Origin of the sequence: Streptomyces sp. NPDC047981, assembly GCF_040653315.1 — a bacterium.
Lineage (GTDB): Bacteria > Actinomycetota > Actinomycetes > Streptomycetales > Streptomycetaceae > Streptomyces.
Window position 1 is genome coordinate 1 of sequence record NZ_JBEZNQ010000057.1, and the last position, 52,085, is coordinate 52,085.

The following is a 52,085-nucleotide window of genomic DNA, read 5'->3' on the forward strand; positions in this document are numbered from 1 at the left end:
GCGGTCGCCTACCAGCACGTGCGGGAAGAGCCTCAGCCGCCGAGCAACTTCGACCCCGAGATCACGCCCAACATGGACGCCATCGTCCTGAAGGCGCTGGTCAAGGACCCCGACTACCGCTACCAGTCCGCCGACGAGATGCGCGCCGACATCGAGGCCTGCCTCGACGGCCAGCCCGTCGCGGCAGCCGCGGCGATGGGCGCGGTGGCGTACGGCGGCGGTTACGGCAACGGCTACGGCGGCTACGCCCCCGAGGACCAGCCGACGACCGCCCTGCGCCAGGCCGACCCGGCCGGCCAGACCTCCATGCTCCCGCCGATCAACCCGGACGACGGCGGCTACGGCTACGACGACCGCCCGGACCGCCGCCGCCAGAAGAAGTCGAACACCTCGACGATCCTGCTGGTGCTCGCGGGCATCCTGGTGCTGGTCGGCGCGATCCTCATCGGCCGCTCGATCTTCGACACGAAGGAAGAGCCGCAGCAGGTGACGATCCCGTCGCTGGTCGGGCACACCCTCAAGGAGGCCGAGGGCTCGGCGAAGAACGCCGGGGTCAAGGTCACCCAGTCGGGTTCCGAGCGGTGCGAGCAGCCGAAGGGCAAGATCTGCAGCCAGACGCCGGCGGCGGACGGCGTGGCGAAGATGACCGTCGGCGAGACGATCTCGGTCGTCGTCTCCGAGGGCGCGCCGCAGATCGAGGTCCCGGACGTGGTCGAAAAGTCCCAGGAGACCGCTGAGAAGAACCTGAAGGACAAGGGCTTCAAGGTCGTCGTCGAGCAGGAGGAGTCCGACGAGGACCCGGGCACGGTCCTGCGCCAGGACCCCGCGGGCGGCTCGAAGGCGGAACAGAACTCGCCCGTGAAGATCGTCGTGGCCAAGCAGGAGAAGTCGCAGCTGCCGGACGTCACGGGCCGTGAGGTCAACCAGGCCATCCAGCAGCTCAACCAGCTCGGCTTCACCAACATCGCCCAGCAGCAGGAAGACTCCCAGCAGCCGGCCGGTACGGTCACCGGGATGACTCCGAGCGGTGGCACGAACCAGCCGAAGGACGTCCAGATCACGCTGAAGGTCTCCAAGGGCCCGCAGCAGACGCAGACGACGATCCCCGCGGGTCTCTCGGGCAAGACGTTCGACGAGGTGAAGGCGCAGCTGGAGGCCCTCGGCCTGGTCGTGCAGCAGCAGGGCTCGAACAGCGGCGACGCCAGGGTCTTCGGCACCAACCCGCCGGAGGGCAGCCCGATCACCACCGGCCAGACGGTCACCGTCTTCACGGCGGGCGGCAACAACAACGGCGGCAACAACGGCGGCTTCTTCGACTAGCAGCCGCACCGACGCGCCACGCACGCGAAGAGCCCCGGCATCCAGGAGGATGCCGGGGCTCTTCGCTGTCCGGTGCGGCTACCGCAGCTCCGCCGGGGGCGTGCGCTCGGCGTTGACCTTCTCGGTGCGGACCAGTTCGCCCCAGACGATGTAGCGGAAGTCCGAGGTGTACATCGGCGTGCACGTCGTCAGCGTGATGTAGCGGCCCGGCTTCGCCTTGCCCGATTCCTTCGGGACCGGCTGGAGGACGGCCACGTTGTACTTCGTCGTCTCCGGGAGGCTCTTGTAGACCTTGTAGACGTACCAGGTGTCCTTGGACTCGAAGACGATCGAGTCGCCGTTCTTCAACTTGTGGATGTTGTGGAACTTCGCCCCGTGCCCGTCGCGGTGCGCGGCCAGGGTGAAGTTGCCCTGCTTGTCCTGCGGGAGGGCGGACTTGACCGGGTCGGTGTAGTAGCCGGCGACGCCGTTGTTGAGCGTCTTGCTGTCGGTGCCCTTCTTGACGAGTATCTCGCCGGCGCCCATCTTCGGGACGTGCAGGAAGCCGATGCCGTCCTTGGTGTCCAGGGCGCCGGGGCCCGACGCGGCCCAGTTGTCGCGGACCTGGTTGCCGTCCTTGTCGGCGGCGCGGTCGGCCAGGACGTTCGTCCACCACAGCGAGTAGACGACGAAGAGACCGAGCACCAGGCCCGCGGTGATGAGGAGTTCGCCGAAGACACTGATGACTCCGGCGATCCAGTTGCGCGCACGTGCCACTGCGTCGTCCCGTCCTGAGGTGTGGTTCGTGGGTTCCGTAGGGGGTCAGCCTACGAGCGCGTCCGGTTTCCCCTTGCTGCGCGGGCGTTCCTCGACCATCTTGCCCCACACGATCATCCGGTACGTACTGGTGAATTCGGGCGTGCACGTGGTCAGCGTGATGTAGCGGCCCGGCTCCTTGAAGCCCGACTGCTTGGGCACGGGGTCGATCACCGAGACGTTGGACGGGGCCGTCTGCGGCAGGATGCTCGCCATCTCGTACGTGTAGTACGCGTCCTGCGTCTCCACGACGATCGGGTCGCCGGGCTCCAACCGGTTGATGTACCGGAAGGGTTCGCCGTGGGTGTTGCGGTGTCCGGCCACCGCGAAGTTGCCCTGCTTGTCGGCGGGCATCGCCGTCTTCAGACTGCCCTCGCTGTAGTGGCCGACCATGCCCCGGTCCAGGACCTTGGGCTTGTCGATGCCCTCGGCGACGGGGACGACCACGTCCAGTTTGGGGATGTACATGATGGCGAAGCCCTGTCCCGGCTCGAACGCTCCCGGCGCCCTGCCCTTGGACCAGGCGTCCTCGATCTGTCCCTTGGCCTTGTTCGCCTGCTGATCGGCGCGGACGTTCGTCCACCACAGCTGGTAGGTGACGAACAGCAGCATGACGACGCCGAAGGTGATGAACAGCTCGCCCACGAACCGGCTGGCGACGACGCCGACGCTGTCCTTCGCCGCGCGCGCCGCGCGGCGGGCCTCGACGCGGGACATCGGCTGGGCGGGAGTCTCGGAGGCCTGCGCGGGGGCTCCCTTGCGGCCCTTGCCCTTCGCGGCGCGCCTGCGTTCCGCCCTGCCGGGGCCGGGAAGCGGCGTCACGGCCGTCTCAGGCGCCTCGGCGGGCTCCACGGTCCGCAGACCCATCGTCTCGTCCCGAGGCGCGTACGCGGCCTCGTAGGGCTCCTCGGGGGACGGCTCGTACGGGCGCTCCGTCGCCGGCGCCGGCGACGGCACCGGTTCTGGTGTCGGCTCGTACGCGTACTCCTGCTGGTACGGGTACGCCGGCTGCTCGTGCGCCTGCTGTTCGTACGCCGGTATCGCCTCCTGCTCGTCCTCCGGCAGGTTCGTCGCCCGGAACCACGGCGACCCCGTCGTCACGCGACGGCCTTGCCCACCACCGGCGCGAGCCCCGCCGACCGGCCCACCGCCCCCTTGTCGCCGCACCGCTCCAGCCAGTTGGCGAGCATCAGGTGGCCGTGCTCCGTGAGCACCGACTCGGGGTGGAACTGGACGCCCTCGACGTCCCGTTCGCGGTGGCGCAGGCCCATGATGATGCCGTCCTGCGTGCGGGCCGTGACCTCGAGCTCGGCCGGCAGCGCCGCGGGTTCGGCGGCCAGCGAGTGGTAGCGCGTCGCGGTGAACGGCGACGGCAGGCCGGCGAAGACGCCCTGGCCCTCGTGCGTGACGAGCGAGGTCTTGCCGTGCAGCAGCTCGGGGGCGCGGTCGACGACACCGCCGTACGCCACGGCCATCGACTGCATGCCCAGGCAGACGCCGAAGACGGGCACCCCGGTGTCGGCGCAGTGGCGCACCATGTCGATGCAGACACCGGCCTGTTCGGGCGCGCCCGGTCCGGGTGAGAGCAGGACGCCGTCGAAGCCGTCCTGCGCGTGGCTCAGCTCGACCTCGTCGTTGCGCAGCACTTCGCACTCGGCGCCGAGCTGGTAGAGGTACTGGACGAGGTTGAAGACGAAGCTGTCGTAGTTGTCGACGACGAGAATCCGCGCGCTCACTGGCCGTCCACCGTCACATCGTTGAACGGAAGCAGAGGCTCCGCCCAGGGGAACACGTACTGGAAGAGGGCGTAGACGACCCCCAGGACGAGGACGAGCGAGATGAGGGCCCGTACCCACGCGTTGCCCGGCAGATGCCGCCAGATCCAGCCGTACATGACGTCCGCTGCCCCTTCCGTTCGTTACGGGCACCAGAGTACGGGTCGATGGATCGTTGAGGGGTCAGCCCGTCAAAGCCGGTGGCTTGCCCTGCGTCACAGGCTGGGTGGCGTCGAGGTGCGCCCAGGCGATCAGCCGGTGGCTGCTGCCCCACTCCGGCTCGCAGGTGGTGAGGGTGAGGTAGCGGCCCGGGCCGTCGAAGCCGGACTTGCGGGGCACGGGGTCGATCACGCCGATGTCGGTGGGGACGGTGCGGAGCGGGGCGCGGGCGATGCGGTACGTGTACCAGGTGGTGCCGTCGGTGAGGACGACCGCGTCACCCGGCCGCAGCCGGGGAAAGTCCTTGAACGGATCTCCGTACGTGCGCCGGTGGCCGGCGACGGAGAAGTTGCCGGTCTGGCCGAGGCGGGCGGTGGCGGCGTAGTGGCCGAGGCCCTTCTTGAGGACGCCGGGGGACGTGCCCTCCAGGACGGGCCACTCCCAGTCCTTGCCGAGGCGCGGGACGTACATGACGGCGATGCCGCGGCCGGCCCGGTACGGCTCGGGGGGCGGCGCGGCCGTGACGGTCTCGGCGACGGGCCGGTCCACCCATTCCCGCTCCAGGGTGTCGATCTGCCCGGCCGTGGCGCTCTGGGCCTGGACGCCGGTCCAGTACATGACGTACACGACGAAGAGGACGATCAGGGTCCCGACGGTGAGGCACAGCTCGCTGAACGTCCGGACGATCAGTCGCACCGTCACCGGCCGGCCTCCCCGCAGTCGGCTCGCCAGCTCGTCGGCTGATCAGCTCATCAGCTCGCAGGCTTCGCGTAGTGGAGATCCACTGTGCCCGAGTAGCCGGGAAGAGTCACCGCCCTGTGCTCGTCGACTTTCCAGCCGAGGCCGTAGGCCTTCACGTACAGCTTGTAGTTCTGCACGGCCGGGGAGTCGGCGAGCGCCTTGGCCAGCTTTCCCCGGTCACCCACTGCGGTGATCTTGTAGGGGGGTGAGTAGACCCGGCCCTGGAGGATCAGGGTGTTGCCCACGCAGCGGACGGCGCTGGTCGAGATGAGCCGCTGGTCCATGACCTTGATGCCCTGGGCGCCGCCCTGCCAGAGCGCGTTCACGACCGCCTGGAGGTCCTGCTGGTGGATGACCAGGTCGTTGGCCTGCGGCTCGGGGTAGCCGGGGGCCGCCTGGGCGTTCGGCGGGGCGTCGTTCAGGGTGACGGTCAGGCCGGGCCCGGAGGTCTCGGTGGTACCGGCGGCGGCCTCCAGGGCGCGCAGCCGGGCGTCCTCCGCGCGCGTGGAGCCGTCGTCGCGGGCGGCGAGGCCGTCGACCTGGGCGCGGAGGGCGGCGGTGGACTCGTCCAGTCCCGCGTTCTTGTGGCTGCGTTCCTCGATCAGGTCGGAGAGCCGCAGCAGCGACGCGTCCGTCCGGATGTTCGTACCCTTGGCGGTGTTGAAGCTGGTCACGAAGATCAGCCCGGCGAGGGCGAAGACGGCAGCGGTCAGCACCCGGACGGGGCGCCACCTGGTGGGTCGGCCCGGCCCGGGGGAAGAGTCGGCAGAATTGCTCAACGTACCCTGATCCCCTTCGGTGCCGTGGAAGCACTACGCTAACGGACGCCCGGGGGACGCAGTGGTCGTCCCTATGTCACCCAGCCGTCCCACCCCGGCGCCAGCCACAGTTCCCTGCGCGGTCACGCAGCGCATCGACAGGAGAGTCCCTCGTGCCGAAGTCACGTATCCGCAAGAAGGCCGACTTCACGCCCCCGCCCGCCAAGCAGGCCACCAACATCAAGCTGACCAATCGCAGCTGGGTGGCACCGGTGATGCTGGCGCTGTTCCTGATCGGGCTCGTGTGGATCGTGGTCTTCTACGTCACCGACGGCACGCTGCCGGTGAAGTCCATCAACAACTGGAACATCGTGGTGGGCTTCGGCTTCATCGCGGCCGGGTTCGGCGTCTCCACGCAGTGGAAGTAGCGGGCGCCCGACGCGCCCGTCAAGCCTTGCCCTGAACTTATCCACAGCGTTGTGCACAGCACTGGATAACTTACGAAGATCTGTGGATAACTCGTACCGGGTTGACGCCGGTGTGACTGCGGCAACGCCGCCCCACACCCACCACACCCCCTGCTCCCGCTGGAAAAGACCAGCTCAGGAGCGGGGGGTGCGGTCGTTCCGGACGAGGTGCACAAGATCCACCACGCGCTGTGGATAACTCTGGGGAAAGCTTTGCAAGAAGCTCGTCCACAGCCCTAGGCGCTCAGGTGAGCACACCCGATCGGTCAGGTGAGGACAGCCGAGCGGACCAGGACCATGACCAGGTCGATCAGGAGCACCAGTCCACAGGCCCCGTACTGCACGAGGTTCCGCCGGTCCCTCGGCGCGTGCAGCAGACCGTAGGTCACGAGCGCGCCGCCGACGAGGCCGCCGATGTGGGCCTCCCAGGAGATTCCGGGGCGGGTGAAGGTCAGCAGCAGGGAGAGGGCGACGAACAGGGCGACCGGCCGCATGTCGTACCGCTGCCGCCGGGTGAGCACCGCCCAGGCGCCGATCAGGCCGAAGACGATGCCGGAGGCGCCGAGGGAGGGCTGGTTCGAAGGCGCGATCACATAGGCGAGGGCGGAGCCCGAGAGTCCGGAGAGCAGACAGAGCGCGGTGTACCGGATCCGGCCGAGCTCCGGTTCGACGATGCCGCCGATGACCCAGAGTCCGAGCATGTTGAAGACGAAGTGCGCGACCTCCTCATGGAGGAAGGTCGAGGTCAGCAGCCGGTACCACTCGCCGTCCGCGACGCCGACCAGCTCGCCGAGCTGCGGGCTGTAGGCGTAGCCGATCAGCGACAGCTCGTCCAGGACCCGGTCGCCGGCGGTGTGGACGACGATGAAGAGGGCCAGGTTGATCGCGATGAGGATCTTGGTGACCAGACGCCCGTCCGACGCGATCCGGCCGCCCGCGAGCGTACGGGGCTGATTGGCGTCGGGGGCGTGGCCCGTGCCGGAGCCGTTGCGCACACAGTCGGGGCACTGGAAACCGACCGACGCCGAGACCATGCACTGCGGGCAGATCGGCTTGTCGCAGCGGGTGCAGCGGATGCCTGTCTCGACGTCCGGGTGGCGGTAACAGTGCGGCAGGCCGGACTGCGGCTCCATGGAGGTCCCTCCCGAGGAGATGGGGGCGGCGCGGCGAGGAAGCGCCCCGCCCTACCTGTACGGACGGGTGGGGCGGAATGGTTCCCCGGTGGGCGCGTCAGCGGGCCGACGCGTCAGCGGGCCGACGGGTCGGCGGCGGGCGGGCGCGTCTCGATGACGACCGACTCCAGGACCACGTCGTTGAGCGGCCGCTTCGTGTTCGGGTTGACCGGGACCGAGGCGATCGTGTCGACGACCTTCCGGCTCTTCGCGCCGACGACCTCGCCGAAGATCGTGCGCTTGCGGTTCAGCCAGGTCGTCGCGCCGACGGTGATGAAGAACTGCGAGCCGTTCGTGCCGGGGCCCGCGCTGGCCATGGCCAGCAGGTAGGGCCGGTCGAAGTAGAGCTCGGGATGGAACTCGTCGTCGAACCCGTACCCGGGACCGCCCGTGCCGTTCCCCAGCGGGTCCCCGCCCTGGATCATGAAACCCTCGATGACCTGGTGGAAGACGGTGCCGTCGTACAGCGGGTCGGCGGCGACCCTGCCGGTCGCCGGGTGCGTCCACTCCCGCTCGCCGCGGGCGAGCTCGGTGAAGTTACGGACCGTGTGGGGCGCGTGCTCCGGCAGCAGCCGGATCTCGATGTCACCCCGGCTGGTCCTGAGAGTGGCGTAGAGCTGATCGGCCACGGTCCGCCTTCCCGTCTGTCTGCCCACTGACGCGCATCGCATCCTCGCACGGAAGGCCGGAAGCGTCGTGAGTAGTCGTGCCTATGCCCCGGATGCCCGCCCCGCATGCCGGACCGCGATCGGACAGGCATGATTTCGAAAAGGGTGGAAAGGCGAAAAACCGACACCACCACCGAGTAGGAGGATCCCGTGACCCGGATGGACAGCGTGCGCGCCGCGGCCGATTCGGCCAAGGACAGCTACCTGCACGCCGCGGAAGTGGTGGCGCCCTATGCGGAGTCGGCCAAGGAGCAGGCCGCTCAGTACGCCGGCGCTGCCAAGGACCAGGCCGCGCGCTATGCGCACGACGCACGTGTCCGGCTCGCGCCGAAAGTCTCGAAGGCCGCTACGCAGGCCCGTGTTCAAGCTCGTGTGCAGTACGACGCCCATGTGGCGCCCCATGTACCGCCCCGGGTCGACGACGCCGCGCACCGTGCCGCGCTGATGACCCGCAAGGCCGCCCGTCAGGCGGCCGACTACACCAAACCACGTGTGGAACACGCGGTCGCCGCTACCGGTCCCGTTCTCGACGAGGCCGGATCGCGCTCGGTGGCCGCCTGGGCCGCGCTGCGCGGTCAGGTGACACCGAAGGAGATCGAGAAGCTCGTGCGCAAGCACGAGCGCCGTGTCAGGGCCGGTCGTCTCGCCAAGGGCCTGGTGGTCCTCGGCGTGGTGGCCGCCGGCGTCTTCTGTGCGTGGAAGTGGTGGGACAAGCAGGCCAACCCGGACTGGCTGGTCGAACCGCCCGCTCCTACCGAGGTCGATGAGGGTGTCACGGAACCGTCGTCCCGGACCTCGCCGCTGTCGTCCGTCGACGGCAGTGGGGCTCTCGATCCCGAGGTGGAGGCCAAGGAGGCCGAAGCCGAGGCTGAAGCCGAGGCCGATGCGGAAGGGGACACGGGGCGCGACGAGCGTCGCTGACCGTGGGCTGCCCCCGCGATCGGGTCCGTCGGGGCCTTCAGGGCTTCGAGGCGTTCCGGGCGCTCGGGTGGCGTGCGGCGGTGAACGTGGGGAGGAACGAATCGACTCCCCACGTGCTACGCCGCCGCGGCGAGCGCCAGGCCCGACAGCTCCGTCTGGTCCGCGAGCGTCGTCTCGGTCGGGGCGTCACCGCGCAGGTGGCGTACGGAGGGCGAGGAGTTGTGGGCCTCGGCGCCGATGCGCTGCTTGATCGTGGGCGGCAGCGAGCGCTCGCGGACCGTGGTGGGCCACTGATAGGCCGACCTCTGCGCCGGTACGGAGGCGGTGGTGCGCGCTCCGGCGGGGGCGGGCGCGGCGGCCGGCTCCTCCGGAAGCTGGACGGCGGGAGCCTGCGCGGCGGTGGCGGTGGACGCCAGGCCGACGGAGGCGAGCAGGGCGAAGAGTACGGAGATGAAGGCGGTCCAGAACTGCTTGACCTTGGCGGTGGCCATGGCCCCTCGCTTTCGTCGTGTGGTGCTCGGGACGTTCATGAAGTTCGTGATGTTCGTGGAGTTCGTCAGGTTCTCGGATGGTTCATTTCGGATTGCGCGTTTTTCGTACATTCCTCATGATGGGGACGCGGCTCCGGATTGCCCGGAACGACGCCGTCACCGCGCAGTTCTTCGGATGAACACCACTCGTCCGGCTCAACGCGCGCCGACCGGCTCCCCCGTGGCCCGCGCGGCCGACGCCTGCGTACGGGCCCGCTCGGCCCACCGCACGGCGGGCCCGGTGAGGGCCGCGGTCAGCAGGAAGATCCCGCCGAGCACCAGCCAGCCGGGCGCGCCCCAGGTGACCAGGAGCGCCGTGACAAGGAGCGGGCCGAGGGTCCGCGCGACGGGGACACCGGTGCCGTAGAAGCCCTGGTACTGGCCGATCCGGCCGGCGGGCGCGAGGGCGAAGCCGATCTGCCAGGAGCCCGCGGAGTGGCGCATCTCGGCGACCACCTGGAGCGCCGCACCCAGCACGAGGACGGCGACGGTCGTCCACGGTCCGAGGCCGACGGCGGTCACCGCGAAGACGGCGCACGAGGCGAGCATGACGACACCGGCACGGCCCACCGCGCGCGTGGCCTCGGGAAGGCCGGTCACCTTCCGCGCCGTCCGCACCTGGAAGAGCATCACGACCCCGGTGTTGAGGACGAAGAGCGCCGACACGGTCCAGCCCGGCGCGGAGGTGCGCTGCACGATCCACAGCGGCAGCGCGAGGCTGAGCAGCGGCAGCCGCAGCAGCATCAGGGCGTTGAGGAGGGTGAGCAGCGCGTACGGGCGGTCGCGGAGCACCGCGAGGCGCGGCTCGCCGACGGCGGTCGCCGGGGCGGGGGCGACGGCGGGCAGTTGGCGCAGCAGCAGGGCGCAGACGAGGAAACCGGCCGCGTCCAGGGCGAAGACGGAGAGGTACGCGGTACGGGTGCCGGCGTGCAGGGCGAGCCCGCCGAGACCGGCGCCGACCGCGAGCCCCGCGTTGAGGGTGGACTGCAGCCTGGCCAGTACCTCCGTACGGGCCGCGGGCTCGACGAGGCCCGCGAGCAGCGCCTGCCGGGCGGCGGCGAGGCCGCTCTGGGCGGTGGCGTACACCGCGGCGGCGACCAGGAACGGCACGAAGGAGCGGATGAGGAGGAACGAGCCGACGGCCGCCGCCGTGGCGAGGGCGAGCAGGACGGCGGTGGTGCGGGGCCCGCGTCGGTCGGCGAGGTGGCCCAGCCAGACTCCCGCGACCGAGCCGACGGCCCAGGCGAGGGTCAGACCGATGCCGATGCGGGCGGCGGACAGGCCGACGATCTGGCTGAAGTAGAGGGCGGACGTCACGTAGAAGGCGCCGTCGCCGATCGCGTTGCTCAACTGGGCGAGAAGCAGCGCGCGGGGAGCCCTGGATGCCGGCTGTACCACGGAGTCGGTGTTCGCCATGGACACGACGTTACGGTCCGGTGGCCCAGGGCAGGAGGTCCAATCAGGGCCCGCGATCGTGGGCCAATCGGCACGGTCCCGCAGACTCGGCCGGACGGCCCACCGGGCAGCTGGACGCCGCCACCGGACGGGAACGGGGGCACCCCGCCGAGCCGACCCCCTCACATCCGCCCGGACCCCGGGCGTACCGCCCCGACACCCACGTGCCGCGCACGCAAAACACCCCTCCCGGCCCACGTTTCCGCAGGTCGAGAGGGGTGTGAGAAGTGGAGCCTAGGGGAGTCGAACCCCTGACATCTGCCATGCAAAGACAGCGCTCTACCAACTGAGCTAAGGCCCCGGAACGAGAACAGAGTACCGGGTCACCCCCTCATTCCCGCAAAAGGATTGGGACTCCCGGTCGGCGACCACGCTCCGTAAGATGCTGACCGAGGTTCGCAGTGGCGAACCTAAGGGATGGGGAGAAGAAGTAATGGACGCAGTGCAGCAAGAAGCCACGGCTAGAGCCCGCGAGCTTCAGCGCAGTTGGTACGGAGAGCCGCTGGGGGCGCTCTTCCGTCGGCTGATCGACGATCTCGGCCTCAACCAGGCCCGTCTCGCCGCTGTACTCGGACTGTCGGCGCCCATGCTCTCCCAGCTGATGAGCGGTCAGCGGGCCAAGATCGGCAACCCGGCCGTCGTCCAGCGCGTCCAGGCCCTGCAGGAGCTCGCCGGCCAGGTCGCCGACGGCAGCGTCAGCGCGGCCGAGGCCACCGACCGGATGGACGAGATCAAGAAGTCCCAGGGCGGCTCGGTGCTCACCGGCACCAGCCAGACCACGACCAGCTCGGGCGCGCCGACCGTGCGCCGGGTGGTGCGCGAGATCCAGTCGCTGCTGCGCTCGGTCGCGGCGGCCGGCGACATCATCGACGCGGCCGACTCTCTCGCCCCCGCCCACCCCGAACTGGCAGAGTTCCTCCGGGTGTACGGCGCCGGGCGCACCGCCGACGCGGTCGCGCACTACGAGTCGCACCAGAACTGACGCAGAGCAGCCCGTCCGGCAGCCGGTGCCGGACGGACGAGGCATGACGGGGAGCGGGCGCAGCGCGATGGGTGAGGTCTTCGCTGGACGGTACGAACTGGTCGACCCGATCGGACGGGGTGGTGTCGGGGCGGTCTGGCGGGCCTGGGACCACCGACGCCGCCGGTATGTGGCGGCCAAGGTGCTCCAGCAGAGCGACGCCCACACGCTGCTCCGCTTCGTCCGCGAGCAGGCGCTCCGGATCGACCACCCGCACGTCCTCGCCCCGGCCAGCTGGGCCGCCGACGACGACAAGGTGCTGTTCACCATGGACCTGGTGGCCGGCGGGTCGCTGGCCCACGTCATAGGCGACTACGGCCCACTGCCGCCGCGCTTCGTCTGCACCCTGCTGGACCAGTTGCTCGCCGGACTTGCCGCGGTGCACGCGGAGGGGGTCGTGCACCGCGACATCAAGCCGGCGAACATCCTGCTCGACGTCACCGGAACCGGGCGGCCGCATCTGCGGCTGTCCGACTTCGGCATCTCGATGCGCAAGGGCGAGCCCCGCCTGACGGAGACCAACTACGTCGTGGGAACGCCCGGTTACTTCGCGCCCGAGCAGATGCTCGGCGCGGAGCCGGACTTCCCGGCCGACCTCTTCGCCGTCGGCCTGGTCGCGCTCTATCTGCTCCAGGGCCAGAAGCCCGACTCCCGCGCCCTGATCGAGTACTTCATGGCGCACGGGACGCCGGGGGCCCCGGAGGGGATCCCCGAACCCCTCTGGCAGGTGCTGGCCGGTCTGCTCCAGCCGGACCCGGAGGCCCGCTTCAAGACGGCCACGGGCGTGCGCAAGGCACTGACCACGGCCATCGAGATGCTGCCCGATCCCCGCCCGGACGAGGAGCCGGTCGAGGTCTTCGACCAGATCGGCCCGCTGCCCGCCGGCTTCGGCCCCGACGGCCCCGCGTCCCCGGGCGGCCGGCCCGCGAACGCCTCCGCTCCCGTCGACGTACCGCCGCAGGCGGAGCACGGCCAGGCCCCGCCGCAACAGGCCCATCCACACCACGCCCAGTCCCAGCAGGCTCAGTCCCACCAGGCCCAGCCCCAGCAGGCCCAGCCGCAGGCGCCTCTGCCGAGCCCCTCCGAGACGGGCAGCTTCCATCTGCCCCCGCCGCCCCCACAGGCGGTCCCCACGTCCTCCGCGCACGCGGCCTCCCCCCTTCCCGCCGCCGCCCCGGACTTCGCCCAGGCCCCCACGGCCGCGGTGCCGTTCAACCACGCCTCTACCGTTCAATACACCGCTCAGGCCGGACAGGTTCCCACCCAGGTGCCGTCCGCCGTCGCGGTGTCCGCCGCGGCCCCGCTCCCGGCAAAGCGACCGGGACCGCCCCCGAAGGTCGCGGTCCCGGTGCTGTTCCTCGCGCTGGTCTGCTTCGCGGTCGGCATCTGGGCGCTCACCCAGACCTGACCGCCCGGCCGCCTCCGCTCCTACCGGGCGGCAGGCGGCCCGAACTGCGGCGGACCACCCTGAGGTCCGCCCTGCGGTCCGCCCCGCACCGCCTCCCTCGCCGCCCGTCGCCGCCCCGCGAGGGTCCAGACGCCGAGCCCGACGAGCAGCACCGTGCCGGCGCCGAGTCCGGCCGCCGCGACCAGGACCATGCCGTCGTTCCGGGCCGCCTCGGCGCCGCTCGCGCCGTTGGCGGCCGCGTCCCGGTCGTCGTCGGTGACCTTGAAGGGCCCGGCGTCACCGTCGTAGGCGGGGCCCTGCTTCGCCGTGCGGGTGACGTTCACCCGCAGGGTCAGCGGTACCGGCTTGTCCCCGTACTCCTTGACGATCTCCGGGCTGAGCGTCGCCGTCAGGTAGTACCAGCCCGCGAAACGCAGGGCGTTGGTGTCGCTGCTGGAGGAGAAGCGGTTCTCGAAGGCGACCGGCCGCTGCGCGTCGAGCGCCACCGTCGCCGGCTTGCCGTCGTAGCTGGCGGTGTTCTGGTCGACATGGCCGCGGGCCGGGTTGTCGAGCGAGAGCACCAGCGCGTTCGGGACGTACCCGGTGGCGCCGGTGGGGCTGCTGCCGAGTTCCGCGCTGGCGAAGATCTGCTGCCCCCAGTCGACGGGCACCCGGTAGAACAGCGTCTGGCCGGGCTTGATGTCGGCGCGCCACTCACCCTGCCGCAGCGAGGTGGCGTCGTGGAAGCCCGCCCCGCCCTGCCGCTTCTGTGGGCCGCCGGCCGGCGGCGCGGGGGTGGAGGAGGGCCAGTTCTCGGGCAGTTCGGTGGGCCCGGTCTGCTTCACGCCCGGCTCGGGGACGTACCGGATCTCCAGTTCCCAGTCGTCGGGCGTGGAGACGGCCTTGGAGGTCCGCTCGACCAGCACGTAGTAGGCGCCGGCCTGCTGGCAGGTGGAGCTGTCGGGCTCGATCGTGCGGTGGGCGTAGGCGGTGATCGGCCGGGGGTACGAGGCGGACTCGAAGGAGGAGTCCTGGTAGCCGCACTGGGCGCCCGAGCCGTCCTGCAGGGTCACCTTGACGCCGTCGCCGTACTCCGCCTTGCCGCCGGGCTTGGGCACCGCGACCACGGAGACGTACGCGTTCTTCTTGTCGTCGAGGTCGACCCGGTAGTAGAGCTTGCCGTCCTTCTTGATGCTGTCGCGGTAGCTCTGCCCCGCCTTCAACTGCCGTGCGTCCAGGCTGGAAGCGGCGCCCTTGATCGGCTGGGCGGCCCCGTCGAACCCGTACGGGTCCCCGGCCGCCCACGCCGTGCCCGCGGGCAGCACCGCCGCCGTGACCACGGCCGCGCACACCGCCCCCACCAGGCGCCGACCCGCACCCTGCCCCGCGCGCCGCGTACCCACGCCCGGCGTCCTCACGCGCTGCGTCTTCACGCGCCTCTCCTCGTGTCCGTCACTGTCCCGCTCCCGCCCCGTACGCGCCGCGTTCGCCGCGCTCGCCGCACGAGGAGGACGGCCCCCGCGATCAGCAGGACGGCCGCGCCGCCCGCTCCGGCGGTCCGGGCGACGGTCCATCCTGCCCCGCCCGTCCCTCCGCTGTCTGCGCGCGCGGCGCTTTCGCCCCGCTTGTCGGGGTTGCCCGCCGCCACCGGAGCCGCGCCGTGCTCGGGCCCCGACAGCTCCTCGCCGAGCACCGCGATCCGCAGGACCATCGCGATGCGCGGGTTCTCGGCGATCTCCGCCGTCCGCGCGCCCAGGGTGACGGCGATGTAGAAGCCGCCCGTGGTGTGCACGGGTACGACGTTGGGGTGGTGCTCGTAGCGGTTGGTCCAGGCGACCGGCACCGTCCCCATGCCCAGCGCGGCGGGACGGCCGTCGTACGTGGTCCGGGAGCTGAACTCGCCCGTACCGCCGCCCACGGGGTGCCGGGCCGGGGTGTAGACCTGCGTGCCGCCGTACGAGTTCACCGAGGAGGACCCGTCGACCGTCGGCTCGTTGGCGAACTCGACGCCGTAGCGCAGCTGTTGTCCCCAGCCGACCGGCACCTTGTACCAGCGCGTCTGGGAGGGCAGCAGCCGGTCCCGCCACACACCCCGCCCCAGCTCACGGGCGTCGTTGAAGCCGGTCCCGCCCCTGACCTCACGGGGGTCTCCGGTGGGCAGGGCGGCGTCCTTGCCGCCGATGCCGTACTCCGGCCGGGACTCCGCCGGGACCGCGCCGGCCGTCAGCGGCGCCTCGACGCCGAGGACCAGTTCCAGCGGCCAGCGGGCCGCGTCGGACGCGGGCTTGCTCCGCCGCTCGACCACGAACCAGTAGCGCCCCGCGTTGTCACAGGTCGAGTACCGCTTCTCGGTCGGGATGCGGGCGACCGCCGAGGTCAGCGGGACGGCTCCCTCGTCCTGGTGGAACAGCTCGCTGTTGGTCGCGCAGGTGCCCTCGCCGCTGACGGAGGCGTACACGAGGCTGGTGGCCAGCGCGTCGACCGTGTCCACCACCGCGCCCGCCTGCGGCACGGCCGTCGCGGAGAAGTCCGCCGTGGACACGTCGTCCAGGTCGGCCGCGTAGTACCGCTTCTCACCGGGGCCGATGGAGTCCAGGTACTGCCCCGGTACGAGCACGGGTGCCTGGCGGCTCGTCGGCGTACCGGTCACCCGCTCGCCGCGCAGCCGGTAGCCGTCGGCCGAGAGCTGCGCGGCCCGCTGGAGCTGCCGGGCCAGCGCGTCGGCGTCGGGCGCGTCGTAGTAACGCCCGTTGCCCGCCTCCGCGATGCACTCCAGCTGGCCGCGCGCCGCGCCCTTCACCTGGAAGCCGACGGTGTCGATCCGCAGCCCGACGCCGTCCTTGGCGAGCTGCGCGGCGACCTCGCAGGGCGCGGGGTCGCCGCAGGTGTCCTCACCGTCGGAGATCAGCAGGATCGTGCGGCCGGCCCCGACGGCGCCGGCGCCGGGCTCGGGCAGGTCCTGCGCGGCCTTCTGCAGGGAGAGACCGATGGGTGTGTCCCCGGTGGGCTTCAGCGCCGCGACGGCGGCCTTGAGCCCGGCCCGGTCCAGCGGCGCGACCGGACGGACCAGCCGGGTGTCCGTGCAGCCCTTGGGCCGGTCGGCGCCGTAGACCCGCAGGCCGGTGCGGTGGCCGTCCGGGAGGCCGTCGACGACAGTGCCGACGGCGGTGCGGGCCGCCTCCATCCGGGTCCGTCCCGAGCCGTCGTCCTCGCCCATGGAGCCCGAGGAGTCGAGCACCATCACGAGGCTCGCGCCCCCGTCCGCCTCCCCGTCGGCCGCGGCCGCTCCCGGCGCCGGTGTGAGCAGCAGCGTGAGCAACGCCCCCACCACCACCCAGCCGGCCGCCGCTGTCCTTCGTACCCTCAGCGCTCTCACGCTCTGCCCCCTTGACCGAGATCATTCAACTTTGCTCTCGCAACCTAATGATTTGCTCAGGTGAACTCAAGGGGGTTGGCGTCACGGTCCTGAAACAGCGCGCACACGCCTGCCGCGGCGCCCCCACATTGCCTGCCGCGGCGCCCGAAGCGGCACCCGGACGCCTACCGCGGCGCCCAGGACAGCGCGAAGCCCCGGCCGCTCGAACGCGACCGGGGCTTCGCCCTCAGACCTTGTGCGACTCAGACACCCGAACCCGCGGGCACGGAGTCGGTCGCCTCCGTCCACAGATCCTGCTCGGCGCGATCCGCCTGGATCTGGCGGTACACGAGGAGCCCGCCGATGGCGGCCAGTGCGACCAGGAGAAGCTTCTTCACCGCGCGACCTCGTCTTTCGTTGACGTAGGAGACTTCTGACGCCCACTCTACACACCGACCGATACCGATCGGTGACCTAGTCCGGGCACGTCTCGCCAAATGCAATCGGCCCGAACGGGTGAACCGTTCGGGCCGATCGTCACTGTGGGGCTAACAGGATTTGAACCTGTGGCCTCATCCTTATCAGGGATGCGCTCTAACCAACTGAGCTATAGCCCCGCCGCGCTCTGCGGTGTGTGTCCCGCGCGCTGACTCCTGAAGGTTAGCGCACGTGGGGGCCAGTCCCAAAATCGGTTCTGTGCGGCCCCCGCGGGTCACCCGCCGCAGGTCACTCGTCCTCGGCCAGCGTCAGCTCGACACCGCCCACGAATCCGGCCGACAGGTTGTAGATGAACGCGCCCAGCGTCGCCAGGGCGGTCATCAGGACCACGTCGATCACGGCGATGACGGAGGTGAACATCAGCACGCGCGGCAGCGAGAGGAACGACTGCAGATCGAAGCCGTTGGACTCGTTCGAGCCCGTCGCCTCGCTGATCGTGCCGCCGACGGTCGAGAAGACGCCCATGGCGTCCATGACCATCCACAGCACCGACGCGGCCACGACCGTGCAGACGCCCAGCGCGATGGAGAGCAGGAAGCTCACCTTCATCACCGACCACGGGTCGGCCTTGGCCACCCGCAGCCGCGCCTTGCGGGTACGCGGCGTCGTCCGCGCCCCCGTCCGCGGCCGGCGCACGGCGCCCGTGTTCTGACCGCCCACGCCACCGACCACGCCGCCTGCCACCCCGCCGCCTCCAGTACCGCCTGCCACGCCGGCCGTCGTACCGCCCCCGCCGGTGCCCGGCGCCTGCGCGCCGTACGCCTGCGGCGGGTGGTACGGCCCGCTCGGCTGCTGCGCGCCCGCGCGCTCGCCGGGCAGCGGCCCGTTGTACGTCTCGTACGAGGGCCCCTGCCCTCGGGTGTCCGTCACCGCAACCCCCTGGGAGTCCGTGGCGGAGCCACGGGCACCGTTCGCTCCGGCCCCTGCGGAGGCTCCGGCCGAACCGGCGCCCGTGGCTCCACTCACGCTCTACTCCTCGTGCTCCCCGGCCGAGGACTCGTTGCCCTCGGCTGCCTCGGCCTCGGCCGCGGTCGCGGCCTCGACGCCTTCGCCGATCTCGGCCTCGGCGTCGGCCTCGTCGACCTCATCGGCCTCGCTGCCCGCCTCGGCGTTGCGCGCGATGCCGACGACGGCATCCCGCTTGCCCAGGTTGATCAGCTGGACGCCCATGGTGTCACGGCCGGTCTCCCTGACTTCGTTGACTCGCGTACGAATCACACCGCCGGAGAGCGTGATGGCGAGGATCTCGTCCGTCTCCTCGACCACCAGCGCGCCCACGAGCGAACCGCGGTCCTCCACGATCTTGGCGGCCTTGATACCGAGGCCACCGCGACCCTGGACGCGGTACTCGTCGACGTTGGTCCGCTTCGCGTACCCACCGTCGGTGGCGGTGAAGACGAACGTACCGGGCCGGACGACATTCATCGAGAGCAGTTCGTCGCCCTCGCGGAAACTCATTCCCTTGACGCCCGAGGTGGCGCGTCCCATCGGACGCAGCGCGTCGTCGGTCGCGGTGAACCGGATCGACTGCGCCTTCTTGCTGATGAGCAGCAGATCGTCCTCGGCCGACACCAGCTCGGCGCCGATCAGCTCGTCGTCGCTGCCGTCCTCCGCCTCGCGGAGGTTGATCGCGATGACACCGCCCGACCGCGGGGAGTCGTAGTCCTTCAGCGCGGTCTTCTTCACCAGACCGGCCTTCGTGGCGAGCACCAGGTACGGCGCGGCCTCGTAGTCGCGGATCGCGAGGATCTCGGCGATCTGCTCGTCCGGCTGGAAGGCCAGCAGGTTGGCGACGTGCTGACCGCGCGCGTCCCGGCCGGCGTCCGGCAGCTCGTACGCCTTCGCGCGGTAGACCCGGCCCTTGTTGGTGAAGAAGAGCAGCCAGTGGTGGGTGGTGGAGACGAAGAAGTGGTCGACGATGTCGTCCTGCTTCAGCTTCGTACCGCGCACGCCCTTGCCGCCGCGCTTCTGCGAGCGGTAGTCCTCGGTCTTCGTCCGCTTCACATAGCCGCCACGCGTGATGGTGACGACGATGTCCTCCTCGGCGATCAGGTCCTCGATGGACATGTCACCGTCGAAGGGCACCAGCTTGGAGCGGCGGTCGTCGCCGAACTTCTCGACGAGCAGCGCCAGCTCCTCGCTGACGATCTGCCGCTGCCGCTCCTCGGAGGCGAGGATCGCGTTGTATTCGTTGATCTTCGCCTGGAGCTCGTCGTGCTCGGCGACGATCTTCTGGCGCTCCAGGGCGGCGAGCCGGCGCAGCTGCATCTCGAGGATGGCGTTGGCCTGGATCTCGTCGATCTGCAGCAGGCCCATCAGGCCCTCGCGCGCGACCTCGACCGTGTCGCTGCGCCGGATGAGCGCGATGACCTCGTCGATCGCGTCCAGCGCCTTGAGCAGACCGCGCAGGATGTGGGCGCGCTCCTCCGCCTTGCGCAGCCGGAAGCGGGTCCGGCGCACGATGACCTCGATCTGGTGCGTCACCCAGTGGCGGATGAACGCGTCCAGCGAGAGCGTGCGCGGTACACCGTCGACGAGCGCCAGCATGTTCGCGCCGAAGTTCGTCTGCAGGTCGGTGTGCTTGTACAGGTTGTTGAGGACGACCTTGGCGACGGCGTCGCGCTTGAGCACGATGACGAGGCGCTGGCCGGTACGGGACGAGGTCTCGTCGCGGACGTCGGCGATGCCACCGACCTTGCCGTCCTTCACCAGGTCGGCGATCTTCTGCGCGAGGTTGTCCGGGTTCACCTGGTACGGAAGCTCCGTGACCACCAGGCACTGGCGGTTCTGGATCTCCTCGACCTCGACGACCGCGCGCATCGTGATGGAGCCACGACCGGTGCGGTACGCCTCCTCGATGCCCTTGCGGCCCACGACCAGCGCGCCGGTCGGGAAGTCCGGGCCCTTGATCCGCTCGATGAGCGCGTCGAGCAGCTCCTCGTGGCTGGCGTCGGGGTGCTCCAGCGCCCACTGGGCACCGGACGCGACCTCGCGCAGGTTGTGCGGCGGGATGTTGGTCGCCATGCCGACCGCGATACCGGCGGAGCCGTTGACCAGCAGGTTCGGGAAGCGCGCCGGCAGGACCGTCGGCTCCTGGTTGCGGCCGTCGTAGTTGTCCTGGAAGTCGACGGTCTCCTCGTCGATGTCCCGGAGCATCTCCATGGCCAGCGGCATCATCTTGCACTCGGTGTACCGCATGGCGGCGGCCGGGTCGTTGCCCGGGGAACCGAAGTTGCCGTTGGAGTCCACCAGCGGGAGCCGCATCGACCAGGGCTGGGCGAGGCGGACGAGCGCGTCGTAGATGGAGGAGTCGCCGTGCGGGTGGTACGTACCCATGACGTCGCCGACCACGCGGGCGCACTTGTAGAAGCCCTTCTCGGGCCGGTAGCCGCCGTCGTACATCGCGTACAGCACGCGACGGTGGACGGGCTTGAGGCCGTCACGGACGTCGGGCAGCGCACGCGACACGATGACGGACATCGCGTAGTCGAGGTACGAGCGCTGCATCTCGGTCTCGAGCCCGACGGGCTCGATCCGCAGCACCGGCTCTTCTTCTTCGGTGGTCACAGGGGGGTTCTCGTCGGCCATTGCTGGTCGTCAGTCCTTTCGTACGGTCAGCTGAGACCGACTCAGATGTCGAGGAAGCGAACGTCCTTGGCGTTGCGCTGGATAAAGGAGCGCCGGGCCTCGACGTCCTCACCCATCAGCACCGAGAACAGGTCGTCCGCCTGGGCGGCGTCGTCCAGGGTCACCTGGCCGAGGACACGGTGGTCCACGTCCATCGTGGTGACGCGCAGCTCCTCGGCGTTCATCTCGCCCAGACCCTTGAAGCGCTGGATCGAGTCTTCCCTGATCCGCTTGCCGTTCTGCTTGCCCAGCTCGACCAGGGCGTCCCGCTCGCGGTCCGAGTACGCGTACTCGAAGTCGTCCCGGCCCCACTTGATCTTGTAGAGCGGCGGGCGGGAGAGGTAGACGTGACCGGCCTCGACCAGCGGGCGCATGAAGCGGAAGAGGAAGGTCAGCAGCAGGGTGTTGATGTGCTGGCCGTCGACGTCGGCGTCCGCCATCAGAATGATCTTGTGATAGCGGAGCTTCTCGATGTCGAAGTCCTCGTGGACTCCGGTGCCGAAGGCCGAGATCAGCGCCTGGACCTCGGTGTTCTGCAGGATCTTGTCGACCCGGGCCTTCTCGACGTTCAGGATCTTGCCGCGGATCGGCAGGATGGCCTGGTACATCGGGTTGCGGCCGGACTTGGCCGAACCGCCGGCGGAGTCACCCTCGACGATGAAGATCTCGCACTTGGTGGGATCGTTCGACTGGCAGTCGCTCAGCTTGCCCGGGAGGGACGCCGACTCCAGGAGACCCTTGCGGCGGGTCAGGTCGCGCGCCTTGCGGGCCGCCACGCGCGCGGTGGCCGCCTGGATCGACTTGCGGATGATGTCCGCGGCCTCGTTGGGGTTGCGGTCGAACCAGTCCGTGAGGTGCTCGTGGACGACCTTCTGCACGAAGGTCTTCGCCTCCGTGTTGCCCAGCTTGGTCTTCGTCTGACCCTCGAACTGGGGCTCGCCGAGCTTGACCGAGATGATCGCCGTCAGACCCTCGCGGATGTCCTCACCCGTGAGGTTGTCGTCCTTCTCGCGCAGCAGCTTCTTGTCGCGCGCGTAGCGGTTCACCAGACCCGTCAGCGCGGCGCGGAAGCCCTCCTCGTGCGTACCGCCCTCATGCGTGTGGATCGTGTTGGCGAAGGAGTACACACCCTCGCTGTACTGCGAGTTCCACTGCATCGCGATCTCGACCGAGAGCGTGCGCTCCTTGTCCTCGGCCTCGACGTCGATGACGGTCGGGTGGATCAGCTCGCCCTTGCGCGAGTTGAGGTACTTCACGAAGTCGACGATGCCGCCCTCGTAGTGGTACCGCACGGTGCGCGCGGTCGGCTCGGCCGCCGCCTCCGCGTCCGGGTCGTCGGCGCCGACCGTGGCCTTGGCGGACTCGCGCTCGTCGGTGAGCGAGATGGTCAGGCCCTTGTTGAGGAAGGCCATCTCCTGGAAGCGGCGCGAGAGCGTCTCGAAGGAGTACTCGACGGTCTCGAAGATGTCCGGGTCGGACCAGAACGTGACCGAGGTACCGGTCTCGTCGGTCTCCTCGTGCTGTGCGAGCGGGGCGGTCGGGGCGCCCAGCTTGTAGTCCTGGGTCCAGCGGTGCCCGTCGGTCTTGATCTCCACGGAGACCTTGGTCGACAGGGCGTTGACGACGGAGACACCGACACCGTGCAGACCGCCGGAGACCGCGTAGCCGCCGCCGCCGAACTTGCCGCCCGCGTGGAGGACCGTCAGCACGACCTCGACGGCCGGCTTGCCCTCGGACTCGACGATGCCGACGGGGATGCCGCGGCCGTTGTCGACGACGCGCACGCCGCCGTCGGCCAGGATCGTCACGTCGATGGTGTCCGCGTGACCCGCCAGGGCCTCGTCGACGGAGTTGTCGACGACCTCCTGCACCATGTGGTGCAGGCCGCGCTCACCGGTCGAGCCGATGTACATACCGGGGCGCTTGCGCACCGCATCCAGGCCCTCGAGGACCTGGATGTTGCTGGCGGTGTACTGGTTGTTCTCGTTGGGGTTGCCGGAATCGGCCACGAAGCGCCCTTTCTGGCACAGCACAGGCCGTTCTCCGGGCATACGGGAGCGGCTGCGTCGTTCGACTTGTTCCGCAGGGTGGCGGGATTGTCCACCAGTCTACCGGTAGCGCCGACATGAATGGGGGTTTGCCGGTACCTGAGTCCGCATGTGCCGCCCTGCGCGGGAGCGAGACGACTCCCCATATCCGGGGAGGGGCTCCAAAGGGCTCTGACGGCCACCCAGCGCTTCGGGCGGTGACCCTTCGCGGTGGACGGCGACTCGGCCTCGCGCCCATGCCGTTCCGGGGACGCCCCACCCGCGCTGTGGGCGATGTCCCGCCGCCGTGGGCGGTCGTTTCCGGCGCCTCTCCGCGGGCGGTTCCCCGCCGCTGTGAGCAGTCGTTCCGCTGGGGCTGGGGGTCCCCCCGGACGAAGTCTGGGGGAGGGTGGGCACAGCGGAACGACGCCCTTGCGGGCGCGCTCCGCACCGGTCCCTGCCCGCACCACGGCGGCCCGCACGTCACAGGGCCCGCACGTCACAGGGCCCGCAGCTCGAGGGCCCCGCACCACGGGGGCCCGCACTGCACGCGGCGACCCGCACCGCACACGGGCGCCCGCACCCTTGGGCCGGGGCCCGAACCCGCCCGGCGCCCTAGCCGTACGTGTCCCCCGGCCCCACGGACCCCGGCGCCCGCAGCGGCCCGTACCCCCGCCGCGGCCCGGATCCCGGCCCCAGGACCTTGATCACCCGTACCGTCCCGTGCCCCAGGTCCTCGTTCAGCCGCGCCACCAGCCTCGGCGCGAGCAGGCGCAGCTGCGTCGCCCAGGCCGTCGAGTCGCACTGGACGGTCAGCACCCGCTCCTCGGGGTCGTCGTCGTACCGCAGCGGCACGCAGTGCTTCGCCAGGTCCTCGCCGACGATCTGCGGCCAGCGCCCCATGACACCGCCCACCGCGGCCGGCGTCTCCCAGCCGCGCTCGGTGATCAGCCGGTTGATCGCGGCGCCCAGGCCGACCGGATCCCGCCCGTCGGCGTGCGCGCCCGAGCGCAGTCCGCCGCCGCGCCGCGCCTGCTTCTTCTGCTGGGCCGCCGCGCCCCGCGCCTTCGCCTGTTCCTTGGCGGCGCGCAGCGCGACCCGCGCGAGGTCCACACCCGAGGGCTCGGGGGCCTTGGGGTCCTGACCGCCCTGCGGATTCTGGTTCTCGCTCACGCGCTCACACCCGTCACAGCTCTCACAGCCTCTCCACCGAACCCCCCGCGACCCCGTATCGAACCCCCGCGAGCACCCCCGGCACGTCGTCGTCCACCGCGGCCGTCACCAGTACCTGCTCGCCCGGGGCCACCAGCTCGGCCAGGCGCTCCCGGCGCCGGGCGTCCAGCTCGGCGAAGACGTCGTCGAGGACGAGGACCGGCTCGTTGCCCTCCGCCCGAAGGAGGTCGTACGAGGCGAGCCGCAGCGCCAGCGCGTACGACCAGGACTCCCCGTGGCTCGCGTACCCCTTGGCGGGCAGGTCGCCCAGCTTGAGCAGCAGCTCGTCCCGGTGCGGCCCGACCAGCGTCACCCCACGCTCGATCTCCTGCTTGCGCACCTCCGCGAGCGCGGCGATCAGCTGCTCGTAGAGCTCCTCGCGGGTGTGCCCGGGACCCGGCGCGGACGGCCGGTACTCCAGCAGAATCGGCCCGCCGCCCGGTGCCAGCTGCTCGTACGCCTTGTCGGCGAGCGGCTGCAGGACACCGATCAGATCCAGCCGCTGGGCGAGCAGCTCGGCGCCCGCCCGCGCCAGATGCTGGTCCCAGACGTCGAGCGTCGACAGGTCCATGCCACGCCCGCCGTGCCGTCGTGCCATGGCCGCCGACTTCAGCAGGGTGTTGCGCTGTTTGAGGACCCGGTCGTAGTCGGAGCGCACGCCCGCCATGCGCGGCGTGCGCGCCGTGATCAGCTCGTCGAGGAAGCGCCGGCGCTCGCCGGGGTCGCCCTTCACCAGGGCCAGGTCCTCCGGCGCGAACAGCACGGTCCGGACGATCCCCAGCACATCACGGGGCCTGACCTGCGAGGACCTGTTGATACGGGCGCGGTTGGCGCGTCCCGGGTTCAGTTCGAGCTCGACCAGCTGGGAGCGCTCGCCCTGGGTGACGGCGGCGCGGATGATCGCCCGGTCCGCCCCCATCCGTACGAGCGGCGCGTCCGAGGCGACGCGGTGGCTGCCGAGGGTGGCGAGATAGCCGACGGCCTCGACCAGATTGGTCTTGCCCTGTCCGTTGGCGCCCACGAAAGCGGTGACGCCCGGGTCGAGCGGGACCTCGACCCGGGCGTAGGAGCGGAAGTCGGCCAGCGACAGATGCGTGACGTGCATGGTGGGCGCCGACCTTCTTCCCCCGGCGGCTGTGCACCGCGGGGTGCACAGCCTGTGGATTACTTCTTCGTCTCGACCGCGTGGCCACCAAACTGGTTGCGCAGCGCGGCGATCATCTTCATCTGCGGGGAGTCGTCCTGACGCGAGGCGAACCGCGCGAAAAGCGACGCGGTGATCGCCGGCAGCGGCACGGCGTTGTCGATGGCGGCCTCGACCGTCCACCGGCCCTCGCCGGAGTCCGACGCGTAGCCGCGCAGCTTGTCCAGGTGCTCGTCCTCGTCGAGGGCGTTGACCGCCAGGTCCAGCAGCCAGGAACGGATGACCGTGCCCTCCTGCCAGGAGCGGAAGACCTCGCGCACGTCGGTGACGGAGTCGACCTTCTCCAGCAGCTCCCAGCCCTCGGCGTACGCCTGCATCATCGCGTACTCGATGCCGTTGTGGACCATCTTCGCGAAGTGGCCGGCGCCGACCTTGCCCGCGTGGACCGAGCCGAACTCGCCCTCGGGCTTCAGGGCGTCGAAGATCGGCTGGACGCGCGCGACGTGCTCGGCGTCGCCGCCGTACATGAGCGCGTAGCCGTTCTCCAGGCCCCACACACCGCCGGAGACGCCGCAGTCGACGAACCCGATGCCCTTGGCGGCGAGCTCCTCGGCGTGCTTCTCGTCGTCGGTCCAGCGGGAGTTTCCGCCGTCGACGACGATGTCGCCCGGGGAGAGCAGGTTCGCCAGCTCGTCGACGGTGGACTGGGTCGCGGCACCGGCCGGGACCATGACCCACACGACGCGCGGACCCTTCAGCTTGCCCACAAGCTCTTCCAGGCTGTGGACATCGGCGAGGTCCGGATTGCGGTCGTATCCGATGACGGTGTGACCTGCGCGGCGGATGCGCTCACGCATGTTGCCGCCCATCTTGCCGAGACCGACGAGACCGAGCTCCATCAGAGATTCCTTAAGCGTCGTGTGCGGTTTACCCGGGTCCGAGCCTACGCCCGGACCCGGGTGCACACCTGTGGGGTCAGCCGCTCAGTCGACAGCCGCCCCGAAGGGTCATCCGGAGAGCCGTACCGGCGTCAGCCGCTGAGTCGCACCGGCATGATCAGGTACTTGTACGCCTCGTCCGCCTCCGCGTCCACGGCCGGCTTGCCGCTCAGCAGCGCGGGCTTGGTGGAGGTGGTGAAGGAGAGCTGGGCGACCGGGGAGTCGATCGCGCTCAGACCGTCCAGGAGGAAGGTCGGGTTGAAGGCGATCGAGATGTCGTCGCCGTCCAGCTGCGCGTCCACACGCTCCACAGCCTGTGCGTCGTCGCTGGAGCCGGCCTCCAGGATCAGGACGCCCTGCTCGAAGCTGAGCCGGACCGGGGTGTTGCGCTCGGCCACCAGGGCCACACGCTTGACGGCCTCGACGAACGGGGCGGTCTCGATCACCGCGACCGAGTTGAACTCGGTGGGGAACAGCGTCCGGTACTTCGGCAGGTCGCCTTCGAGGAGCCGGGTGGTGGTGCGGCGGCCGGCGCCCTCGAAGCCGATGAGGCCCTCGCCCTTGCCGGAGCCCGAGAGCGCGAGCGTGACGGTGTCGCCGCTGGTGAGCGCCTTCGCGGTGTCCAGCAGGGTCTTCGCGGGCACCAGGGCGACCGCGGAGGCGTCGGGGGACTCCGGCTTCCACAGGAACTCGCGGACCGCGAAGCGGTAGCGGTCGGTGGAGGCCAGGGTGACCGTGTCGCCCTCGATCTCGATGCGCACACCGGTGAGCACGGGCAGCGTGTCGTCGCGGCCGGCGGCGATGGCCACCTGCGCGGCGGCGGAGGCGAAGACCTCGCCGGGCACGGTGCCGGTGGCGGTGGGCATCTCCGGCAGGGCCGGGTACTCCTCCACAGGCAGGGTGTGGAGGGTGAAGCGGGAGGAGCCGCAGACCACGGTCGCCCGTACACCGTCTGTGGAGATCTCGACGGGGCGGTTGGGGAGAGCGCGGCAGATGTCGGCGAGCAGCCGGCCGGAGACCAGGACGGTGCCGTCCTCCTCGACCTCCGCCTCGACGGAGACCCGGGCCGAGACCTCGTAGTCGAAGCTGGAGAAGCTCAGCGCGCCGTCCTCGGCCTTCAGCAGAAGGCCCGCGAGTACGGGCGCCGGCGGACGGGCCGGGAGGCTGCGGGCCACCCAGGCCACCGCCTCCGCGAGTACATCGCGCTCCACCCGGATCTTCACCGGAACCGCCTCCTGCTGTTGCTGGCTCTTCGTCGACTGCGGCACCCAGTCTGACGTACGCCGCCGACACTCGGTGCGGCTCGGGGTCAAGTCGCGACAAGAGCTCGATGAGGCTCCGGCGCCGAGTTGTGCACAGGACCCACTTCGAAGCGAATTCCGGGCTAACTCTATGTGGGAGTAGTAGTAGGGCCTGTGGAAACCGTGGAAAACGTCGTTTTCCCAGGTCAGCAGCTGTTTTTTGTCCACTGCCCCTGTGGGTGGAGCCGGTGGACAACCGGGGTGTTCTGTGGACACCCGAAAGTTCTGCACACCCGGTACACAGGCCATGGGGACTTCTCCCCAGCGCTGTCCCCAGCTTTACCCACGTTCCCCACAGCCCAACCGTCCTCCTTGGTGTGACGGCTTTCACTCGACGCGGTGACGCCGGGCGTTTCGTTGCCGAACAGTGGACAGCGGTGTGGAGAACCTGTGGGCAACGGACCCGCCCCTGTGGGTTGCCAGTGGACAACCGCCGCGAGGCCCTGTGGACGAAAAAATCATCCACAAGCTGTGGATCAAGGTTGCCAACAAATCCACACCCCTCTGACCTGGGCTGTTGCCCTGGCGACTGAGGCGCCTGTGGATGCGATCCGGATAACTCCTGAGTCCCCACCCTGTGGACGGAAGATCATCCCGCAATCTGTGGAGAACGCGCCACCACCTCGACGGAATCGAACAGCACGGCTGCGCACAGCCGTGTGGACAACCCTCCGAGCCGCCGCGGGAGCCCGCGCAGAGCCCTGCCGGAGCCCCGGAAGAGGTCTCGGGCGGCGTCGAGGAGTGTCCCCGGAGTCGTGGTGAGGAGCGTCCCCGGCCCCTCGCCGAGCGCAGACGCCGAAGGGCGCCCCGGAAGCGTTCCCGGGGCGCCCTTCGACGAGGTGCGGAGCGGCTCTCTCAGCCGTTCTTGATGCGGTTGGTGAGCTCGGTGACCTGGTTGTAGATGGAGCGGCGCTCCGCCATCAGCGCGCGGATCTTCCGGTCCGCGTGCATCACGGTCGTGTGGTCGCGGCCGCCGAACTGCGCGCCGATCTTCGGCAGGGACAGATCGGTCAGCTCGCGGCACAGGTACATGGCGATCTGCCGGGCCGTCACCAGGACGCGGCTGCGCGAGGATCCGCACAGGTCCTCGACCGTGAGCCCGAAGTAGTCGGCGGTCGCCGCCATGATGGCGCCGGCCGTGATCTCGGGCGCCGAGTCCTCGCCGCCGGGGATCAGGTCCTTGAGGACGATCTCGGTGAGACCGAGGTCCACCGGCTGCCGGTTGAGGCTCGCGAAGGCCGTCACCCGGATCAGCGCGCCCTCCAGCTCACGGATGTTCCGCGAGATCCGGGAGGCGATGAACTCCAGTACCTCCGGCGGGGCGTTGAGCTGCTCCTGCACCGCCTTCTTCCGGAGGATCGCGATCCGCGTCTCCAGCTCGGGCGGCTGCACATCGGTGGTCAGGCCCCACTCGAAGCGGTTGCGGAGCCGGTCCTCCAGGGTCATCAGCTGCTTGGGCGGCCTGTCGGAGGAGAGCACGATCTGCTTGTTCGCGTTGTGGAGCGTGTTGAAGGTGTGGAAGAACTCCTCCTGCGTCGACTCCTTGCTCGCGAGGAACTGGATGTCGTCGACGAGCAGGATGTCCACGTCGCGGTAGCGCTTGCGGAAGGTGTCGCCCTTGCCGTCGCGGATCGAGTTGATGAACTCGTTGGTGAACTCCTCCGAGCTCACGTACCGCACGCGTGTGCCGGGGTAGAGGCTCCGCGCGTAGTGCCCGATGGCGTGCAGCAGGTGCGTCTTGCCGAGGCCCGACTCCCCGTAGATGAAGAGCGGGTTGTAGGCCTTCGCCGGCGCCTCGGCCACCGCGACCGCGGCGGCGTGCGCGAAGCGGTTCGAGGAACCGATGACGAAGGTGTCGAAGAGGTACTTCGGGTTCAGTCGCGCGTGCTGCTCGCCGGGCGCGCCCGAGCCGGCACCCGTGCCCGAGGCCGAGCCGGTGCCGCCGCCGGTGTGCCCCAGGACCGGACCGCCATGTCCGCCGACACCACCGGGGCCACCCGGGCCGCCGGGCACGGGGCCGGAACCAGGACCGCCGGGGCCTCCCGGGCGGGGGCCGTGGCCGGGCCGCGGTGTGTCGGGCAGCTCCGCCCGCTCGGGACGCTGCGGCTGGTCGTAGGCGGACGGTCGCTCGTCGTAGCGGGGCTGCTGCGGCTGCTGCGGGCGAGGGCCGGTGTACGGGTCGCGCTCCTGGTAGCCCCCGAGGCGCGGCTGCTGCCAGGAGAGGTCGTCCTGGGTGCGCGGCCAGGCGCCCGGGTCGGGGCGCTGCTGCTGGTAGTCCGGGTAGGCCGGGCGCGCGGTGGGCAGCCCGTCGTCCGGCATCGGCCGGTGCCCGTAGCCGTCGTACTTGTCGTACGCGTCCGTAGGCGGCCGCTCGTCGTAGCGCGGCGGCTGCTGCTGGATCGGGGGCGCCGGCGGGGTCGGCTCGCCGACCGAGTCGTCGACGGTGATCGCGATCCGGATCGGGCGGCCGCACTCATGGCTGAGCGTCTCGCTGATGAGCGGCGCCAGCCGCCCCTCGAGGACTCGCTTGCCCCATTCGTTGGGGACGGCGAGAAGTGCGGTGTCGGCCACCAGTGCGAGAGGCTGGCAGCGCTCGATCCACTGCTTGTCCTTGGGCTCGATGCCCTGCTGGCCTTCGCCGAGGAGTTGCTCGAGCACGCGCGGCCACACTGCGGCAAGATCGGCAGGTACGTCAGCCACAGGGCACGCTTCCTCGCAGGTCCCACGAATGTGTGGTTCTCGGGACGGTTGGTCGAAGTCCATCAGGACAGGTAAGGACAAGACGGAAAAAGATTTAGGAGTCCAGCCACGGTAGTCGTGGCGGCTGACCTCGTTCAAGTTGTTGTCCACAGCCTGTGCACAATGGACCCCGGTGATCGGTCGGTTTGACCGGATGGCGTAGCCGCGCGTACCGTAACCAGGTCGAGTTGTCGATGGCTGCTGCCGCCTGCCTCCGATGGGCAAAGATCACGGTCAGTGATCGTGAAGCGGTGCACTCGGGCGTATTGCGAGCTACTCGTGGGCGCACGGTGACAGCCAGGCGATGTCCCGCCATCTACGAATCATTTCTGGAGCCCCCGAGTGAGCAAGCGCACCTTCCAGCCGAACAACCGTCGTCGCGCCAAGACCCACGGCTTCCGCCTGCGGATGCGTACGCGCGCCGGTCGCGCCATCCTGGCGAACCGCCGTTCCAAGGGTCGCGCGAGCCTGTCCGCCTGATCTGCTTTAACAGGTCATGACGTGCTGCCTACCGAGAATCGGCTGAGGCGGCGCGAGGACTTCGCAACCGCGGTACGTCGAGGACGCAGGGCCGGTCGCCCACTCCTCGTCGTCCACCTACGCAGCGGTGTAACGGACCCGCACGCGCCTGGGGAGAGCGCTTCCCAGACGCGTGCGGGTTTCGTCGTGAGCAAGGCCGTCGGCGGTGCGGTGGTACGCAACCAGGTGAAGCGACGCCTGCGCCATCTCGTCCGCGAACGACTGTCCGAGCTGCCCCCCGGTAGCCTGGTGGTCGTACGGGCGTTGCCCGGAGCCGGTGACGCCGATCACGCACAGCTGGCCCGAGACCTCGACGCCGCGCTTCAGCGGCTCCTGGGAGGGGGCGCGCGATGAAGTACCCGCTGCTGGCTCTCATCAAGCTGTACCAGTGGACGATCAGCCCGCTCCTCGGGCCCGTCTGCCGGTACTACCCGTCGTGTTCCCACTATGGATTCACGGCCATCGACCGGCATGGCGCGATCAAGGGCACAGCCCTGACCGCCTGGCGCATTCTGCGGTGCAACCCGTGGTCGCCCGGCGGCGTGGACCACGTACCCCCGCGCAAGCGTCCCCGCTGTCACGAACTGCTGCGGAACGCACTGCGTGGCGACAAGGGCGGGTCCCCCGCCGAGACGAGCCCGGCCGCAGAGACCCCGCCCAATGCTCAAGGAGCCTGATTAGTGGACACGATTGCCAATTTCTTCAGCTTCATCACCACACCTGTCTCATGGGTGATCGTCCAGTTCCACAAGCTGTACGGGGCGATCTTCGGCCCTGACACGGGCTGGGCCTGGGGCCTGTCGATCGTGTCCCTCGTGGTGCTGATCCGTATCTGTCTGATCCCGCTCTTCGTGAAGCAGATCAAGTCGACGCGGAACATGCAGGCGCTCCAGCCGAAGATGAAGGCGATCCAGGAGCGCTACAAGAGCGACAAGCAGCGTCAGTCCGAAGAGATGATGAAGCTGTACAAGGAGACGGGCACCAACCCGCTCTCCTCGTGCCTTCCCATCCTGGCGCAGTCCCCGTTCTTCTTCGCCCTGTACTCGGTGCTCTCCCACATCGCCGAGGGCAAGACGATCGGTGTCATCAACCAGGAGCTGCTGGACAGCGCCCGTCAGGCCCACATCTTCGGTGCCCCGCTCGCGTCCACGTTCACGGACAGCGCCGCCGAGGTCGCCGCTCTCGACGCCTCGCTGACCTCGGTCCGCATCGTCACCGCGGTCATGATCATTCTGATGTCGGCCTCGCAGTTCTACACGCAGCGCCAGCTGATGATGAAGAACGTCGACCTCTCGGTGAAGACGCCGTACATGCAGCAGCAGAAGATGCTCATGTACATCTTCCCGGTCATCTTCGCCGTCATGGGCATCAACTTCCCCGTCGGTGTCCTCGTCTACTGGCTGACCACCAACGTGTGGACCATGGGCCAGCAGATGTACGTGATCAACCAGAACCCCACCCCGGGCAGCAAGGCCCAGGACGCCTACCTGCAGCGCCTGCTGAAGAGCGTCGGGTCGCACGGTGAGGTGCGCGGTCGTCGCCGCAAGGGCGTCGTCAAGGCCATCGTGGCCAAGGGCTCGGACCGCAACGAGAACGAGCGCCGCTTCTTCTCCGGTCTGGCCAAGGCCGGCTTCGCCGCCCAGGCCGACGGCACCGTGATCAAGAGCGACACCGTCGCCGCCGAGGTGGAGAGCGGTACCGCCGCCAAGCGCCAGCAGCCCAAGCGTCAGACCAAGGCGAAGCGCCAGGCCGCCGCCCAGCACTCCACGGCGAAGAGCGCCGAGGACGCCGCTGAGTCCGAGGCCGCGGACGAGAAGTCCACTCCCTCGCTGGAGAAGAAGCCGCAGGACGCGGCCAAGGACGAGCCCCAGGACGTGGCCAAGGAGTCGGGACAGGGCGACAAGCCCGCGCGCCCGAGCCGGGCCAACTCCGGGGGGTCCCGTCAGGCAAAGTCCGGTCAGCGCAAGGGCCAGCAGCGCCCGAAGCACCCGTCGTCCAAGAAGTAGAAGGAGTCCATCCGTGACGGAAGGCACCACCTCCGCCGCCGCCGAGGGTGGCGACACCCTGACCCGCCTGGAGCAGGAGGGTGAGATCGCGGCCGACTACCTCGAAGGCCTGCTCGACATCGCCGACCTGGACGGCGACATCGACATGGACGTCGAGGCGGACCGGGCAGCGGTCTCGATCATCAGTGACTCGAGCAGCCGCGAACTGCAGAAGCTCGTCGGCCGCGACGGCGAGGTGCTGGAGGCGCTCCAGGAGCTGACCCGGCTGGCCGTGCACCGGGAGACCGGCGACCGCAGCCGCCTGATGCTCGACATCGCCGGGTTCCGCGCCAAGAAGCGCGCAGAACTCGCCGAGATCGGCGCGAAGGCCGCGTCCGAGGTGAAGTCGACCGGGGCCCCGGTCAAGCTGGACCCGATGACGCCGTTCGAGCGCAAGGTCGTGCACGACGCGGTTGCCGCCGCCGGTCTGCGCAGCGAGTCCGAGGGCGAGGAGCCGCAGCGCTTCGTCGTCGTACTCCCTGCCTGATCCCTCTCGCAGTGTCGGCCCCGTCTGCTCGCCAGGCGGGGCCGATCTTGTCAGCCTGATAGTTCAGCCACCACAGTGCGCGCGCACCCATCGGTGCGGTGCGGAAGGACGGTTCCCGTGACGGAGGCAGCGGAGCTCCCCCCTGCGCCCGAACAGGCGCGGACGGTATTCGGTGAGTACTTCCCGGAGGCTGTCCGGTACGCGGAGCTCCTCGCGGACGCCGGCGTCAAGCGCGGGCTGATCGGCCCTCGTGAGGTGCCCCGGCTGTGGGAGCGGCACCTGCTGAACTGCGCGGTGCTCTCCGAGGTGGTGCCCGAGGGCGTCACCGTGTGCGATGTCGGCTCGGGCGCCGGACTGCCGGGTATCCCCCTCGCCCTGGTGCGCCCGGATCTGAAGATCACGCTCCTGGAGCCGCTGCTCCGCCGCACGAACTTCCTCCAGGAAGTCGTGGAGCTGCTTGGCCTTGACCATGTGACCGTCGTCCGGGGTCGCGCCGAGGAGATGCTGGGCAAGCTCCCCCCGGTGCATGTCGTGACGGCGCGCGCCGTGGCGCCCCTGGACCGGCTTGCCGGCTGGGGTGTTCCCCTGCTCCGCCCCTATGGGGAGATGCTGGCCCTCAAGGGCGACACGGCCGAGGAGGAGATCGACGGCGCCCGCGCCGCGCTCTCCAAGCTCGGTGTGGTGGGCACCTCGGTGCTCCAGGTCGGCGAGGGCGTCGTGGACCCGCTGTCGACCGTCGTACGGGTGGAGGTCGGCGAGAGCCCGGGTGGTGTGAGGTTCGCCGCAAAGCGCGCCAAGGCCGCCCGCCCGAGCAGGGCCCATCGTCGCCGCTGAGGCCGCCGCCGAGGCGTCAATGCGGCGCCTTTGAGCCGTCAACGCGGCGCAACTGATCCGTACAAGCTGCCATACGTACGTATTTCGGAGTGTCGAGCGGTCCTGCGTCAGCAGCGAGTGCATCGTGTTTCACGTGAAACGTCGCTCACTGCTGCAGGGGATCATCAGCCGCGGCCGCGCGGCTGCCACGCCCCGGGACCGTAAACCCCTCGCCAAGCCCCTCGCGAGGGGGACGGGATTGTCCACAGAGGTGGATTCATCCACAGAACCACGGGCCTCGCTGGTTCACGACCCCGAAAGCATGGCAGGCTCTGTTCATCGCGAGCCTGAAGCCGAGGAGAGTGAATCCTTGCGGTCCAACGCCAACATCGCGGGACCGATGACCGATCCGGTCCCCGGTCCCCGTACCGAATCGGCGGGGGAGGATGTTTCACGTGAAACACCGCCCCCGATGGACGACACCCCCATTGGTCGTGCTGCCCAACTGGCAGTAGAGGCGCTCGGCCGTGCCGGCGAGGGTCTTCCTCGGCCTGCCCAGACACGCGTGATGGTGGTGGCGAACCAGAAGGGCGGCGTGGGCAAGACGACCACGACGGTCAACCTTGCTGCTTCCCTGGCGCTGCACGGCGCCCGAGTCCTGGTCATCGACCTCGACCCGCAGGGCAACGCCTCGACGGCCCTGGGTATCGACCACCACGCCGAAGTTCCGTCGATCTATGACGTCCTCGTGGAGAGCAAGCCGCTCTCCGACGTGGTCCAGCCCGTCCAGGATGTCGAAGGCCTCTTCTGTGCGCCGGCCACCATCGATCTTGCCGGTGCCGAGATCGAGCTGGTGTCGCTGGTGGCTCGGGAGAGCCGGCTTCAGCGAGCGATCCAGGCATACGAGCAGCCGCTGGACTACATCCTGATCGACTGCCCGCCCTCTCTGGGACTGCTCACGGTCAACGCCATGGTCGCGGGCGCCGAGGTGCTGATCCCGATCCAGTGCGAGTACTACGCGCTGGAAGGCCTGGGGCAGCTCCTGCGGAACGTCGAGCTGGTGCGCGGACACCTCAACCCCGCGCTGCGTGTCTCGACGATCCTGCTCACCATGTACGACGGCCGGACGAGGCTGGCCTCGCAGGTCGCCGACGAGGTGCGCAGCCACTTCGGTGAGGAGGTGCTGCGGACCAGCATCCCGAGGTCCGTGCGGATCTCCGAGGCGCCGAGCTACGGCCAGACGGTCCTCACGTACGACCCGGGTTCCAGTGGTTCGCTGTCGTATCTGGAGGCGGCCCGAGAGATCGCGCTGCGGGGCGTCGGCATCCACTACGACCCGCAGCACACCCCTGCGGGTGTTCAGAACAGCCAGCACAGCATGTCGGAGGGGATCCAGTGAGCGAGCGACGTAGAGGGTTGGGGCGTGGGCTCGGTGCGCTGATCCCCGCTGCTCCCCAGGAGCGACAGGTACCTGCTGTCGGTGTGGCGGCGGGCAATGCCTCGCCGGGCGGTGCGGCGCCGCTCTCCTCGGACCGAGGCGTGGCCGCTGCGAAGGTGGCGACTCTTCCGCAGAGCCCCCAGTCCCCGGACTCCGTAGTGCCGGTGGCCGAGGTCGACGTGGTGGTGGAGATGGAGCCGCCCGCCGGTGCGCACTTCGCCGAGCTACCGCTCGACTTCATCACGCCCAACCCGAAGCAGCCGCGTGAGGTCTTCGACGAGGACGCGTTGGCGGAGCTGGTCACCTCCATCAAGGAGGTCGGCCTGCTGCAGCCCGTCGTCGTACGGCAGCTGGGTGCCGAGCGCTACGAGCTCATCATGGGTGAGCGTCGGTGGAGGGCCTGCCGTGAGGCTGGTCTGGAGCGGATCCCGGCGATCGTCCGGGCCACCGAGGACGAGAAGCTCCTTCTGGACGCGCTCCTGGAGAACCTCCACCGGGCGCAGCTGAACCCGCTGGAAGAGGCCGCCGCCTACGACCAGCTGCTGAAGGACTTCAACTGCACGCACGACCAGCTGGCGGATCGCATCGGGCGCTCGCGCCCGCAGGTCTCCAACACGCTGCGTCTGCTGCGGCTGTCGCCGCCGGTCCAGCGTCGGGTCGCCGCCGGTGTGCTCTCTGCCGGCCATGCCCGGGCTCTGCTCTCCGTGGAGGACCCGGAGACGCAGGACAAGCTGGCGTATCGGATCGTGGCCGAGGGGCTCTCGGTGCGTGCGGTCGAGGAGATCGTGACGCTGATGGGCTCCGAGCCCAGCGCCGCGGTCAAGCCGAAGGGGCCGCGGGCCGGAGCACGCGTCTCGCCAGCGCTCACGGACCTGGCCTCGCGACTCTCGGACCGCTTCGAGACGCGGGTGAAGGTCGACCTGGGGCAGAAGAAGGGGAAGATCGTCGTCGAGTTCGCCTCGATGGAGGATCTGGAGCGGATCCTCTCCACCCTGGCGCCCGGCGAGGGACGCGTGATGGATCAGGGGAGTTCCGAGCAGAGCGAGGACGACACCGAGAGCTGACTCTCCGTCTGCCTCCCCGTGACCTCAGGGCGGGCCGTGATCCGGTGAGAACCGGGACACGGTCCGCCCTTTGCCTGTGAGCGGTATCGCCCTGATCGCCCCATGGTTACGATTCTGGGAGCGCGTATCCGTACTGCGATGGCCGTGGGAAGCGAGGCAACAGCCGTGGGGCGTCGGCTTGTACCGCTCACTCTGGACAACCTTCCGGACCTCCCCAAGCGATGTCGCTCCTGTGTGTTCTGGGAGCTGGACCCGGTAAGCGGTGAGGCCGCGGTGAAGGCCGGCCGGCCGGAGCTGGAGAAGGAGGCGTGGATCTCCGCGGTGCTGCTCGAGTGGGGCTCCTGCGGTCGCGTGGTCTATGTCGACGACGTGCCCGTCGGATTCGTGCTCTACGCGCCACCCGCGTATGTGCCACGCTCCATGGCCTTCCCCACGAGCCCGGTCTCTGCCGACGCGGTCCAGTTGATGACGGCCTGGATCATGCCGGGCTATCAGGGGCAGGGACTTGGCCGGACGATGGTGCAGACCGTCGCCAAGGATCTCCTGCGGCGTGGCTTCCGGGCGATCGAGGCCTTCGGGGATGCCCGCTGGACGGAGCCGGCCTGTGTGCTGCCGGCCGACCATCTCACCGCGGTGGGGTTCAAGACGGTACGACCGCACCCCGCGCATCCACGGCTGAGGCTGGAGCTGCGGACGACGCTGTCGTGGAAGGAAGACGTGGAGCTGGCCCTGGACCGGCTCTTGGGAGCCGTCCAGAAGGAGCCTGCGCTCCGGCCCCTGTAGTTCTGTGGTGATGGACGACGAACGGCCCGCCTCCGACGTCCGGAGGCGGGCCGTTCCTGTTTCACGTGAAACAGGAGCGTCAGGCAGTGGGCTCCACGAAGTCCGCGAGGTCGCGGAGGATCGCGGCCTTCGGCTTCGCGCCGACGATCGTCTTCACGACCTCGCCGCCCTGGTAGACGTTCAGGGTCGGGATGGACATGACGCCGTACTTGGCGGCCGTGCCCGGGTTCTGGTCGATGTTGAGCTTCACGATCTCGATCTCACCGTGCTCGGCCGCGATGGCCTCCAGCGACGGGGCGATCTGGCGGCACGGGCCGCACCACTCGGCCCAGAAGTCCACCAGGACGGGCTTGTCGCTCTTGAGGACGACCTCGTCGAAGTCGGCGTCGGTCACGTTCTTCAGGGTGCCGGCCACGGCAACCTCCCTTGAATCTGTGGGGTGGGGTGTGAGTGGTGAGATCAGACCGCGGGGGTCTCGGCGAGCTTCTCGCTGTCGGCGAGGGCCGCGAGGAAGCGCTCGGCGTCGAGCGCTGCGGAGCAGCCGGTGCCGGCGGCGGTGATCGCCTGGCGGTAGGTGTGGTCGACGACGTCACCGGCTCCGAAGACACCGGAGAGGTTCGTCCGCGTCGACGGGGCGTCGACCTTGAGGTAGCCCTCTTCGTCCAGCTCCAGCTGGCCCTTGAAGAGCTCGGTGCGAGGGTCGTGGCCCACGGCGATGAACAGACCGGTGGCCGCCAGCTCGCTGGTCTCGCCCGTCTTGGTGTTGCGCAGGGTCAGACCGGAAAGCTTCTGCTCGCCGTGGATCTCGGCGACCTCGCTGTCCCAGGCGAACTTGATCTTCGGGTCGGCGAACGCGCGCTCCTGCATCGCCTTGGAGGCGCGCAGGGAGTCCCGGCGGTGGACGATCGTGACCGACTTGGCGAAGCGGGAGAGGAAGGTGGCCTCCTCCATCGCGGTGTCACCACCACCGACGACGGCGATGTCCTGGTCCTTGAAGAAGAACCCGTCGCAGGTCGCGCACCAGGAGACACCGCGCCCGGAGAGCACGTCCTCGCGGGGGAGGCCGAGCTTGCGGTGCTGGGATCCGGTCGTGACGATGACGGCCTTCGCGCGGTGCACGGTGCCGGCGGTGTCGGTGACGGTCTTGATCTCGCCGGTCAGGTCGACGGCGACGATGTCGTCCGGCACCAGCTCCGCGCCGAAGCGCTCGGCCTGGGCGCGCATGTTGTCCATCAGGTCGGGGCCCATGATGCCGTCACGGAAGCCGGGGAAGTTCTCCACGTCGGTCGTGTTCATCAGGGCGCCACCAGCGGTGACAGCACCCTCGAAGACCAGCGGCTTCAGCGACGCACGCGCCGTGTAGAGCGCAGCGGTGTAACCCGCGGGCCCGGAGCCGATGATGATCACGTTACGGACGTCGCTCACGGGTTTCTTCCTCGTCTCTGCAGACTGCCTACTGCCTACGGGGCGGCCAGGTCGGTGACTCTCACCCCACCCAACGGATCCTACGGGGCCAGCATTCCCGAGACCGCCGCGCGGCACGGCGAGGTGTCAGGACCGCGGGTAGGTGTGCGTCAGCAGAACCTCGGCCTTGCCCTGTCCGCCCTTGTCGGCGCAGGAGGCATCGAGGACGTAAGCCTGTACGTGTGTGCCCTGGGTTCCTTCTGGCAGCACCACGAGATACGCCGGTGTTCCCTCATAGTCACCGCGCTGGAAGGCGAGCGCGGCGTCCGGGCGGCCGGTGCCTGCCTTGACGCACTCCGGCAGCGGCTCGGCCGCGTTCCGCTCGTACGGGGCGTCACTGCCTTCGACGGTGAGCGACTCGGGCTGGGTCTCCCCGGGAGCCTTGAGGGTGTCAGGCCGCAGCAGCTCCTGTACCTGGGATTCCATCGGGCGGCCGTCGAAGGTGTCGGAGGTGACACCGCTCGCGGCACTGCTTGTCTTGTCGGCGGAATCACTTCCGCCCAGCGACTGCAGGCCTCCTTGGGTGAGGAAGAGGCTCGTGCCGAGCGCTGCGGCGCCGAGGACGGCACCGAGGGCCGCGATCCGGCGCCGGCTGCGCCGGGGACGGCCTGGGCCGGTGGTGGCGCGGGGGTGCCCTGCAGGACGTCCAGCCACCGGGGCGGGCTCCGGGGAGGCCGTGGAGGGGCGCGCTGGAGCAGGACTGCTCGCTGTTTCACGTGAAACATCGGGAGCGATGTCGGGGGTGGTGGCGTTCAGCAGCGCCTCGGCCGCCAGGGCTGCATCGATACGACCGGCGATGTCGGCGGGCATCCGGGGCGGGCCAGGCAGCGTTCCCAGCAGCCCGCGGATCTCCGCCAGCGAGGTACGGACGTCCGCACAGAGGGAACAGCCCTCGATGTGCCGGCGGACGGCCGCCGTACGGGACGGGGAGAGCAGCCCTTCGGTCAGGTCGGAGATCTCCGAGACGTCCGGGTGCTGTGCTGTGTCGGCCTTGCCGGTCGTGGAAGTCACGCGCGCCCACCTCCGCCCTTCACAGCAGCCGGCCCATTCGGTCCGGTATCCGATGGCCCCGACACCGGTGGGACGGATGTCCCCGGCGTCCGGTTCCTTCCCCGGTCGGGGCCCTCGTTACCCACGGTGTCGGCGCGCAGATGGCTGAGTATGGGAAGCAGCCTGGCCCGTCCGCGTGAACAGCGGCTCTTCACCGTCCCGGTGGGGACGTCGAGGATGCGGGCGGCTTCCGCGACCGGGTAGCCCTGCATGTCCACGAGGATCAGGGCGGCCCGTTGGTCGGCGGGGAGTGTGGCGAGGGCGGCCAGCAGCTCTCGGTGGAGGTCCTGGCGCTCTGCCGGTGCTTCGGCCGACTCGGCCGGTTCGAGGAGTTGCTCGAAGCGCGCGGTGTCGTCCATGGGGGAGGTCTTGCGGGAAGCGGCCTTGCGGGCGCGGTCCAGGCAAGCGTTCACCGTGATCCGGTGCAGCCAGGTCGTGACGGCCGACTGGCCTCGGAAGGTATGCGCGGCCCGGAAGGCCGACACCAGGGCGTCCTGGACGGCGTCAGCGGCTTCCTCGCGGTCCCCCAGCGTCCGGAGGGCCACCGCCCACAGCCGATCGCGGTGGCGCCGCACGAGCTCACCGAAGGCGTCGGGATCGCCGGCGACATGGCGCGCCAGGAGGTCCTGGTCGCTGATGTCGCTGCCTATCGGTTCTTCCAACGGTGAGCCCCCTCCCCCGATGTCGTCAGCTGGTGATCTTGATGTCCGAGATCTTGCCTCGGTATCCCCCGCCGCTGCCGGGCAGGTCGGTCAGCCAGACCAGAACGTAGCGCGTCTTCACGGGCTTGTCGGCCGTGAGAGTGACCTGCTCCCCCGAGCCGGAGGTCACAGTCGTGAAGCCTTCGGCCGACGTGGGCTGCGACGAGGCGTTCTCGGGCGCTGTCCGGAGCTCGACGGAGGTCTTCCCCTGGAAGGTCACCTCCACCTTCGAGATCTCCTGGGCCGTACCGAGGTCCAGGACGAGACCCACTCCGTCCTTCAGCCTGCCGAAGTTCGAGTACCCGTAGTAGATGGACGTCTGCCAGGACGTCGTGGGGCTGCCGTCGAAGGCATTCCCTATCTCCGACGGGGTCTCGGCGCCGTCGCCCTGCGGGTCGAAGTCGCTCGCACCGGCGATCGTGACCGGCTTGCCCTTCTCGGGCTGCTTCTCGTCCTCGGTGTCCTGCGGCTGAGTGGTCTGCGGCGTCTCCTGCTTGTTCTTGCCCTGGTCGAGCAGGCGGTCGGCGATCTGCCAGCTGCCCAGTCCGAGGGCCGCGATCAGGAGTGCCGAAACAGCCCACTTCAGGGCGCGGCCTGTGCGGCTCTCCAGCGGGGCAGGAGGGGCCATCACGGGCTGGGTCGCCTGCATGCCCGGACGGGGCTGCGGACGGCCGTAGGTGCCCTGCTGGTAGGTGGTGCGCTGGTAGTCGGGCGGGGTGGGGAACTCGGGCTCCGGCGGGCGGATGCGGGGCATCGCCGCCACGGCCTTGGCGAGTTCGTCCGGGGTGGTGCAGGGAGGCTCCTGCCGCGAGGCGGTGGCCCCGTCGTTGGCCAGGGCGCGCATCGCGATCTCGGACAGACCGCGGTGGACCCCTGCCCGCACCTGGTCGGGAGCGAGGAGCCCGACCCCCTTGGGGAGCCCCGAGAGGCCGTAGGCGTCGCTGTCGTACGGCCAGCGCTGGGTCAGCGCCGCGTAGAGCAGGGCGCCGATCGCCTCGGTGTCCGTGCGCTGGGGGCGCTCGGCGCTGATGCCGCGCAGTGCCGCGTTCACGGCCAGGCCACGAATCCGGTACTGGCCCGTGGAGCTGCGCAGTACGGCGCTGGGCGTCAGGCGGAGATGGGCCAGGCCTTCGCGGTGGGCGGCGGCCATCGCCTGGGAGACCTGGCTGACGAGCTGGTACGCGTCGTGCGGCTCCAGAGGGCCGGCGGCGAGGAGCGTCGTCAGCTCGGTGGAGTCGGGCAGCCACTCGTGCACCACGTATACGAGGTCGTTCTCCTCGACGGCGTCGAGGACCTGGACGAACCGAGGGTCGCCGAGCAGCGCCGCCGAGCGGGCCGCCGCGAGGACCGAACGGGCCCGGGGGTGGTCGGCCGGCAGCAGGTGGACGCCGACGGCGCGACGAAGCTTCTCGTCGACGGCACGCCAACTACTGAAACCGTCCAGACGAGTGACGCACTCCTCCAGGCGGTAGCGCCTGGCCAACTTGTGCCCGCTGTGCAGCTCGGGAGTCTCGATGGACGGCTGTTCGCCGTTCTGCCGCTTCGCGGCCTTGTCCTCTGCGACCTCGGCGGACTGCTCCGCCGTGTCCTTCGCTTCCGCCACCCCGTCGGTCGCGGCCGTGTCCGCCTTGGCGGTCAGCGGGTCGTCACCGCTGTTGTCGGCCACGTCGACGGCAGCCGTGCTACGTTCCGCCACCGTCGTTCCTGCCTCCCCATCCATTGCGCCACATCCAGCAGCCATGCCAATTGTGCCCACAGTCGGCCGCTATGCACGACACGCGGCGGCCGACGATGGTTGCGCGGGCACGGAATTCCTACCGTCCCAGGCGCCCACGGACCATACCGACCATGGAGTTCAGCTCTGCGATCCGCATGCGCTTGGCGGCCACGAAGAAGACGCCGAGCAGGACGGCGCCGCCGACGAGCAGGGCCACGAGCGAGCCGAGGGCGCCCTCTCCGAGCAGCTTCAACAGGCCGAAGCCGACGGCGCCGGCGACGACCGCGGCGGGCAGCGAGGCCAGGCAGAGACGGGCGTAGGTCCGCATGACGTGGGCGCCGTCCAGGTCGCCGCCGAGCCGGTTGCGCAGCCGGCGCCAGGCGACGCCGACGCCGACCGCGTAGGCCAGTCCGTAGGACGCGGCCATGCCGACGACGGCCCACTGGGCCGGGAGGACGAAGTAACAGGCCGCCGAGGCGGCCGCGTTGACGGCGGCGACGATGACCGTGTTGTAGAAGGGCGTCCGGGTGTCCTCGTAGGCGTAGAAGCCGCGCAGGACGACGTACTGGACCGAGTACGGGATGAGGCCGAGGCCGAAGGCCATCAGGATGAAGCCCATGCCCTGGGCCGCCTGAACGCCGCTGGAGGCGTAGAGCAGGGTGCACATCGGCACACCGAGCGCGAGGAACGCGAAGGCGACCGGGACGATCGCGACGGCGGAGTTCCGCAGACCCTGCGAGATGTCGTCGCGCACGGCGCCGGGGTCGTTGTCGTGTGCCGCCCGGGAGATGCGGGGCAGCAGGGCGGCCATGACCGAGACGGTGATGATGGCCTGCGGCATGCCCCAGATCAGCTGGGCGTTGGAGTAGGCGAGGAAGCCGGCGCCGTTCTTGCCGGACGCCTCACCGGCGGCCGTGGCGAGCTGGGTGACGACGAGGACGCCTGCCTGGTTGGCAAGGACGAACAGCACGGTCCACTTGGCGAGTTTGACCGTCTTGCCGAGGCCGTGGCCCTTCCAGTCGAAGCGGGGGCGGAAGCGGAAGCCCGCCTCGCGGAGGTAGGGGATCATCGCCAGGGCCTGGACGACCAGGCCGAGGAGGGTGCCGATACCGAGCAGCCGGATGCCGTCGTCCGGGATGGTCTGCACACCCATCTGGGACTCGGCCGAGGTGCCGTAGACCCAGATGAACAGGCCGAACGTCACGATCATCACGATGTTGTTGAGGACCGGGGTCCACATCATCGCGCCGAACTTGCCCCGGGCGTTGAGGATCTGACCCATCACCACATGCACACCCATGAAGAAGATCGTGGGCAGGCAGTAGCGGGCGAAGGTCACCGCGACGCTGTTGGCCGCGGCGTCGTCGGCGATGGTGTTCGACATCAGCCGGATCAACACCGGGGCGGCGAAGACCGCGATGATCACGATCGCGCCGAGCGCAACCATGACCAGCGTCAGCAGTCGGTTGGCGTAGGCCTCGCCGCCGTCCTCGTCGTTCTTCATCGAGCGGACGAGCTGCGGAACGAAGACCGAGTTGAGGCCGCCGCCGACGGTGAGGATGTAGATCATCGTCGGCAGCGTGTAGGCCACGGTGAAGGTGTCACCGAGCAGCGCGGCGCCGAGCGCGCCGGTGATGACCAGGCTGCGAACGAAGCCGGTGAGGCGGGAGACCAGGGTGCCGGCCGCCATCACCGCACTGGACTTCAGCAGCCCGGAGGCACGGCCTGACTTCTTCGGTGCGGGGGCGGGCATCGGGTTCGGCTCCGGAGCGGGCGGGGGAACCTGGCCGGGGGTCTGCTGGTCCCGGTAGAGGTGGGCGAAGGCGTCCGGTTCCGGCTTCTCGTCGCCGGCCCGCGTCACGAGGTCGTCGACACCCGTGAACTGGACTGTGCGGGCGTCGTCACCGTAGGGCAGATGACGCGACGGGCCGTCCGGCTCGGGCGCCGGGGTCTGCGCCCACACCCGAGGGTCCGGGGCATGCTCGGGCGCCGCCGGCTGCTGGTAGAGCGGCTGCGGCTCCTGGAAGGTGCCCGGCGGAGGCGGGGGGTGCGCGGCGCGGTCGTAGAGCGCCTCGGTCACCGGGTCCTGCGCGGACAGATCCCGGGCCTGGAAAGGATCGTGGGTGTAGGCGTCCTGGACGTAGGGGTCCTGGGCATACGGGTTCTGGGCGTACGGGTCGGAGGCAGGCTGCTGCGGTGGCGGTACCGGCGCCTGGCCGGGTCCCGGGGCCGCCGCGGGCGTTCCAGCGGACGGCTCGGTGCCACCCAGGCCCTGCCCGCGGTCACCGTCGTACGGCGCGTTCATGGTTACCCCACCTCATCGTCCCCGGCCGACCGGCCACGACATCGCTCAACGGTCCACTTTCTCACCCGGGCCGGACGGGTCACCGCTTTCGTGGGCGGTGTCCGGCGTCGGGTCACTCGGCTGCCCGGGATCGTCCTGCTCCGCGGTCTCCGCCTCGGTGCTCTGGGCAGCCGCCCGCTTGCGGCGGGTGTACATCCGGGCCCCGGCGAGGACCAGGAGCAGGACGCCGCCGGCGATGACGAGCATCACGGTCGGGGTGATCTCGTTGACCTTCACGGTGAACTGCATGGGCTCGCCGTACGGGGTGCCGTCCTTGGTGAACAGCTGGGCCGTCATCGACACCGGCCCGTTGGCGTTGGCCGAGGCATCGAACTTCACGGACTGGCTGTGCCCCGCGCCGATCTTGACGGGGAGTTCGGCGACCGGCTGTCCGTCATTGAGCTTCAGACGGGTCTTGTTCCCCGACGTGAGCCGCAGCACGAGGTCGTCCACGCCCTGCAGCAGCTTGTTCTGGACGGTCACCGGGATGGTGGCGCTGCGCCCGGAGAGCGTGAGGTCCGACTTCTCGACCAGCTGGACCTCACGCGTGAGGCTCTGGAGGTACTCGTGCACCCTGATCCGGTACAGCGAGGCCGCGGGGGCCTGACCACGCCAGGACGTGGACATCTCCCGGCTGATCGCGTTGCCGAACGGCGTCACCACGCGGTCGGGCTGGGTGAGGATGACCTTGAAGTCGTCCAGGGCGGCCCGGGTGTCCTTCATGTCGCGGAAGGCCTCGGCGGGAAGCTCCTGCTTCCGCAGCTCGCGCGGATAGCGGGAGCTGCTCGGGACCGTGGTGCCGGCATCAGGGTCAGGCTTGACCGAGGCGGCCGCGATGAGATCGAGGGGCTGAGTCCAGCGGCCGGCCGACAGGCCCCGCAGAGCTGCCGCCATGGTCTGCGCCTGCGAGGTGGTCGGCATCCGCTGGGGGGCGACCACGATGCTGCGCTGCAGGTCGGGCTGTTCCAGGGTGACCGCGAGCGACTGGGCCAGGAACTCCTGGACGGCGAGGGTGGAGTTCCCGGCGGGGAGCATGTCGCCCTCGAAGGCTGTCGAGAGGTAGGCGTCGCTGACGATGGCCGTGGTGCCACCGCCGATCGGTCGAGCCGCCGTCGGCGTGTACGGGAGGTCGTCCTGGAAGCTGTCGCTGCGGGCGATCACCTTCTGGGCGCCCGCCGAGGTCGCGACATCCATGATCGAGGGGTCGACGGCCCCGTCCACGGGCCAGGAGAAGTCGGTGGACGGCTTGACGTGAAGAATGGTCTCCACCGTCGTTCCGGCCAACTCGGTCGCCGGCTGGAGGTGGCTCAGCGAGCCGGGGACGTCCTTGCCGCGGTGGGCGAGCGAGGCGATGTCCGGGTCGGCGAACGGCAGAGCCACGACCTTGCGCCCGACGACGGCCTTCTGCAGCGAGTCCAGCCATCGCTCGGCGACGGCCTGGTTCCTGCCGGGCACCGTGCCCGTGCCGTTCTTGACCTGGTAGCTCTTCGTCATGGCGTCGACGGTGGCCAGCAGGTCCGGGTCGATCACCCAGGTCACGGGCAGTTCCTTGCCCAGCGTGACCATGTGGTCGAGGCGTCCGCCGGGAGCGAGCTCGGCGGCCAGATCGTCGTTCTCGAAGACCGGCGTCTGCTGGTCGTCCGTGCCGGTCTCGGCCGAGACATGGGCCGAAGAGATCAGCGGCCAGAGGTACGTGAGCTGGGTCTTCTTCTCCGTGGCCTCGGGCTGGTACGGCAGGAAGGTGCGCTCGATCCCGAGCACGTGCTGCCCGGGCTGTGAGGAGGTCTCACCCGAGAGGGAGACCCCGAGCTGGTAGACACCGGCGTCGTCGAGGCCGAGCTTGTCGACGGGAACGGAGAGCTTGAACTCCTGGCTGAGCCCGGCCGCCAGCCGGGGAATCTTGACCGTGTAGGCGCCACCGAGGGCAGCCGGGTCGCTCCCGGGCCGGTAGCCGGTACGGCCGGAGACCTGCTCGATCTCACTCCGGCTCGTCATCCGGGGGCCGACTCGTACGTCCACCGTGGCGTCGGTCACGGTCTGCTTGCCCTTGTTGGTCACCGACCCGGCGAGCGTGACCGTGTCGCCCTCCACCGGTGCGCTCGGCGCCAGCGTGTCGAGAGACACATCGACGGTTCGCGAGCCGGTGGCGTCCTCGGCGGCGATGGCCGGCGTGGCCACGGCGCCCTGGAGGAGTCCGGCGAGCAGCGGTGCCCCGGCAAGGAGGGACGCCGTCCGCCGCAGCCACCGACGGGCAGGTGAGGGAAGGGTCCCCTGGATGTCTGCCGCCTCGGCCACGCGCTCGCCCGTCCTCGTCGTATCAGTGGTGTCGGTGGTTCCCCGTTGCTGTGTCCAGGCATGGTAACGAGGCACGCCGGGGGCAAGTGCCGGGGACTGCTCCAGCCGATGCGGACAAGGCGGTCGCTCCGTGGGAAAACGGGGACGCTGCCCAGGGCCGGGGCACGTACCCTTTTCTGTTGTGCCGAACGCCAACGAAGACACCCCGACCGCACTGAGCCAGGTGCAACGCCGCGCCGTCAGTGAACTGCTGCGCGTCTCCCCTGTCGCCGACGACCTTGCCGTCCGATTCCAGGAGGCAGGGTTCAGCCTCGCGCTGGTCGGCGGCTCGGTGCGGGACGCGTTGCTCGGACGGCTCGGCAACGATCTCGACTTCACCACGGATGCCCGTCCCGAGGACGTTCTCAAGATCGTCCGCCCGTGGGCCGACGCGGTCTGGGAGGTCGGCATCGCCTTCGGCACGGTCGGCTGCCAGAAGAGCGGCTACCAGATCGAGGTCACGACGTACCGCTCGGAGGCGTACGACCGCACCTCGCGCAAGCCTGAGGTCTCCTACGGAGACTCCATCGAGGAAGACCTCGTCCGGCGTGACTTCACGGTCAACGCCATGGCCGTGGCCCTGCCGGAAAAGGAGTTCATCGACCCGCACGGCGGCCTCGACGACCTCGCGGCGCGCGTCCTGCGGACCCCTGGAACCCCGGAGGAGTCGTTCTCCGACGACCCGCTGCGGATGATGCGTGCTGCCCGGTTCGCGGCCCAGCTCGACTTCGAGGTAGCCCCTGAGGTCGTCACCGCGATGACGGAGATGGCCGGCCGCCTGGAGATCGTCTCCGCGGAGCGGATCCGTGAGGAACTCAACAAGCTGCTGCTCTCCGCCCACCCTCGCAAGGGACTGGGCCTCCTCGTCGACACCGGCCTCGCGGCCCATGTACTGCCCGAGCTGCCGTCGTTGCGGCTCGAGAGCGACGAGCATCACCGGCACAAGGACGTCTACGAGCACTCCCTGACCGTCCTCGACCAGGCGATCGACCTGGAGGAGGACGGGCCCGACCTCGTGCTGCGCCTGGCCGCGCTGCTGCACGACATCGGTAAGCCGCGCACGCGCCGCTTCGAGAAGGACGGTCGCGTCTCGTTCCATCACCACGAGGTGGTCGGCGCGAAAATGACCAAGAAGCGCATGACGGCCCTGAAGTACTCGAACGAGATGATCAAGGACGTTTCGCGCCTGGTGGAGCTGCACCTGCGCTTCCACGGCTACGGCACCGGCGAGTGGACCGACTCCGCCGTCCGCCGCTATGTCCGTGACGCCGGCCCCCTTCTTTCCCGCCTTCACAAGCTGACCCGCTCGGACTGCACCACGCGGAACAAGCGGAAGGCCGGTGCGCTCTCGCGCGCCTATGACGGACTGGAGGAGCGGATCGCGCAGCTCCAGGAGCAGGAGGAGCTGGACTCGATCCGGCCCGACCTGGACGGCAACGAGATCCAGGAGATCCTCGGGATCCGCCCCGGCCCGGCTGTCGGGCAGGCGTACAAGTTCCTGCTGGAGCTGCGTCTGGAGAACGGGCCGATGGAGCACGAGGCAGCTGTCGCCGCGCTCAAGGAGTGGTGGGCGACTCAGGGCTGAGGCGAACCCGTCGATGTTTCACGTGAAACATCGACGGGCGCTGGCGCGGAAGGGGTGATGTTTCACGTGAAACATCACCCCTTCTGTCGTTGGCGCCACAGCATCAGAGCGATCGAGGCGTACACCACGGCGACCATCACGACGACGGGGACGGACCGGCCGTCGGGGGGCAGCATGAGTGCGGCGACAGCGGCCGCGCCGACGAAGGCGACGTTGAAGAGCGTGTCGTAGAGGGCGAAGACCCGGCCCCGATAGGCGTCGTCCACGGACGTCTGCACGACCGTGTCCGTGGAGATCTTGGCGCCCTGGGTGACGAGTCCGAGGAGGAAGGCCGCGATCAGCAGAGGCGTCTGGGCGAAGGGCAGCCCCAGCGCGGGTTCCAGAACGGCTGCCGAGGCCGCACAGGCGGTCATCCAGCCGAAGGGCCCCAGTCGCCCGATCGCCCAGGGTGAGACGAGGGCGGCCACGAAGAAGCCCGCCCCGGAGGCGGCGACGGCGAGCCCCAGCAGCGCGAGCCCTTCCGACTCCGTGGAGCTCCAGGCGTAGCGGCAGAGCATCAGCACGGTCACCGTCAGCGCCCCGTAGCAGAAGCGCATCAGGGTCACAGCTGTCAGCGCCCGGGCCGCGGGCCGTCGCTCGGCCAGATGGCGCAGCCCGTCCACCAGGCCACGAGCCGTCGAGGCCAGCGCGGCGCCCAGTCGGGGTTGGACCACGTCGGGATCGGGGCCCAGGAGGTCACGCGCCATGCGCAGCGAGGCCAGTGCGGAACAGAGATAGAGGAGAGCGCCGAAGAGGACGACCGCGGAGTCGGAGTCCTCGGAGAGGAGCCGGATCCCGAAGGCGAGACCGCCCCCCACCGTCGCGGCCACGGTGCCGGCGGTCGGGGAGAGGGAGTTGGCGACGACGAGCCGCTCGTCGTCGACGACCCGGGGCAACGCCGCCGAGAGCCCTGCCAGGACGAAGCGGTTGACGGCTGTCACGGAGAGGGCGGAGGCGTAGAAGAGCCAGTCGGGTACGGAGGCCAGCATGAGCACGGCCGTACCGCAGGCGAGGAGGGCGCGCAGGAGGTTGCCGTACAGGAAGACCTGGCGGCGCTGCCAGCGGTCCAGCAGCACGCCGGCGAAGGGGCCGACAAGGGAGTACGGGAGCAGGAGCACGGCCATGGCGGAGGCGATGGCCGCGGGAGAGGTCTCCTTCTCGGGGGAGAAGACGACGTACGTGGCGAGCGCCACCTGGTAGACGCCGTCGGCGCACTGGGAGAGCAGGCGAACGGCGATGAGACGGCGGAAGTTCGTCAGGCGCAGGAGTACGCGCAGATCACGTACGACGGGCATGGCAGCAAGACTCACATACGAAGAGGGTCCCCGGGTGAAAGACCCGGGGACCCTCGAACGACGAAGTGGATCGGCGCTTTAGCGCTCGACCTCGCCCTTGATGAACTTCTCGACGTTGGCGAAGGCCTCGTCGTCGAAGTACTGCACCGGCGGGGACTTCATGAAGTACGAGGACGCGGAGAGGATCGGGCCACCGATGCCCCGGTCCTTGGCGATCTTCGCGGCACGCAGCGCGTCGATGATGACACCGGCCGAGTTCGGGGAGTCCCAGACCTCGAGCTTGTACTCCAGGTTCAGCGGGACGTCACCGAAGGCGCGGCCCTCGAGGCGGACGTACGCCCACTTGCGGTCGTCCAGCCAGGCCACGTAGTCCGACGGACCGATGTGGACGTTCTTCTCGCCCAGCTCGCGGTCGGGGATCTGCGAGGTGACGGCCTGGGTCTTCGAGATCTTCTTCGACTCGAGGCGGTCGCGCTCGAGCATGTTCTTGAAGTCCATGTTGCCGCCGACGTTGAGCTGCATGGTGCGCTCAAGACGGACACCGCGGTCCTCGAACAGCTTCGCCATCACGCGGTGCGTGATGGTGGCGCCGACCTGGGACTTGATGTCGTCACCGACGATCGGGACACCGGCCTCGGTGAACTTGTCCGCCCACTCCTTGGTGCCGGCGATGAAGACCGGGAGGGCGTTGACGAAGGCGACCTTGGCGTCGATGGCGCACTGCGCGTAGAACTTCGCGGCGTCCTCGGAGCCCACGGGCAGGTAGCAGACGAGCACGTCGACCTGCTTGTCCTTGAGGACCTGCACGACGTCGACGGGAGCCTCGGCGGACTCCTCGATGGTCATGCGGTAGTACTTGCCGAGGCCGTCGAACGTGTGGCCGCGCTGGACCGTGACGCCCGCGTTCGGGACGTCGCAGATCTTGATGGTGTTGTTCTCGCTGGCGCCGATGGCGTCGGAGAGGTCGAGGCCGACCTTCTTCGCGTCGACGTCGAAGGCGGCGACGAACTCGACGTCACCGACGTGGTAGTCGCCGAACTGGACGTGCATCAGGCCGGGCACCTTGGACGCCGGGTCGGCGTCCTTGTAGTACTCGACGCCCTGCACCAGCGAGGCGGCGCAGTTGCCCACGCCGACGATGGCTACGCGAACCGAACCCATTCCGGTTGCTCCCTGTGTGATCGTGGAAGCCCTGCGGGATGCAGGGATTCACTTGGCGGTGTCGTCGGACGGATCCGGCCGGGTACTGCCCCCGTGCCGGGGCAGGCCGCCCGTTTCTCCAGATTCGTTGTCGTGCTGAGCGGCGCCCTCGGGGGCGTCGGGGCCGGATCGCTGATCCCGTCCCGCCCGCTCGCTCTCGATGAGCTCGTTCAGCCAGCGCACTTCACGCTCCACGGACTCCATTCCGTGGCGCTGCAGCTCAAGTGTGTAGTCGTCGAGGCGCTCGCGCGTCCGGGCCAGAGAGGCGCGCATCTTCTCCAGGCGCTCCTCCAGCCGGCTGCGGCGGCCTTCCAGTACCCGCATCCGCACCTCGCGCTCGGTCTGACCGAAGAAGGCGAAGCGGGCGGCGAAATGCTCGTCCTCCCAGGTGTCCGGGCCGGTGTGGGAGAGGAGCTCCTCGAAGTGCTCCTTACCTTCGGCCGTCAACCGGTAGACGATCTTGGCGCGGCGTCCTGCGAGTGAAGCGGCGAGCGCGTCCTCGGGGGCGCTGCCCGGCTCCTCGATCAACCAGCCGTTGGCGACCAGCGTCTTGAGGCAGGGATAGAGGGTCCCGTAGCTGAAGGCCCGGAAGATGCCCAGCGAGGTGTTGAGCCGCTTCCGCAGCTCGTACCCGTGCATCGGCGCTTCGCGGAGCAGGCCGAGGACGGCGAACTCGAGGATTCCCGAGCGCCTGCTCATCCGTCGCCCTCCTCTGCTGTCGGGTGCCTTATGCCGTACTGATGTATCGACTCGATACATCCAGACGATAGAACGGCCGAACAGCTGCGACAAGTGGGGCCACGGTGACCGGCGTCACATCGTCAATTCACAGCAATCGACTTGCCTGATTTGGGGTGAACTTCGGCTCTAGGAGGGTTTTGGCCGTGCGTAGTCTTGCGGCATGCAGACCACCGGGAACCGAGCGACGCCGCACGGCGTCAGTGCTCCGGGTGACCGGCTGCGGTACGGAGAGGCCTTTGGTGAGGTCTGGCCGTGCGCATTTCGGGGGGACCGGAACTCAACTGCCGCTTCCAGGCGTACGCGCCTGCCCGAGGAGTAGTCGTTCGATGAGCGAGCATCGTCGCAAAATGCCGCAGTCGCATGCCGTCGTACGTCGTGAACTGGTAGTGGCTGAGGTAGTCGCCGCGGGGGTCAGGTATCGGCTCGACCCGGTTGGGCGGCAAGAGATCCAGCCGA

The 52,085-nt window shown here is 69.7% G+C and carries 46 protein-coding genes and 2 tRNA genes; 15 read left to right on the forward strand and 33 right to left on the reverse strand.

All coding sequences use genetic code 11. The annotated features are described in order from the left end of the window. Window positions 1-1,320: PASTA domain-containing protein (locus AB0E14_RS28070; protein WP_362423942.1), on the forward strand; the 1,320-nt coding region annotated here is incomplete at its 5' end. A gap of 78 nt (window positions 1,321-1,398) precedes the next feature. Here AB0E14_RS28070 and AB0E14_RS28075 read toward each other — a convergent pair. The 6 genes from AB0E14_RS28075 to AB0E14_RS28100 all read right to left on the reverse strand — a co-directional run bounded on the left by AB0E14_RS28075 (window position 1,399) and on the right by AB0E14_RS28100 (window position 5,569). Then, entirely contained in the window at window positions 1,399-2,076 is a 678-nt protein-coding gene (locus AB0E14_RS28075) for a class E sortase (RefSeq protein WP_362423945.1), read from the reverse strand. A 45-nt stretch (window positions 2,077-2,121) separates the two neighbouring features. After that, window positions 2,122-3,216, reverse strand: coding sequence for a class E sortase (locus AB0E14_RS28080; RefSeq protein WP_362423948.1), 1,095 nt, complete (start codon window positions 3,214-3,216; stop codon window positions 2,122-2,124). Continuing rightward, window positions 3,213-3,851, reverse strand: a complete 639-nt coding sequence (locus AB0E14_RS28085; RefSeq protein ID WP_362423951.1) for an aminodeoxychorismate/anthranilate synthase component II — start codon at window positions 3,849-3,851, stop codon at window positions 3,213-3,215. Before AB0E14_RS28085 ends, AB0E14_RS28080 begins: the two co-directional genes overlap by 4 nt. Continuing rightward, the gene (locus AB0E14_RS28090) at window positions 3,848-4,009 is read right to left on the reverse strand and encodes a hypothetical protein (protein ID WP_362005436.1); all 162 of its coding nucleotides are present in this window, start codon (window positions 4,007-4,009) and stop codon (window positions 3,848-3,850) included. Before AB0E14_RS28090 ends, AB0E14_RS28085 begins: the two co-directional genes overlap by 4 nt. Before the next feature lie 64 nt (window positions 4,010-4,073). Continuing rightward, on the reverse strand, window positions 4,074-4,751 hold the full coding sequence (locus AB0E14_RS28095) for a class E sortase (protein WP_362423955.1): 678 nt from the start codon (window positions 4,749-4,751) through the stop codon (window positions 4,074-4,076). 50 nt (window positions 4,752-4,801) lie between these two features. Next, window positions 4,802-5,569 carry a DUF881 domain-containing protein gene (locus AB0E14_RS28100; RefSeq protein ID WP_362423958.1) on the reverse strand — a complete coding sequence of 256 codons (768 nt, stop codon included), beginning with the start codon at window positions 5,567-5,569 and terminating at the stop codon, window positions 4,802-4,804. A gap of 152 nt (window positions 5,570-5,721) precedes the next feature. Here AB0E14_RS28100 and crgA point away from each other — a divergent pair, with 152 nt between their 5' ends. Next, a complete protein-coding gene (gene crgA / locus AB0E14_RS28105) occupies window positions 5,722-5,976 on the forward strand; it encodes a cell division protein CrgA (protein WP_137988265.1) in 255 nt (84 codons plus the stop codon). 305 nt (window positions 5,977-6,281) lie between these two features. Here the strand turns inward: crgA and AB0E14_RS28110 are convergent, their stop codons facing one another. Then, a complete protein-coding gene (locus AB0E14_RS28110; protein ID WP_362423963.1) occupies window positions 6,282-7,148 on the reverse strand; it encodes a rhomboid family intramembrane serine protease in 867 nt (288 codons plus the stop codon). 113 nt (window positions 7,149-7,261) lie between these two features. Beyond that, window positions 7,262-7,816, reverse strand: coding sequence for a peptidylprolyl isomerase (locus AB0E14_RS28115; protein WP_362423966.1), 555 nt, complete (start codon window positions 7,814-7,816; stop codon window positions 7,262-7,264). 189 nt (window positions 7,817-8,005) lie between these two features. On the opposite strand from AB0E14_RS28115, the gene AB0E14_RS28120 reads away from it, so the two are divergent. Beyond that, complete coding sequence (locus tag AB0E14_RS28120; RefSeq protein ID WP_362423968.1) at window positions 8,006-8,776, forward strand: DUF5324 family protein; 771 nt, start codon at window positions 8,006-8,008, stop codon at window positions 8,774-8,776. A gap of 116 nt (window positions 8,777-8,892) precedes the next feature. Here the strand turns inward: AB0E14_RS28120 and AB0E14_RS28125 are convergent, their stop codons facing one another. From AB0E14_RS28125 to AB0E14_RS28135, 3 genes are all read right to left on the reverse strand, one after another. After that, complete coding sequence (locus tag AB0E14_RS28125) at window positions 8,893-9,267, reverse strand: DUF6344 domain-containing protein (RefSeq protein WP_362423971.1); 375 nt, start codon at window positions 9,265-9,267, stop codon at window positions 8,893-8,895. A 195-nt stretch (window positions 9,268-9,462) separates the two neighbouring features. Further along, window positions 9,463-10,722 (reverse strand): MFS transporter, encoded by a 1,260-nt coding sequence (locus tag AB0E14_RS28130; RefSeq protein ID WP_362423974.1) that lies wholly within the window; start codon window positions 10,720-10,722, stop codon window positions 9,463-9,465. Window positions 10,723-10,989: 267 nt separating this feature from the next. Beyond that, a tRNA-Ala gene (locus AB0E14_RS28135) sits at window positions 10,990-11,062 on the reverse strand. Window positions 11,063-11,194: 132 nt separating this feature from the next. Between AB0E14_RS28135 and AB0E14_RS28140 the strand changes: the two genes are divergently transcribed. Continuing rightward, entirely contained in the window at window positions 11,195-11,743 is a 549-nt protein-coding gene (locus AB0E14_RS28140) for a DNA-binding protein (protein WP_362005411.1), read from the forward strand. A 67-nt stretch (window positions 11,744-11,810) separates the two neighbouring features. Continuing rightward, a complete protein-coding gene (locus AB0E14_RS28145) occupies window positions 11,811-13,190 on the forward strand; it encodes a serine/threonine-protein kinase (protein WP_362424062.1) in 1,380 nt (459 codons plus the stop codon). 20 nt (window positions 13,191-13,210) lie between these two features. Here AB0E14_RS28145 and AB0E14_RS28150 read toward each other — a convergent pair whose 3' ends face one another. The 12 genes from AB0E14_RS28150 to dnaA form a co-directional block, all read right to left on the reverse strand. Next, entirely contained in the window at window positions 13,211-14,602 is a 1,392-nt protein-coding gene (locus tag AB0E14_RS28150) for a hypothetical protein (RefSeq protein WP_362423977.1), read from the reverse strand. Continuing rightward, the gene (locus AB0E14_RS28155) at window positions 14,599-16,545 is read right to left on the reverse strand and encodes a VWA domain-containing protein (RefSeq protein ID WP_362423980.1); all 1,947 of its coding nucleotides are present in this window, start codon (window positions 16,543-16,545) and stop codon (window positions 14,599-14,601) included. Before AB0E14_RS28155 ends, AB0E14_RS28150 begins: the two co-directional genes overlap by 4 nt. Window positions 16,546-16,787: 242 nt before the next feature. After that, window positions 16,788-16,922 (reverse strand): DLW-39 family protein, encoded by a 135-nt coding sequence (locus AB0E14_RS28160; RefSeq protein ID WP_003958712.1) that lies wholly within the window; start codon window positions 16,920-16,922, stop codon window positions 16,788-16,790. Window positions 16,923-17,067: 145 nt separating this feature from the next. Next, window positions 17,068-17,141: transfer RNA gene (locus tag AB0E14_RS28165), tRNA-Ile, on the reverse strand. A 109-nt stretch (window positions 17,142-17,250) separates the two neighbouring features. Further along, window positions 17,251-17,892, reverse strand: a complete 642-nt coding sequence (locus AB0E14_RS28170) for a DUF3566 domain-containing protein (RefSeq protein ID WP_362423983.1) — start codon at window positions 17,890-17,892, stop codon at window positions 17,251-17,253. Window positions 17,893-17,991: 99 nt separating this feature from the next. After that, window positions 17,992-20,610: a DNA gyrase subunit A gene (gene gyrA, locus AB0E14_RS28175; RefSeq protein WP_362423986.1), complete on the reverse strand. Its 2,619-nt coding sequence runs from the start codon at window positions 20,608-20,610 to the stop codon at window positions 17,992-17,994. 41 nt (window positions 20,611-20,651) lie between these two features. Beyond that, a complete protein-coding gene (gene gyrB, locus AB0E14_RS28180) occupies window positions 20,652-22,682 on the reverse strand; it encodes a DNA topoisomerase (ATP-hydrolyzing) subunit B (protein ID WP_362423989.1) in 2,031 nt (676 codons plus the stop codon). Between the two features lie 609 nt (window positions 22,683-23,291). Next, window positions 23,292-23,849 carry a DciA family protein gene (locus AB0E14_RS28185; RefSeq protein ID WP_362423992.1) on the reverse strand — a complete coding sequence of 186 codons (558 nt, stop codon included), beginning with the start codon at window positions 23,847-23,849 and terminating at the stop codon, window positions 23,292-23,294. A gap of 22 nt (window positions 23,850-23,871) precedes the next feature. Next, window positions 23,872-24,993 carry a DNA replication/repair protein RecF gene (recF, locus tag AB0E14_RS28190; RefSeq protein WP_362423995.1) on the reverse strand — a complete coding sequence of 374 codons (1,122 nt, stop codon included), beginning with the start codon at window positions 24,991-24,993 and terminating at the stop codon, window positions 23,872-23,874. A gap of 59 nt (window positions 24,994-25,052) precedes the next feature. After that, window positions 25,053-25,931, reverse strand: coding sequence for a phosphogluconate dehydrogenase (NAD(+)-dependent, decarboxylating) (gene gnd, locus AB0E14_RS28195; RefSeq protein WP_362423998.1), 879 nt, complete (start codon window positions 25,929-25,931; stop codon window positions 25,053-25,055). A 131-nt stretch (window positions 25,932-26,062) separates the two neighbouring features. Then, window positions 26,063-27,193: a DNA polymerase III subunit beta gene (gene dnaN / locus AB0E14_RS28200; RefSeq protein ID WP_318208253.1), complete on the reverse strand. Its 1,131-nt coding sequence runs from the start codon at window positions 27,191-27,193 to the stop codon at window positions 26,063-26,065. Window positions 27,194-28,126: 933 nt separating this feature from the next. Further along, window positions 28,127-29,971 (reverse strand): chromosomal replication initiator protein DnaA, encoded by a 1,845-nt coding sequence (dnaA, locus tag AB0E14_RS28205; RefSeq protein ID WP_362424001.1) that lies wholly within the window; start codon window positions 29,969-29,971, stop codon window positions 28,127-28,129. A 381-nt stretch (window positions 29,972-30,352) separates the two neighbouring features. Between dnaA and rpmH the strand changes: the two genes are divergently transcribed. The 9 genes from rpmH (at window position 30,353) to AB0E14_RS28250 (ending at window position 37,159) form a co-directional block, all read left to right on the forward strand. Beyond that, window positions 30,353-30,490: a 50S ribosomal protein L34 gene (rpmH, locus tag AB0E14_RS28210; RefSeq protein WP_005482975.1), complete on the forward strand. Its 138-nt coding sequence runs from the start codon at window positions 30,353-30,355 to the stop codon at window positions 30,488-30,490. 21 nt (window positions 30,491-30,511) lie between these two features. Then, on the forward strand, window positions 30,512-30,883 hold the full coding sequence (gene rnpA / locus AB0E14_RS28215) for a ribonuclease P protein component (RefSeq protein ID WP_362424005.1): 372 nt from the start codon (window positions 30,512-30,514) through the stop codon (window positions 30,881-30,883). Beyond that, a complete protein-coding gene (gene yidD / locus AB0E14_RS28220) occupies window positions 30,880-31,206 on the forward strand; it encodes a membrane protein insertion efficiency factor YidD (RefSeq protein WP_362424008.1) in 327 nt (108 codons plus the stop codon). The genes rnpA and yidD overlap by 4 nt, the downstream gene beginning before the upstream one ends. 3 nt (window positions 31,207-31,209) lie before the next feature. Beyond that, entirely contained in the window at window positions 31,210-32,535 is a 1,326-nt protein-coding gene (gene yidC, locus AB0E14_RS28225) for a membrane protein insertase YidC (RefSeq protein ID WP_362424011.1), read from the forward strand. A gap of 13 nt (window positions 32,536-32,548) precedes the next feature. Next, entirely contained in the window at window positions 32,549-33,061 is a 513-nt protein-coding gene (locus tag AB0E14_RS28230; protein WP_362424014.1) for a R3H domain-containing nucleic acid-binding protein, read from the forward strand. Between the two features lie 117 nt (window positions 33,062-33,178). Further along, window positions 33,179-33,895, forward strand: coding sequence for a 16S rRNA (guanine(527)-N(7))-methyltransferase RsmG (gene rsmG / locus AB0E14_RS28235; RefSeq protein WP_362424018.1), 717 nt, complete (start codon window positions 33,179-33,181; stop codon window positions 33,893-33,895). A 301-nt stretch (window positions 33,896-34,196) separates the two neighbouring features. After that, window positions 34,197-35,273: a ParA family protein gene (locus AB0E14_RS28240; protein ID WP_362424067.1), complete on the forward strand. Its 1,077-nt coding sequence runs from the start codon at window positions 34,197-34,199 to the stop codon at window positions 35,271-35,273. Further along, complete coding sequence (locus AB0E14_RS28245; protein WP_362424021.1) at window positions 35,270-36,376, forward strand: ParB/RepB/Spo0J family partition protein; 1,107 nt, start codon at window positions 35,270-35,272, stop codon at window positions 36,374-36,376. The genes AB0E14_RS28240 and AB0E14_RS28245 overlap by 4 nt, the downstream gene beginning before the upstream one ends. Window positions 36,377-36,541: 165 nt before the next feature. Next, complete coding sequence (locus AB0E14_RS28250; RefSeq protein WP_362424024.1) at window positions 36,542-37,159, forward strand: GNAT family N-acetyltransferase; 618 nt, start codon at window positions 36,542-36,544, stop codon at window positions 37,157-37,159. A gap of 79 nt (window positions 37,160-37,238) precedes the next feature. On the opposite strand, the gene trxA is transcribed toward AB0E14_RS28250, so the two are convergent. From trxA to AB0E14_RS28285, 7 genes are all read right to left on the reverse strand, one after another. After that, window positions 37,239-37,574 carry a thioredoxin gene (gene trxA, locus AB0E14_RS28255; RefSeq protein WP_362424027.1) on the reverse strand — a complete coding sequence of 112 codons (336 nt, stop codon included), beginning with the start codon at window positions 37,572-37,574 and terminating at the stop codon, window positions 37,239-37,241. Window positions 37,575-37,618: 44 nt separating this feature from the next. Then, window positions 37,619-38,584 (reverse strand): thioredoxin-disulfide reductase, encoded by a 966-nt coding sequence (gene trxB, locus AB0E14_RS28260; RefSeq protein ID WP_362424030.1) that lies wholly within the window; start codon window positions 38,582-38,584, stop codon window positions 37,619-37,621. Window positions 38,585-38,710: 126 nt separating this feature from the next. After that, window positions 38,711-39,634 carry a zf-HC2 domain-containing protein gene (locus tag AB0E14_RS28265; RefSeq protein WP_362424033.1) on the reverse strand — a complete coding sequence of 308 codons (924 nt, stop codon included), beginning with the start codon at window positions 39,632-39,634 and terminating at the stop codon, window positions 38,711-38,713. Beyond that, window positions 39,631-40,335 carry an RNA polymerase sigma factor SigM gene (sigM, locus tag AB0E14_RS28270; protein ID WP_362424036.1) on the reverse strand — a complete coding sequence of 235 codons (705 nt, stop codon included), beginning with the start codon at window positions 40,333-40,335 and terminating at the stop codon, window positions 39,631-39,633. Before sigM ends, AB0E14_RS28265 begins: the two co-directional genes overlap by 4 nt. A gap of 25 nt (window positions 40,336-40,360) precedes the next feature. Continuing rightward, window positions 40,361-42,070, reverse strand: a complete 1,710-nt coding sequence (locus AB0E14_RS28275) for a protein kinase family protein (RefSeq protein WP_362424039.1) — start codon at window positions 42,068-42,070, stop codon at window positions 40,361-40,363. A 118-nt stretch (window positions 42,071-42,188) separates the two neighbouring features. After that, window positions 42,189-44,396 (reverse strand): murein biosynthesis integral membrane protein MurJ, encoded by a 2,208-nt coding sequence (gene murJ / locus AB0E14_RS28280; RefSeq protein WP_362424044.1) that lies wholly within the window; start codon window positions 44,394-44,396, stop codon window positions 42,189-42,191. Window positions 44,397-44,441: 45 nt separating this feature from the next. After that, window positions 44,442-46,730 (reverse strand): DUF6049 family protein, encoded by a 2,289-nt coding sequence (locus tag AB0E14_RS28285; RefSeq protein WP_362424047.1) that lies wholly within the window; start codon window positions 46,728-46,730, stop codon window positions 44,442-44,444. A 181-nt stretch (window positions 46,731-46,911) separates the two neighbouring features. Between AB0E14_RS28285 and AB0E14_RS28290 the strand changes: the two genes are divergently transcribed. Further along, window positions 46,912-48,354, forward strand: a complete 1,443-nt coding sequence (locus AB0E14_RS28290) for a CCA tRNA nucleotidyltransferase (RefSeq protein WP_362424050.1) — start codon at window positions 46,912-46,914, stop codon at window positions 48,352-48,354. Between the two features lie 74 nt (window positions 48,355-48,428). On the opposite strand, the gene AB0E14_RS28295 is transcribed toward AB0E14_RS28290, so the two are convergent. The 3 genes from AB0E14_RS28295 to AB0E14_RS28305 form a co-directional block, all read right to left on the reverse strand. Then, window positions 48,429-49,688 carry an MFS transporter gene (locus AB0E14_RS28295; RefSeq protein ID WP_362424053.1) on the reverse strand — a complete coding sequence of 420 codons (1,260 nt, stop codon included), beginning with the start codon at window positions 49,686-49,688 and terminating at the stop codon, window positions 48,429-48,431. A 78-nt stretch (window positions 49,689-49,766) separates the two neighbouring features. Then, entirely contained in the window at window positions 49,767-50,849 is a 1,083-nt protein-coding gene (locus AB0E14_RS28300; RefSeq protein ID WP_362424056.1) for an inositol-3-phosphate synthase, read from the reverse strand. Window positions 50,850-50,897: 48 nt separating this feature from the next. Further along, entirely contained in the window at window positions 50,898-51,587 is a 690-nt protein-coding gene (locus AB0E14_RS28305) for a helix-turn-helix transcriptional regulator (protein ID WP_362424059.1), read from the reverse strand. Between the last annotated feature and the right edge of the window lie 498 nt (window positions 51,588-52,085).

What these genes read in the sequence shown, in the direction of transcription:
- AB0E14_RS28145 (WP_362424062.1), top strand. Translation starts at nt 11,811, where the DNA reads ATGGGTGAGGTCTTCGCTGGACGGTACGAACTGGTCGACCCGATCGGA.
- AB0E14_RS28240 (WP_362424067.1), top strand. Translation starts at nt 34,197, where the DNA reads ATGGCAGGCTCTGTTCATCGCGAGCCTGAAGCCGAGGAGAGTGAATCC.
- AB0E14_RS28090 (WP_362005436.1), bottom strand. Translation starts at nt 4,009, where the DNA reads ATGTACGGCTGGATCTGGCGGCATCTGCCGGGCAACGCGTGGGTACGG.
- AB0E14_RS28300 (WP_362424056.1), bottom strand. Translation starts at nt 50,849, where the DNA reads ATGGGTTCGGTTCGCGTAGCCATCGTCGGCGTGGGCAACTGCGCCGCC.
- yidD (WP_362424008.1), top strand. Translation starts at nt 30,880, where the DNA reads ATGAAGTACCCGCTGCTGGCTCTCATCAAGCTGTACCAGTGGACGATC.
- murJ (WP_362424044.1), bottom strand. Translation starts at nt 44,396, where the DNA reads ATGAACGCGCCGTACGACGGTGACCGCGGGCAGGGCCTGGGTGGCACC.
- AB0E14_RS28110 (WP_362423963.1), bottom strand. Translation starts at nt 7,148, where the DNA reads ATGGAGCCGCAGTCCGGCCTGCCGCACTGTTACCGCCACCCGGACGTC.
- gnd (WP_362423998.1), bottom strand. Translation starts at nt 25,931, where the DNA reads ATGGAGCTCGGTCTCGTCGGTCTCGGCAAGATGGGCGGCAACATGCGT.
- AB0E14_RS28125 (WP_362423971.1), bottom strand. Translation starts at nt 9,267, where the DNA reads ATGGCCACCGCCAAGGTCAAGCAGTTCTGGACCGCCTTCATCTCCGTA.
- AB0E14_RS28295 (WP_362424053.1), bottom strand. Translation starts at nt 49,688, where the DNA reads ATGCCCGTCGTACGTGATCTGCGCGTACTCCTGCGCCTGACGAACTTC.
- recF (WP_362423995.1), bottom strand. Translation starts at nt 24,993, where the DNA reads ATGCACGTCACGCATCTGTCGCTGGCCGACTTCCGCTCCTACGCCCGG.
- gyrA (WP_362423986.1), bottom strand. Translation starts at nt 20,610, where the DNA reads ATGGCCGACGAGAACCCCCCTGTGACCACCGAAGAAGAAGAGCCGGTG.
- AB0E14_RS28130 (WP_362423974.1), bottom strand. Translation starts at nt 10,722, where the DNA reads ATGGCGAACACCGACTCCGTGGTACAGCCGGCATCCAGGGCTCCCCGC.
- AB0E14_RS28305 (WP_362424059.1), bottom strand. Translation starts at nt 51,587, where the DNA reads ATGAGCAGGCGCTCGGGAATCCTCGAGTTCGCCGTCCTCGGCCTGCTC.
- AB0E14_RS28140 (WP_362005411.1), top strand. Translation starts at nt 11,195, where the DNA reads ATGGACGCAGTGCAGCAAGAAGCCACGGCTAGAGCCCGCGAGCTTCAG.